This window comes from Blautia sp. MSJ-19 (assembly GCF_018918125.1).
GTDB lineage: Bacteria > Bacillota > Clostridia > Lachnospirales > Lachnospiraceae > Blautia_A.
This window is the reverse complement of the sequence record NZ_JAHLQA010000015.1, coordinates 1-57,671: the sequence shown is the minus strand read 5'-3', so window position 1 is coordinate 57,671 and position 57,671 is coordinate 1. Positions and strand designations below refer to the sequence as shown.

General features: G+C 42.9%; 38 protein-coding genes (1 of these 38 running past the window's edge). 34 read left to right on the top strand and 4 right to left on the bottom strand.

The genetic code is table 11. The features are described from left to right. The 19 genes from KQI91_RS06420 to xerD form a co-directional block, all read left to right on the top strand. Nucleotides 1-109 carry the end of a peptide chain release factor 3 gene (locus KQI91_RS06420; RefSeq protein ID WP_216392030.1) on the top strand. The gene continues 1,481 nt to the left of window position 1, outside the view, so the window shows 109 of its 1,590 coding nt (coding positions 1,482-1,590); its start codon lies beyond the left edge, outside the window; its stop codon occupies nt 107-109. Between the two features lie 78 nt (nt 110-187). Beyond that, on the top strand, nt 188-574 hold the full coding sequence (locus tag KQI91_RS06415; protein ID WP_216392029.1) for an Asp23/Gls24 family envelope stress response protein: 387 nt from the start codon (nt 188-190) through the stop codon (nt 572-574). A 126-nt stretch (nt 575-700) separates the two neighbouring features. Next, complete coding sequence (gene nusB / locus KQI91_RS06410) at nt 701-1,231, top strand: transcription antitermination factor NusB (RefSeq protein ID WP_216392028.1); 531 nt, start codon at nt 701-703, stop codon at nt 1,229-1,231. Between the two features lie 5 nt (nt 1,232-1,236). Continuing rightward, nucleotides 1,237-2,448, top strand: a complete 1,212-nt coding sequence (gene xseA / locus KQI91_RS06405; protein ID WP_216392027.1) for an exodeoxyribonuclease VII large subunit — start codon at nt 1,237-1,239, stop codon at nt 2,446-2,448. Beyond that, nucleotides 2,445-2,675, top strand: a complete 231-nt coding sequence (gene xseB, locus KQI91_RS06400; RefSeq protein WP_216392026.1) for an exodeoxyribonuclease VII small subunit — start codon at nt 2,445-2,447, stop codon at nt 2,673-2,675. Before xseA ends, xseB begins: the two co-directional genes overlap by 4 nt. Further along, nucleotides 2,665-3,552, top strand: a complete 888-nt coding sequence (locus tag KQI91_RS06395; RefSeq protein WP_216392025.1) for a polyprenyl synthetase family protein — start codon at nt 2,665-2,667, stop codon at nt 3,550-3,552. The genes xseB and KQI91_RS06395 overlap by 11 nt, the downstream gene beginning before the upstream one ends. A gap of 16 nt (nt 3,553-3,568) precedes the next feature. Continuing rightward, nucleotides 3,569-5,431: a 1-deoxy-D-xylulose-5-phosphate synthase gene (gene dxs / locus KQI91_RS06390; RefSeq protein WP_216392024.1), complete on the top strand. Its 1,863-nt coding sequence runs from the start codon at nt 3,569-3,571 to the stop codon at nt 5,429-5,431. Then, nucleotides 5,428-6,237, top strand: coding sequence for a TlyA family RNA methyltransferase (locus tag KQI91_RS06385; RefSeq protein ID WP_216392023.1), 810 nt, complete (start codon nt 5,428-5,430; stop codon nt 6,235-6,237). Before dxs ends, KQI91_RS06385 begins: the two co-directional genes overlap by 4 nt. A 16-nt stretch (nt 6,238-6,253) precedes the next feature. Further along, nucleotides 6,254-7,108: an NAD(+)/NADH kinase gene (locus KQI91_RS06380; protein WP_216392022.1), complete on the top strand. Its 855-nt coding sequence runs from the start codon at nt 6,254-6,256 to the stop codon at nt 7,106-7,108. A 63-nt stretch (nt 7,109-7,171) separates the two neighbouring features. Continuing rightward, nucleotides 7,172-7,627, top strand: a complete 456-nt coding sequence (gene argR / locus KQI91_RS06375) for an arginine repressor (protein ID WP_216392021.1) — start codon at nt 7,172-7,174, stop codon at nt 7,625-7,627. Continuing rightward, the gene (recN, locus tag KQI91_RS06370) at nt 7,621-9,312 is read left to right on the top strand and encodes a DNA repair protein RecN (RefSeq protein ID WP_216392020.1); all 1,692 of its coding nucleotides are present in this window, start codon (nt 7,621-7,623) and stop codon (nt 9,310-9,312) included. The genes argR and recN overlap by 7 nt, the downstream gene beginning before the upstream one ends. A 93-nt stretch (nt 9,313-9,405) precedes the next feature. Then, nucleotides 9,406-10,620 (top strand): SpoIVB peptidase, encoded by a 1,215-nt coding sequence (spoIVB, locus tag KQI91_RS06365; RefSeq protein ID WP_216392019.1) that lies wholly within the window; start codon nt 9,406-9,408, stop codon nt 10,618-10,620. 206 nt (nt 10,621-10,826) lie between these two features. Further along, on the top strand, nt 10,827-11,633 hold the full coding sequence (gene spo0A / locus KQI91_RS06360) for a sporulation transcription factor Spo0A (RefSeq protein WP_216392018.1): 807 nt from the start codon (nt 10,827-10,829) through the stop codon (nt 11,631-11,633). 93 nt (nt 11,634-11,726) lie between these two features. After that, nucleotides 11,727-13,175, top strand: a complete 1,449-nt coding sequence (gene glgA, locus KQI91_RS06355; protein ID WP_216392017.1) for a glycogen synthase GlgA — start codon at nt 11,727-11,729, stop codon at nt 13,173-13,175. 199 nt (nt 13,176-13,374) lie between these two features. Next, complete coding sequence (recA, locus tag KQI91_RS06350) at nt 13,375-14,424, top strand: recombinase RecA (protein WP_216392016.1); 1,050 nt, start codon at nt 13,375-13,377, stop codon at nt 14,422-14,424. Nucleotides 14,425-14,428: 4 nt separating this feature from the next. Then, nucleotides 14,429-14,917, top strand: coding sequence for a regulatory protein RecX (locus tag KQI91_RS06345; protein WP_216392015.1), 489 nt, complete (start codon nt 14,429-14,431; stop codon nt 14,915-14,917). A 125-nt stretch (nt 14,918-15,042) separates the two neighbouring features. Continuing rightward, on the top strand, nt 15,043-16,602 hold the full coding sequence (gene rny, locus KQI91_RS06340; protein WP_216392014.1) for a ribonuclease Y: 1,560 nt from the start codon (nt 15,043-15,045) through the stop codon (nt 16,600-16,602). Between the two features lie 118 nt (nt 16,603-16,720). Continuing rightward, a complete protein-coding gene (locus tag KQI91_RS06335) occupies nt 16,721-17,308 on the top strand; it encodes a stage II sporulation protein M (RefSeq protein ID WP_216392013.1) in 588 nt (195 codons plus the stop codon). A gap of 203 nt (nt 17,309-17,511) precedes the next feature. Continuing rightward, entirely contained in the window at nt 17,512-18,396 is an 885-nt protein-coding gene (gene xerD / locus KQI91_RS06330; protein ID WP_216392012.1) for a site-specific tyrosine recombinase XerD, read from the top strand. Nucleotides 18,397-18,486: 90 nt separating this feature from the next. Here xerD and KQI91_RS06325 read toward each other — a convergent pair whose 3' ends face one another. After that, on the bottom strand, nt 18,487-19,518 hold the full coding sequence (locus KQI91_RS06325; RefSeq protein ID WP_216392011.1) for a 3-deoxy-7-phosphoheptulonate synthase: 1,032 nt from the start codon (nt 19,516-19,518) through the stop codon (nt 18,487-18,489). Nucleotides 19,519-19,702: 184 nt separating this feature from the next. After that, complete coding sequence (locus KQI91_RS06320; RefSeq protein ID WP_216392010.1) at nt 19,703-21,016, bottom strand: polysaccharide biosynthesis protein; 1,314 nt, start codon at nt 21,014-21,016, stop codon at nt 19,703-19,705. A 125-nt stretch (nt 21,017-21,141) separates the two neighbouring features. Between KQI91_RS06320 and KQI91_RS06315 the strand changes: the two genes are divergently transcribed. The 4 genes from KQI91_RS06315 to KQI91_RS06300 all read left to right on the top strand — a co-directional run bounded on the left by KQI91_RS06315 (nt 21,142) and on the right by KQI91_RS06300 (nt 25,959). Continuing rightward, the gene (locus KQI91_RS06315) at nt 21,142-21,576 is read left to right on the top strand and encodes an RrF2 family transcriptional regulator (RefSeq protein WP_216392009.1); all 435 of its coding nucleotides are present in this window, start codon (nt 21,142-21,144) and stop codon (nt 21,574-21,576) included. Between the two features lie 31 nt (nt 21,577-21,607). Beyond that, the gene (nifS, locus tag KQI91_RS06310) at nt 21,608-22,795 is read left to right on the top strand and encodes a cysteine desulfurase NifS (protein ID WP_216392008.1); all 1,188 of its coding nucleotides are present in this window, start codon (nt 21,608-21,610) and stop codon (nt 22,793-22,795) included. A gap of 75 nt (nt 22,796-22,870) precedes the next feature. Continuing rightward, on the top strand, nt 22,871-23,311 hold the full coding sequence (gene nifU / locus KQI91_RS06305) for a Fe-S cluster assembly scaffold protein NifU (RefSeq protein WP_015541142.1): 441 nt from the start codon (nt 22,871-22,873) through the stop codon (nt 23,309-23,311). A 95-nt stretch (nt 23,312-23,406) separates the two neighbouring features. After that, on the top strand, nt 23,407-25,959 hold the full coding sequence (locus tag KQI91_RS06300; RefSeq protein ID WP_216392007.1) for an HAD-IC family P-type ATPase: 2,553 nt from the start codon (nt 23,407-23,409) through the stop codon (nt 25,957-25,959). Nucleotides 25,960-26,069: 110 nt separating this feature from the next. On the opposite strand, the gene KQI91_RS06295 is transcribed toward KQI91_RS06300, so the two are convergent. Together KQI91_RS06295 and KQI91_RS06290 are read right to left on the bottom strand one after the other, a co-directional pair. After that, nucleotides 26,070-28,352: an alpha-amylase family glycosyl hydrolase gene (locus KQI91_RS06295; RefSeq protein ID WP_216392006.1), complete on the bottom strand. Its 2,283-nt coding sequence runs from the start codon at nt 28,350-28,352 to the stop codon at nt 26,070-26,072. A 35-nt stretch (nt 28,353-28,387) separates the two neighbouring features. Continuing rightward, the gene (locus KQI91_RS06290; RefSeq protein ID WP_216392005.1) at nt 28,388-29,206 is read right to left on the bottom strand and encodes a histidinol-phosphatase HisJ family protein; all 819 of its coding nucleotides are present in this window, start codon (nt 29,204-29,206) and stop codon (nt 28,388-28,390) included. Nucleotides 29,207-29,415: 209 nt separating this feature from the next. On the opposite strand from KQI91_RS06290, the gene gap reads away from it, so the two are divergent. The 11 genes from gap to KQI91_RS06235 all read left to right on the top strand — a co-directional run bounded on the left by gap (nt 29,416) and on the right by KQI91_RS06235 (nt 57,433). Continuing rightward, nucleotides 29,416-30,435 carry a type I glyceraldehyde-3-phosphate dehydrogenase gene (gene gap / locus KQI91_RS06285; RefSeq protein WP_015541145.1) on the top strand — a complete coding sequence of 340 codons (1,020 nt, stop codon included), beginning with the start codon at nt 29,416-29,418 and terminating at the stop codon, nt 30,433-30,435. 255 nt (nt 30,436-30,690) lie between these two features. Beyond that, nucleotides 30,691-31,887 carry a phosphoglycerate kinase gene (locus KQI91_RS06280; protein WP_216392004.1) on the top strand — a complete coding sequence of 399 codons (1,197 nt, stop codon included), beginning with the start codon at nt 30,691-30,693 and terminating at the stop codon, nt 31,885-31,887. 142 nt (nt 31,888-32,029) lie between these two features. Continuing rightward, nucleotides 32,030-32,779: a triose-phosphate isomerase gene (gene tpiA, locus KQI91_RS06275; protein ID WP_216392003.1), complete on the top strand. Its 750-nt coding sequence runs from the start codon at nt 32,030-32,032 to the stop codon at nt 32,777-32,779. Between the two features lie 305 nt (nt 32,780-33,084). Then, complete coding sequence (locus tag KQI91_RS06270) at nt 33,085-34,380, top strand: homoserine dehydrogenase (protein ID WP_216392002.1); 1,296 nt, start codon at nt 33,085-33,087, stop codon at nt 34,378-34,380. A 60-nt stretch (nt 34,381-34,440) separates the two neighbouring features. After that, nucleotides 34,441-35,589 (top strand): DUF2974 domain-containing protein, encoded by a 1,149-nt coding sequence (locus KQI91_RS06265; protein WP_216392001.1) that lies wholly within the window; start codon nt 34,441-34,443, stop codon nt 35,587-35,589. Nucleotides 35,590-35,673: 84 nt separating this feature from the next. Further along, on the top strand, nt 35,674-37,215 hold the full coding sequence (gene gpmI, locus KQI91_RS06260) for a 2,3-bisphosphoglycerate-independent phosphoglycerate mutase (RefSeq protein WP_216392000.1): 1,542 nt from the start codon (nt 35,674-35,676) through the stop codon (nt 37,213-37,215). A 261-nt stretch (nt 37,216-37,476) separates the two neighbouring features. After that, complete coding sequence (locus KQI91_RS06255) at nt 37,477-43,383, top strand: hypothetical protein (protein WP_216391999.1); 5,907 nt, start codon at nt 37,477-37,479, stop codon at nt 43,381-43,383. A 73-nt stretch (nt 43,384-43,456) separates the two neighbouring features. Then, a complete protein-coding gene (locus tag KQI91_RS06250; RefSeq protein ID WP_216391998.1) occupies nt 43,457-46,720 on the top strand; it encodes a GBS Bsp-like repeat-containing protein in 3,264 nt (1,087 codons plus the stop codon). Between the two features lie 18 nt (nt 46,721-46,738). Then, nucleotides 46,739-50,113 carry a phage tail tip lysozyme gene (locus KQI91_RS06245; protein WP_216391997.1) on the top strand — a complete coding sequence of 1,125 codons (3,375 nt, stop codon included), beginning with the start codon at nt 46,739-46,741 and terminating at the stop codon, nt 50,111-50,113. A gap of 204 nt (nt 50,114-50,317) precedes the next feature. Further along, the gene (locus tag KQI91_RS06240; protein WP_216391996.1) at nt 50,318-53,593 is read left to right on the top strand and encodes an RICIN domain-containing protein; all 3,276 of its coding nucleotides are present in this window, start codon (nt 50,318-50,320) and stop codon (nt 53,591-53,593) included. A gap of 216 nt (nt 53,594-53,809) precedes the next feature. After that, entirely contained in the window at nt 53,810-57,433 is a 3,624-nt protein-coding gene (locus KQI91_RS06235) for a cohesin domain-containing protein (protein WP_216391995.1), read from the top strand. The last annotated feature ends 238 nt before the right edge of the window (nt 57,434-57,671 follow it).

Here is a 57,671-nt window from a genome sequence, read left to right as displayed (position 1 = left end):
AGTCACAGACCTCAAAGGCAATCCGCTGCTGCTGTTTGTCAATGCATGGAGTGTAGGTATGACAGAAGACAGAAATCCGAATCTGGTGCTGACGGAATTCAGTAAATAAACGCTTTTATTTTTGGATCAGATTTGATATACTAAAGCTATCAAAAAATTCGATTCGGAATCCGCAGGAGGAATTGGAATGGCAGAAAAAAGAACAACTTATAAATTACAGGATGTAGGTGGAATCGGTGAAGTCAAGATCGCTGATGAAGTCGTAACCGTTATCGCAGGACTGGCTGCTACAGAAGTAGAGGGTGTTGCTTCCATGGAAGGCAACATTACCAATGAACTGGTAAGCAAACTTGGAGTCAAGAATCTTTCCAAGGGTGTTAAAGTAACTGTTCTGGAAGGCGTTGTGACTGTAGACCTTACCCTGAATATTGAATTTGGTAAGAATATCCTTGAAGTAAGCAAGAAGGTTCAGGATAAAGTAAAATCATCCATTGAAAATATGACTGGCCTGGAAGTTGCAGATGTAAATATTCGCATTGCAGGTGTAGATATGGAGAGCGAAAAAGATAAGTAAACGTAACCGGAAAAAGGAAAGTGTTTCTTTCCTTTTTTCTTTATCAGGCCCTGAAATGCGGGTAACCATGGTTTTATATGGAAATAATGAATGTCTGCTTTAGCAGACATTTCCTTAGGAGGAAACATGCGAAGAAGCGAGCAGAGAGAACATATTTTTAAACTGTTGTTTATGACACAGTTCAATACAGAAAACGAAATGCCGGAGCAGCTGTCAATCTATTTTGACGGTCTTGGTGAACTGGCAGAGGCAGATCAGGAGGCAATCCAGCAGAAGTATGACCATATTCTGGAACATCTGAGTGAGATTGACCAGATCCTGAACGATTACAGCCGTGGATGGAAGACATCACGAATGAACCGTGTGGACCTGACTGCACTGCGTCTGGCGGTATATGAAATGAAAATGGATGAGGATGTGCCGGTTGGAGTTGCGATCAATGAGGCAGTAGAACTTGCCAAACTTTTTGGTGGTGAAGATTCTGGCTCTTTTGTCAATGGTATCCTTGGAAAGATTGCCAGTGGCAAAAAGGATTCCGGCGAAGAACACAAAAAACCTCGTCGTCAGACTCATTCTGCAAAGATCATTATCAGATCTTCTAAGAAAGATGCAAAAGTCCAGAAAGATCAGAAAGCGTCCGAAGAAAGCGCAGAATAATAAAAATGAAAAATATTTTTTCAGTAGGACAGGTCAATCGATATGTCAAGAATATGTTTACGCAGGACTTTATTTTACAGAAGATTTATGTAAAAGGAGAAGTCTCCAATTGCAAATATCATACCAGCGGACATATTTACTTTTCACTGAAGGATGAAACAGGAGTACTTTCCTGTGTGATGTTTGCCGGACATCGCAGAGGACTGGCGTTCCGCATGAAAGATGGGGATCGGGTCGTTGTAGGCGGTGCGGTGGATGTATATGAAAGAGATGGACGTTATCAGCTGTATGCCAGAGAGATTACGCTGGAGGGTGCGGGAGCACTTTATGAGAGATTTCTTGCACTGAAAGAAGAGCTGGAAGAGATGGGGATGTTTGCCCGGGAATATAAGCAGCCGATTCCTGCCTATGTACGGCGGCTGGGAGTGGTTACAGCACCTACCGGAGCGGCTGTGCAGGATATCCGGAATATTTCCCTGAGAAGAAATCCCTATATACAGATTATTCTCTATCCGGCCCTGGTACAGGGCGAAGGTGCGGCAGACAGTATCGTACATGGCATTCAGATGCTGGATCGATCTGATGTGGATGTGATCATTGTCGGACGTGGCGGTGGTTCTATCGAAGATCTCTGGGCATTTAACGAAGAAAAAGTTGCAAGAGCCATCTTTGAGTGTCAGACCCCGATCATATCAGCAGTGGGACATGAGACGGATTTCACGATTGCTGATTTTGTTTCAGATCTTCGTGCACCGACACCCTCGGCAGCCGCCGAACTTGCAGTGGCAGATTTCAGACAGATTCTGCAGAATATGGCCGGACTGAGAGACAGACTGCAGCGGGGGATGCAGCGCAGGACAGAACTTGCACGGATACAGTTAGAGCAGCATCAGATGCGGTTTCAGTACCTGAATCCGGAAACAAAGCTTCGGGATAATCGACAGCGTCTGGCTGACCTGGAGGAAGTGCTGCGAAAAGCAATGCGAAATCGTCTGGCAGAAGAACGGCATACTCTGGGAATCTATCTGGAACGATATAAAGGGTTGTCGCCGTTATACAAATTAAATCAGGGATATTCTTTTGTTACAGACAGAGACGGAAACGGAATCATATCAACAGAACAGGTGTGGCCGGGCGAACTGGTGGAAATTTCTGTAACGGATGGTGTGATCGAAGCAGAGGTACGGAGCAGCAGGAAGGAAGACTGGAATAAATGACAGAACAGATTCAGAAAACAGATACACAGGATAAAGAAGTAGAAGAAGTCTTTCAGGAACTGGACACCATTGCTGAAAAGCTGGAAAGTGGTGAGACATCACTGGAGGATTCTTTTCGTTTATACAAAAAAGGCATGGAGCTTCTGAAATACTGCAGTGACAGACTGGATACTGTAGAAAAAAAGATGCTTCAGATGGATGAGGATGGGACATTACGTGAATTTTAAAGAAGAATTACAGCAGAGAACGGATTATGCAGAAGAGGTGATCCGCAGATGGCTTCCGGAGGAAAAAGGATTTTCCAGAACCATGGCACAGGCGATGAACTACAGTATGTGTGCCGGAGGCAAGAGACTGCGTCCGATTCTTCTTCTGGAAACATTACGCCTTTTTGGCGGAGAAGAAAAGCTTGCGGAACCGTTTATGGCAGGAATCGAAATGATCCATACACATTCGCTGATCCACGATGATCTGCCGGCAATCGACAATGATGATTATCGGAGGGGACGTCTGACCACGCACAAAGTATATGGAGAAGCGATGGGGGTGCTGAGTGGCGTAACACTCCTGAATTATGCTTATGAAACGATGTTCCGTGCATTTGATATGACGCAGGATAAAGACAGGGTCATTCGTGCGGTTCGGATCATGGCAGAGAAAACAGGTATTTATGGGATGCTTGGCGGACAGAGTGTGGATGTCGAGAATGATGGCAAGCCGCTGGAAAAAGAACTGCTGGATTATATTTATGAACACAAGACTTCTGCATTGATCGAGGCTTCTATGATGACCGGAGCGGTTCTGGCAGGTGCGGATGAAGAACAGACAGCTATGATCGAGCGGGCAGCATCAGATATTGGCCTGGCTTTCCAGATACAGGATGACATTCTGGATGTGACCAGTACCAGCCAGGAACTGGGGAAGCCGGTACACAGCGATGAGAAAAATAATAAAGTTACTTATGTGACTCTTTTCGGTGTAGAGAAGGCATCTGAACAGGTAAGAGAACTTTCTGAAAGAGCTCTGGAAGTTCTGGACAGACTATATAATAAAAATGAATTCCTGACAGAACTTGTCATTGAAATGGCAAGCCGCAGGAAATGAAAGAGGGATACGAAGGATGTTGGAAAAGATCAATAAGCCTAATGATATACACAAGATAGCTTTGGCAGATTTTCCACAGCTTGCAGATGAGATCAGAGAATTTCTGATCGAGTCAGTCAGTCAGACGGGGGGCCATCTGGCATCAAATCTTGGTGTGGTAGAGCTGACGCTGGCTTTACACAATGTACTGGATTTTCCACAGGATAAGATCGTATGGGATGTGGGACATCAGGCATATACGCATAAAATCCTGACAGGAAGAAAAGACGGTTTCAAAAATCTCCGAAAAGAAGGCGGAATGAGCGGATTTCCAAAGAGAGGTGAAAGCGACTGTGATGCGTTTGATGCCGGACACAGTTCAGATTCGATCTCTGCGGGGCTTGGATATGTAAGAGCAAGAGATCTTCTGGGACAGAAATACCGTGTAGTGTCTGTGATCGGAGACGGGGCACTGACCGGAGGCATGGCATATGAAGCGTTAAATAATGCCGCAGAATTAAAAACAAATTTTATCATTGTACTCAATGATAACAATATGTCGATTTCCAAAAATGTCGGAGGAATGTCTTCTTATCTGAGTGCGCTGCGTACTGCAGAAGCATATACAGGAATGAAACTGAATGTGACCAAGACACTCAAGAAGATACCAAAGGTCGGAACAGCGGTGGTGGATACCATGCGCAAGACCAAGAGCAGCATCAAGCAGCTGATCATACCGGGTATGCTTTTTGAAAATATGGGACTGACATATCTTGGACCGGTAGACGGACATGATATGCGACAGATGATGAAGCTTTTTAATGAGGCCAAACGTGTGGAAGGTCCGGTGATCGTTCATGTTCTGACCCAGAAGGGAAGGGGATATGCACCGGCGAGCCTGCATCCGGATCAGTTTCATGGAACCGGTCCGTTTGATATACAGACCGGCAGACAGCTTTCTGTGAAAAAAGGACCGACTTATACGGATGTGTTTGCAAAAGCAATGGTAAAACTTGGAAAAGATAATTCAAAACTGGTTGGTATTACTGCTGCAATGAAAGAAGGGACCGGCCTTAAAGAATTCGAAAAAGCTTTTCCGGACCGTCTGTTTGATGTCGGTATAGCAGAAGAACATGCGGTCAGCTTTGCAGCAGGTCTGGCACTCGGCGGAGTGATACCGGTAGTTGCAATTTATTCGTCTTTTCTTCAGAGGGCGGTAGACCAGATGCTTCATGATGTCTGTATGCAGAATCTGCATGTGATTTTTGCTATTGACAGGGCAGGTCTTGTCGGGGCTGATGGAGAAACACATCAGGGAAATTTTGATCTGTCCTATCTGACTATGATGCCGAATATGACTGTTATGGCACCAAAGAATGACAGAGAACTTGAAAAAATGCTGGAATTTGCTGTTCATGCAGCAGGACCATGCGCGATTCGTTATCCAAAAGGAACTGCATATCAGGGACTGGAAGAATTTGAGAGTCCGATCCGCTTTGGAAAAAGTGAAGTTCTTTACCGGGGAGAAAAAACAGCGATTCTGTCAGTGGGAAGCATGACACAGGTCTGCGAGCAGGTGTACAGGGAACTGAAGAACAGAGGGAAAGATCCTACATTTGTAAATGTCAGGTTTGTAAAGCCTCTGGATACGGAACTTCTTGATGAACTTGCAAAAGAGCATAAATTATTTGTAACAGTAGAAGAAAATGTCAAAAATGGTGGATTTGGCGAGCATGTGGCAGCTTATATGGAAGCCTGTCATCCGGATGTACGAGTACTTCCGATCGCAATCTGGAACCGTTTTGTGGAGCATGGAGAAGTCGCAAGCCTGAGAGCCAAGATTGGTCTGTCAGCACCGGATATTCTCGATGCAATAGAGGAATATGAGGAGCAGGAATGAAGAAAAGACTGGATCTTTTGATGGTGGAGCGTGCACTTGCACCTTCCAGAGAGAAAGCAAAAGCATATATCATGTCCGGAGATGTTTATGTAGACGGACAAAAAGAAGATAAAGCGGGAACGATGTTCAAAGAGACTGTAAAGATCGAAGTCCGTGGGAATACACTTCCGTATGTGAGCCGTGGAGGACTGAAGCTGGAAAAGGCCATGAATAATTTTGGCGTTTCACTGGATGGCAAAGTCTGCATGGATGTTGGTGCATCTACAGGAGGATTTACGGATTGCATGCTGCAGAATGGTGCGGTAAAAGTTTATTCTATTGATGTCGGATATGGACAGCTTGACTGGAAACTTCGCAACGATCCTCGTGTTGTGTGCATGGAAAAAACAAACATCCGCTATGTGCTTCCGGAAAATATTGAGGGACCGGCACAGTTTTCGTCTATTGATGTATCTTTTATTTCTTTGACAAAGGTACTTCTTCCGGTGCGTAATCTGCTTACAGAAGATGGAGAGATCGTCTGTCTGATCAAACCACAGTTTGAAGCCGGAAGAGAAAAAGTTGGCAAAAAGGGAGTAGTCCGTGACCCTGCAGTTCATCTGGAAGTCATTGAAAAGGTAATTGCATATGCATCTTCGATTGCAATGGAACCATCTCATCTTTCTTTTTCACCAATCAAAGGACCGGAGGGCAATATTGAATATCTGCTTCATTTAAAGAAAAGACCGGAGGGCGAAGTAATCCAGTCATCTCTTGAGGTGACACCTGAAGCTGTTGTGCAGGAGGCACACAGCCAGCTGGATTAAGGAAGGCTTAGGGGAGATGGACAAGTTTTATATCATCACAAACAGTGATAAAGACAAAGATTTTCAGATTACAAATGAAATCGTTGCGTATCTTGAAAAAAATGGAAAACAGTGTCAGATTCAGCAGGCTGAACGCAAACTGGAAGGAGCTTATCATTATACAAATCCAGATCTGATTCCGGAGAAAACCCAGTGTATTCTTGTACTGGGGGGAGATGGAACCCTTCTTCAGGCAGCCAGAGATGTAGTGCACAGAGAGATTCCAATGCTGGGAATCAATCTGGGAACGCTGGGCTTTCTTGCGGAAGTTGATAAACAGTCGGTGCATGCTGCACTGGATAAACTGATCACAGATGATTATGAGATCGAAGAGAGAATGATGCTTACAGGAACCGTCTGGCATGGTGATAAGATCATTGGACAGGATATCGCACTGAACGATATTGTAATAGGCAGAGAGGGACCGCTCCGTGTTGTACGGTTCAAAAATTATGTGAATGATGTCTATTTGAATTCCTACAATGCAGATGGCATTATCATTGCCACACCTACAGGGTCTACCGGTTACAGCCTTTCCTGCGGAGGACCGATCGTATCTCCAAATGCGGCAATGACGTTGATGACTCCGATCGCACCACATACTTTAAATACGCGAAGTATTATTTTTCCGAAGGAAGATGTGATCACAGTGGAGCTTGGAGAGGGAAGACGGCAGGTGCAGGAACAGGGACTTGCCTCCTTTGATGGAGATACTGAGATTCCGATTGTGACGGGAGACAGGATAGTTATTCGCAAGGCTTCTGTCAGCGTAAAGATCCTGAAACTGAATCATTTGAGTTTTGTAGAGATATTGAGACAGAAGATGGAATAACAGGAAATGTGAAGCAGATGCTCGAGGATAACAGAGCATCTGCTGTGTGATGGAGGGAATGCAGTGAAAAGTGCAAGACATGACAAGATCATAGAACTGATCCAGCAGTATGATATTGATACACAGGAGGAACTTGCGGCAAGACTGAATGCAGCAGGATTTAAAGTAACACAGGCGACTGTTTCCAGAGATATCCGTGCGTTGAAACTGATGAAGGTTGCAGGAAAAGACGGCAAATCCCGTTATGCGATTCTGGCAGAACCGTCAGCAGAACTTGGAGACAAGTACACAAGGATTCTTCATGACGCGCTCACATCGCTTGATGTGGGACAGAATATGCTTGTGATTCGTACAGTTCCGGGCATGGCAATGGGTGTGGCAGCAGCACTGGATGCACTGAAATGGAAAGAGATTCTTGGAAGCATTGCAGGAGACGATACAGTAATGTGTGTGGCACGCGATGGGGAACAGGCAGAGATCGTAGCTGAGAAGCTGAAAGGAATTCTGAAATTATGTTAGTTCATCTTCATGTGAAGAATCTGGCACTTATTGAAGATATTGAAGTCGAATTTGGACCGGGACTGAATATTCTGACCGGTGAGACCGGCGCAGGTAAATCCATTCTTCTTGGATCTATGCAGTTGATCCTGGGAGGAAGAATCGCAAGAGATATGATTCGGGCAGGTGCCGGTTATGCGCTGGTGGAACTGCTTTTTCAGGTAGAGAATCCAAGAGCGGAGGAGGCACTTCACCAACTTGGAATCGAGCTGGAAGAGGGGCAGGTACTTTTGACTCGTAAGATTCTGGATGGCAGAAGTATCAATAAGATCAATGGAGAAACCTGTACAGTCGGACAGATGAAAGCAGTAGCTTCCTGCCTTTTGGATATTCACGGTCAGCATGAGCATCAGTCGCTGCTGTATCAGGACAAGCAGCTGGAGATTCTGGATGCGTATGGCAAAGAGGAAATTTATCCGGCAAAAGAAGAAGTAAAAAGTGCCTATCATACATATCGTGACTGCATGAAACGATTAAAAGCACTTGATATGGATGAGGAACAGCGAAACAGAGAACGTGCTTTTCTCGAATTTGAAGTGGGCGAGATCGAGAGCGCACAGCTTCGCCCGGGTGAGGATGAGGAACTGGAAAATCTCTACCGAAAGCTGAACAATGGGAAGAAAATCCTGGAGACTTTGCAGGGAGTAAGAGATCTGACTGGAAATGATTCTGCACAGGGGGCCGGTGAAGCAGTGGGGAATGCGGTGCGGGAGCTTTCACGTGTTACAGAATATGACAGTCAGCTGGAGTCCATGTCGTCTGTGCTTCAGGAGATTGACAGCTTGCTGAGTGATTTTAACAGAGAATTGTCTTCTTATGTTGAAGATTTGAATTTTGATGATGAAACTTTTTATGAGACAGAGAAAAGACTGGATCTGATCAATAATCTCAAGGCAAAATACGGACAGTCCGTAGAAGAAATTTCTGCTTATGCCCAAAAACAGAGACAAAAACTGGAAGATCTTGACAGATATGAGGAAAACTTCCAGAAGGCAAAACAGCAAGTGGAAAAAAGCTGCAGACAACTGGATAAGGTTTCGAATAAACTTTCTGAAATCCGGCAAAAATACAGCCAGATGCTGACAGCCAGAATTATTGAAGGGCTGAAAGATCTGAATTTTCTGGATGTACAGTTTCATATTGATTTCCAGAGAAAAAAAGAGTATACCGACAATGGTTTTGACGATATAGAATATGAGATTTCAACCAATCCCGGAGAAAGTGTCAAACCTTTGGGAAGGATCGTATCTGGTGGTGAGCTTTCCAGGATCATGCTGGCAATTAAAGCGCTCCTTGCGGATCGTGATCAGATCGAAACGCTGATCTTTGATGAGATTGATACAGGTATCAGTGGAAGGACAGCGCAGAAAGTCTCCGAAAAAATGGCAGTGATCGGGAAATGTCATCAGGTATTGTGTATTACGCATCTTCCGCAGATTGCGGCGATGGCAGATACACATTTTGAAATTGAGAAGCATCAGAAAGGCACGGAGACGATCACGGAAATTCATCCGCTGGAGGGCGATGATTCTGTGAGAGAGCTGGCAAGACTTCTGAGCGGTGCAGAGATCACGCAGGCTGTTTTTGATAATGCAAAAGAAATGAAAGAATTGGCACAGGTTCATAAAAATACAAGACTGAAATAGCTGGATTCACAGCATAATAAGAGAGGATGATCCAAAAGGATCTCTTCTCTTTTTTTACTTTACAGGAAATTACAAAAGAAAGGATGTGGCAGAATGGACAGAAAGAAAAAATACCGGCACATACTTTTCTGGATCATAGGGCTGGATCTGCTGGCTGTAGTATGGCTGGGATATCGTTATCTTGACCGAAAGATTCCGGATGAGCTTTATGTATCAGAAGGCCAGGAGCAGCAGGTAAAAAATGTTCTGGATTATCCGCTGCTTTCTTTTGATGATGCGATCACGGTTTCTGGTGATGGCAGTTATCTTTTATCAGGGAAGATTCTGGGAATGATTCCGTTCAAAGATGTAAAGGTGATTCCGGCAGACAGTACGTCAGTGCTGGTGAGCGGAAGTACTGTTGGAATCTACATGGAAACAGAGGGCGTTCTGGTGATCGATACAGGAGAAATCATTTCTCAGGATGGACAGTCAGAAGATCCGGCAAAGAATATTGTGGAGCCGGGAGACTATATTGTGGCATTTAACGATAAAACGGTACGCAGCAAGAAAGATCTGATAGAAGATCTCAGAAATCTGAATCAGGAGCAGGTAACGCTGCAGGTCATAAGAAAAGGAAAAAGTATTCCGCTGGCAGTCAATCCGGTGAAAGATGTGAAAGGAGACTACAAACTTGGAATCTGGGTCAGGGATAATACACAGGGGATTGGAACGCTTACCTTTGTGGACCAGGATCGCAATTACGGAGCACTGGGACACGGAATCAGTGATGTGGATACCGGCGAACTGCTTCATATCAACGATGGGGCGTTGTATCAGGCACAGATCGTAGGAATTCAAAAAGGAAGCAGCGGAAATCCGGGAGAACTGTCAGGGCTGATTCATTATGAGGCCGAAAAAGTGATAGGAAGTATTGATAAAAACTGCGAGCAGGGAATTTATGGAAAACTGTCGCTCCTGTCAGAAGACCTTTCACTGAAGAAAATGGAAGTGGCATATAAGCAGGAACTGGAGACAGGACCGGCATCTGTTCTGTGCTGTGTAGATGGGGAAGTGCGGGAATTTGAAGCTGAGATCACAAGAATCGATCTGAATCATGAGGACAGCAACAAAAGCTTTGTGATACAGGTGACAGATCCGCAGCTTCTGGAAATGACAGGTGGAATCGTACAGGGAATGAGTGGCAGTCCGGTGATTCAGAACGGAAAATTTGCCGGTGCGATCACGCATGTTTTTGTCCAGGATTCTACAGGAGGTTACGGCATTTTTGCGGAAACGATGTTGGAAAACATCGAACAGGAAAATTAAATTTTTGTCGGAAAAGGGAATGCAGAAGAAAAAAGAAAAAGCAGAATTACAGAAAAATAAGCATAAAAAAACTCTTGAAATGTCGATTTCAGACGAACGAAAATCCAGTGTTTCAGCCGGTTTCGCTTGATTTCGCGGAGGCCTTTCCACTATAATGTCCTTGTTGTAAAGAAGAATGGTTAGCAGGTTAGGAGGGAAAGAGCCTCATGGAAAAATTGAATGTGGCAATTGCAGATGATAATGTAAGAATGGCTGATATGCTGGGTCAGATGATCGAAGATGATAAAGACCTGACACTGGTCGGCAAGGCACATAATGGAGAAGAAATATGTAGTATTATCAGAGAAAAAGAGCCTGATGTTGTGGTACTGGATATTATTATGCCGAAGATGGACGGACTGACGGTCATGGAACAATGTAATCATGATACTTCCGTAAAAAAACAGCCGGCGTTTATTGTAATTTCCGCGGTGGGACAGGAACGGATCACAGAGGACGCATTTAATCTTGGAGCTTATTACTATATGCTGAAACCATTTGACAAACAGGTACTCCTGAACAGAATCAAGCATATTCGGAGAGGCAGTGAGCGCAAAATGAGGGAACCGGTCCGTCAGACTGTGCGGGAAGAACCGGCACCATATGGAAAAAGAAATCTGGAGACAGATGTGACCAATATCATACATGAGATCGGAGTGCCGGCACATATCAAAGGATATCAGTATCTGAGAGATGCGATCATTCTGTCAGTCAATGACATGGAAATGCTGAATTCTATTACAAAAGTACTTTATCCGACGATCGCCAAAAAGCACCAGACGACACCAAGCCGGGTCGAAAGAGCAATCCGTCACGCGATAGAGGTGGCATGGAGCAGAGGAAAGATGGATACGATCGATGCACTGTTTGGATATACTGTGAGCACAGGGAAAGGGAAACCCACAAATTCAGAATTTATTGCACTTATTGCAGATAAAATTCGACTCGAATACAAAAATCACTCTTTCCAATAATGCGATTTTGGAGTATAATAAACAAAAGGTCTGTCACAGACAGAAATGTCGGAAAATAATCTGACATCGGGAAACAAGGAGGGGTATTTACAGATGAAAAGAATTTTATTTGCAACATCAGAAGCAGTGCCATTTATTAAGACAGGAGGTCTTGCCGACGTAGCAGGCGCACTTCCAAAATGTTTTGATAAACGCTATTTTGATGTCCGTGTTATTTTACCAAAATATGCCTGCATGAAACAGGAATGGAAAGATAAGATGGAATACATTACTCATTTCTATATGGATCTGGGGTACAAAAACTGCTATGTAGGAATCATGCATATGGAATATGACGGAATTCAGTTCTATTTCATTGACAATGAATACTACTTCAGTGGTCCGAAACCGTATGACAGTGCACCATGGGATCTTGAAAAATTTGCCTTTTTCTCCAAGGCAGTTCTTTCCGTCCTTCCGGTGATCGGTTTCCGTCCGGATGTGATCCATTGTCATGACTGGCAGACCGGTCTGGTCCCGGTATATCTGCATGACTCTTTCCAGCAGAATGAGTTTTTCTGGGGAATCAAGACAGTTATGACGATTCATAACCTCAAGTTCCAGGGAGTATGGGATGTCAAGACAGTTCAGGGTATTACAGGACTTTCTGATTATTATTTTGCACCGGATAAGCTGGAAGCATACGAAGACGCAAACTTCCTCAAGGGAGGTATTGTATTTGCTGATGCAGTAACAACTGTAAGCAATACGTACGCAGAGGAAATCAAGACTCCGTTCTATGGCGAGCGTCTGGATGGACTGCTCTGTGCACGTTCTCATGATCTCCGTGGTATTGTCAATGGTATTGACTATGATGTATTCAATCCGGAAACCGATAAGTGCATCGTACAGAATTACAATGCCAAGACATTCCGCAAAGAAAAAGTGAAAAATAAGACGCAGCTGCAGAAAGATCTTGGTCTGGAGGTAGACCCGAATGCAATGCTGATCGGAATCGTTTCACGTCTGACAGATCAGAAGGGATTTGACCTGATCGCGTATGTGATGGATGAGCTCTGCCAGGATGCGGTACAGATCGTGGTACTCGGAACCGGTGAAGAACGGTATGAGAATATGTTCCGTCATTTTGACTGGAAATACCATGGCAAGGTATCTGCACAGATTTATTATGATGAGCCACTTTCACACAGAATTTATGCAGCGTCAGACGCATTCCTGATGCCGTCTCTGTTTGAACCATGCGGACTCAGTCAGCTTATGAGCCTTCGTTACGGTACACTGCCGATCGTTCGTGAGACAGGTGGTCTGAAAGATACTGTACAGCCGTACAATGAGTTTGAAGGAACCGGTACAGGATTCAGCTTTACAAATTACAATGCACATGAAATGCTTGCAACTGTACGTAATGCAGAGCGAGTATTCTATGATAACAAACGTGAATGGAATAAGATGGTAGACCGTGCGATGGCAGCAGATTTCTCATGGAGTCATTCTGCACAGCAGTATGAGGAAATGTACAACTGGCTGATCGGTGACAAATAAATAATAAAAGATTCAATAAGAGGGACACTGTGCGGAACAGTGTCTCTTTTTTGGTACAGAAAAGACAGAAAGAAAGCATATATTGTCGAAAAGTTTTGCTTGACTTTAAACGGGATTTATAATAGCATATAAGAAGAAAACACGAACATAGGTTTGGTATGAGCGTTAAAATAAATATAACATAAGGAGAATTCATAAGATGATTAATGAAGAGAAGCAGAAAGCGCTGGAGGCGGCGCTTGGACATATTGAGAAGCAGTACGGCAAGGGATCAGTCATGAAGCTTGGTGATTCCAGCTCTAATATGGTGGTGGAGGCAGTTCCGACAGGATCTCTTGGACTGGATATTGCACTTGGTGTCGGCGGGGTGCCGAAGGGACGTATCATAGAGATCTACGGACCGGAGTCCAGTGGTAAGACAACGGTTGCCTTACATATGGTTGCAGAAGTGCAGAAGCGCGGAGGTATCGCAGGCTTTATTGATGCAGAGCATGCGCTGGATCCTGTCTATGCCAAGAATATAGGCGTAGATATTGACAATTTATACATTTCTCAGCCGGATAACGGAGAGCAGGCATTAGAGATTACAGAGACGATGGTACGTTCCGGAGCGGTCGATATTGTAATCGTAGACTCTGTAGCAGCACTGGTTCCGAAGGCTGAGATCGAGGGCGACATGGGAGACAGTCATGTCGGACTTCATGCCCGTCTGATGTCACAGGCACTGAGAAAGCTGACAGCAGCGATTAGCAGATCTAACTGTGTGGTTATTTTTATCAACCAGCTTCGTGAAAAGGTTGGCGTTATGTTTGGAAATCCGGAGACAACTACCGGTGGTCGTGCTCTTAAATTCTATGCGTCTGTACGTCTGGATGTCAGAAGGACAGAAACACTGAAACAGGGCGGAGAGATGGTTGGAAACCACGTCAAGGTCAAAGTCGTAAAGAACAAGGTTGCACCGCCGTTTAAACAGGCTGAATTTGACATTATGTTCGGAACCGGTATTTCCAGAGAAGGTGAGATCCTGGATCTGGCATCTGAATGCAATGTTGTAAATAAGAGCGGAGCTTGGTATTCTTACAATGGCGAACGAATCGGACAGGGAAGAGAGAATGTCAAGGTATTTCTGAAAGATCATCCGGAAATCTGTGAGGAGATCGAGAAACAGGTAAGAATCCAGTATCATCTCCTTCCGGGAGAGGAACCGGCAGAAGCAGAGACAAAAGATACTACAGAAGAACAGGAATAATTAAATGACAGATATGGAACAGCAGCAAAAAGAGGCACGTAAGAAAGCTTTGAAGCTTCTGGAACATATGGATCGCACGGAGAAGGGATTGTATGATCGGCTTCTCCGTGCCGGCTTTTCGGAAGAACTCAGTGCTGATGCGGTAGCTTACGTGAAAGATTACGGATATGTGGATGATAAGCGTTATGCCATGAATTATCTGATGTATCGGATTCATGAGAAGAGCAGGCAGAAGCTTTTTCAGGAGCTGCAGCAGAAGGGCATCTCCAGACAGATCATACAGACAGCATGGGAAGAAATGGCAGAACTTGAGGAACCGGATGAAAGAAAACTCCTGCGGCAGATGATTGAGAAAAAATGTCAGTCAGGAAGTCGGCTTGATGAGAAGGAAATGAGACGGCTTTTCGGTTATCTGGCAAGGCGTGGTTTTCGTTCGGGAGATATCTTTTCTGTGCTTGAGGAGATGGATATTTCCCAGCAATTTCCGGAGTGATCAGGTTACGGAATAATGTAAAAATATTTCAACAAATAGGTAGAAAAACTTGACATAATTCCTAAAAACAGCTAAACTTGTATTGTTGTATTTGTACAATGAAAACTAAATAAGGAGGTGCTCCTGTGGCAACCACAATTATTGTGGCAATTATCGCTGTAGCGGTCGCACTGCTTATTGCGGTTCCTCTTACTTGCAAGGTTGCTGTTAACAACAAGGCACAGAAAGACGCTGAAGTTGTTGGCACAGCAGAAGACAGAGCAAGAAGCATCATAGATGAAGCTTTAAAAGCTGCTGAGACGAAAAAGAGAGAAGCTTTATTGGAAGTAAAGGAAGAATCCCTCAGAACCAAAAATGAACTTGAGAAGGAAACCAAGGAACGAAGATCTGAACTGCAGAAATATGAAAGACGTGTCTTGTCAAAAGAAGAGTCTGTTGATAAGAAAGCGGATGCAGTAGAGAAGCGTGAGGCAGAGTGCACAGCAAAAGTTGCTGAGTTACAAAAAAGAGAAAAGAAAGTAGACGAGCTTGAACAAAAAGGAGTACAGGAACTGGAAAGAATTTCCGGTCTGACCTCCGACCAGGCAAAAGACGAGTTACTCAGAAGTGTAGAAGACGATGTCAAGGTAGATGTCGCCAGACTCTACAAGGAACTGGAAAACAGAGCAAAAGAAGAAGCAGATAAGAAGGCAAAGGAATATGTGGTGAATGCGATCCAGAAGTGCGCAGTTGATCATGTTGCCGAGACTACGATTTCTGTTGTACAGCTTCCAAGTGATGAAATGAAGGGAAGAATCATCGGACGTGAGGGACGAAATATTCGTACCCTGGAGACATTGACAGGTGTTGACCTGATCATTGATGATACCCCGGAAGCAGTTGTTTTATCCGCGTTTGATCCGATTCGCCGTGAAGTTGCCAGAGTTGCTCTGGAAAAACTGATTGTTGATGGACGTATCCATCCGGCAAGAATTGAAGAAATGGTAGAAAAAGCACAGAAAGAAGTAGAAACTCAGATTCGTGAAGATGGAGAGAATGCAGCAATGGATGTTGGCGTTCATGGAATCCATCCAGAGCTTCTGAAACTTCTTGGACGTATGAAATTCCGTTCCAGCTATGGACAGAATGCACTGAAACATTCTATCGAAGTAGCACAGCTTTCCGGCATTTTAGCAGGAGAGATCGGAGTGGATGTCCGTATGGCAAAACGTGCAGGTCTGCTTCATGATATTGGCAAGTCCATTGACCATGAGGTAGAGGGATCACATATTCAGATTGGTGTGGATCTTTGTAAGAAATACAAAGAATCAGCAATTGTTATCAACACAGTTGCTTCTCATCATGGAGATGTAGAGCCGGAATCTCTGATTGCATGTATTGTACAGGCTGCTGATGCAATTTCTGCAGCGAGACCGGGTGCGAGAAGAGAAACACTGGAGACTTATACAAACCGTTTGAAACAGTTGGAAGATATTACCAATGATTTCAAGGGAGTAGACAAGTCATTTGCTATTCAGGCAGGCAGAGAGATTCGTGTAATGGTAGTACCGGAACAGGTTACAGATGCTGATATGGTTCTTCTGGCAAGAGATATTTCCAAACAGATTGAAGCTGAATTGGAGTATCCGGGTCAGATCAAGGTCAATGTGATCCGTGAGAGCCGTGCAGTTGATTATGCGAAATAATTCTTTCAGAAACATAGAAGTTCATAAAGAGTATGATGCTGAAAAGTGTCATGCTCTTTTTGTTGTTCTAGAATATACAGCCTGCTCGTAAACTGTTACGAGGGAGGTGGGAGGTCATATGCAGTTAATGGAGAAAGGTGGAAAAATATCCTTATCGAGTCTGTTTGCAATTGGATTTGTATTGGGAATTCTCCTTCCCAATCTTTGGTATCGGATGGAATGGCATCAGAATACGGCATCAGCACTGTATCTGATGGGGATATTCTCAAAAGAGAGCAATCGGGATTATCTGCATCAGGTTTTGCGTATGAGGGGAACGTTGTTTCTGTCAGGACTATGTAGTGGAATCACTGTTTTTGGAGTACCTTTTGCTGTTGCAGGGATGTTGCTTTCCGGATTACTGATCGGCATGCTGCTCAGTATGTCTGTGCTGCAATTTGGACTGAATGGTGGATTGATCGGGGCAGGGCTGCTTTTTCCGCAGTATGTGATCTATCTGCCATGTATGTTTTGGGGAATGGAACAGATTTATGGATATTCTGCTTCCATATGGAAAAAGCATAGTATGTTTGTGGGACAGGTTGGAGGATATCTGTTGCGTATGTTTGTGTGTGGAATTTTTTGGCTGATCGGAATTCTGCTGGAAGTGTATTGTAATCCGGTGATCACGGAAGTTTTGATCAGAAATTTAAAAATTTTTACATAGGAGTTTTACAAGATATAGTATAGGTTGACAATAAAAAAACGACATTTTGTAGAATGGCTTGAAAACATAGGATTTAAGGCAAAAATGCTCATAAAAAATGTTTGATTTTATGTAAAATAGCAAGTATAATACAGGTACATTTTTGAAAGAACTTTAATAGACGAGTTTGTTTTTGAGAGCACAGGGAGCAGGAAGTAAAAGAAATGGAAAGAGTTATAGCAGAATTTATTGCATATTTACATGAATCAAAAAATACTTCGCAGAATACAGAGATTTCTTATGAACGAGATTTAAAGAAGCTCCTTCGCTATCTGCAGGAGCAGGGAATTGACGACTTTGCAGATGTGACAGAGATAGATCTGCAGGGATATCTTGGCGAGATCAAAAGAGAGAATCTGGCAACTTCCACGATTTCCAGAAATGTTGCTTCGATCCGCGCATTGTATCATTATCTTTTCAAAATAGGAAGCGTGCAGACAGATCCGTCAGAGTCTTTAAAAGCTCCCAGAATTGAGAAAAAAATGCCGGAAATTCTGTCGGTGGAGGAAGTGGACAGACTTCTGAAACAGCCTGTTCTGGCTACACCCAAGGGCATTCGTGACAATGCCATGATGGAGCTGCTTTATGCGACGGGGATGCGTGTCAGTGAGCTGATTCATCTGCAGCTTTCTGATGTAAATCTGCAGATGGGATATGTGATCTGCCATGACACAGGAAAAGAGCGTATCATTCCGATTGGGAATGTCAGCAGAAATGCAATTATGCAGTATATGGAACATGCCAGAGGCTTCTTTGTCAAAGACAAAAGAGAAACGTCACTTTTTACAAACTGTTCCGGCAGGTCCATGAGCCGGCAGGGTTTCTGGAAGGTACTAAAGGGATATGCAGAAGCTGCCGGGATACATAAAGATATTACACCACATACTTTGCGGCATTCTTTTGCAGTACATATGCTCCAGAATGGTGCAGATGTCAAAAGTGTACAGGAGATGCTCGGACATTCAGATATTTCTTCTACACAGATTTATCTGGGAACCAAGGTGTCCAAGATGAGAGATGTTTACATGAAGGCGCATCCGAGACATTGAGATATATGTGAGGTTTTTATATAACGGAAAATAAAAAGGAACACAACAGAGAAATCTGATGGTGTTCCTTTTTTTATGATGAAAAAATAATCAGCACATTTCAGCAATGGTATACAGAAGTTTTTCGGATTCTTCCCATCCAAGACACGGGTCTGTGATGGATTTTCCATAAATATGATTTCCGCCGATCTTCTGATTTCCCGGTTCAATATAACTCTCAATCATGAAGCCTTTGACAAGTTTGTGAAGTTCCGGATCGACCATACGGCTGTGCAGAACTTCCTTGGCAATACGTACCTGCTGTTCATACTGTTTGTTGGAGTTGGAATGGTTGGTGTCCACGATCACAGCAGGATTCTGGAGATTTTTCTCCTGATATTTTTCCCAGAGAAGACGAAGATCTTCATAATGATAGTTAGGAATTGCTTCTCCGTGTTTATTTACAGCACCGCGGAGAATGGTGTGAGCCAGCGGGTTGCCGTTTGTTTCTACTTCCCAGCTTCTGTAAATAAAACGATGAGAGCCCTGTGCTGCAACGACAGAGTTCAGCATAACGCTGTAATCGCCACTGGTAGGATTCTTCATACCGGCAGGTACATCCATACCGCTGACAGTAAGACGATGCTGCTGATCTTCTACAGAACGTGCACCTACAGCAACATAGGAAAGAATATCGGAAAGATAACGATAGTTTTCCGGATAAAGCATTTCATCGGCACAGGTAAAACCACTTTCCTGAATCGCATGAATATGCATCTTACGGATAGCAATAAGTCCGGCGAGCATATCAGGCGCTTTTTCAGGATCCGGCTGGTGCACCATGCCCTTGTAGCCTTCTCCGGTGGTACGTGGTTTGTTTGTGTAAACTCGCGGAATGATCAGAACCTTGTCGGCGATTTTGTCCTGCACTTTGCGCAGGCGAAGAAGGTAGTCGCATACGGCATCTTCGTTATCAGCAGAACAAGGCCCGATGATTGCAAGAAATTTATCAGATTTGCCTGTAAAAACATCACGGATCTCAGCATCTCTTTGGGCTTTGAGTTCCTGAATTTCAGCATCGATGGGATACTGGTTGCGGATTTCAGCAGGCGTAGGCAGTTTCTTTAAAAAAGTGAATCCCATAATTTCCTCCTCGCGTCCGTCAGATGGCGGACTTAATGGTATATTCGTGCAACTGTTTGAAGAACAGTGACATGTTTGGAGCAATTGCTCGGTGTATCTGACAGTTATCAGATATATCGCATTTATTATATACGATTAAAAAGTGCTTGTCGATAGGGAATGTCATGTAATTTGAGAATAAAGATCAGGATTCCATGTGATACAGTGCATAAATATGCAGGGCACTAAGACTGATCTCACTGAAAAGCAGTCCATAGAGATAACCGCGTATGCCAATCGACGGAATAGCAAATACTACAAAAGAAATTCGGAACAGAACGCCGAAAATACTGTGTACAAGTGTCTGGCGGGTTTTGCCAAGACCGTTCAGGATACTGTTCAGTGCGATATTCATATAAAGAAACGGACAGATAAAAGAAAGAATTCTTATGTAAAGTCCGGCATCCGGATTATGAAAGAGTAAAGTGCCGGCAGGAAGTCCGCCGAAATAAAAAAGACCGGTACAGATTGAACCAAGAAGGAGACTGGCACTGCAGGTACAACGAGTAACATAACGGATTCGTTTGCGATATCCAAGAGCCTGCATCTCTGCAACAGAAGGCATTAATAAAACAGAAGCAGAACTGGTGATCGTGGAAGGAAACAGAATACAGGGGAGAGCCATTCCGGTGAATACACCATAGAGGCTCAGAGCCTGAGAAGAAGAAAGTCCGTATTTGCGCAGCTGCTGTGGAATTAGTACAACTTCAATAGAAGCGAGGACGGAAAGCAGCAGGCGGTTAAGGGTGAGCGGCAGGGCAATCTGACTGATATCAGAAAAAATTTTCCTGATATCAGAAATGGGAAAGAAAGAAAAGACATGCCCGGGACTGCAGAAACTGAGTGTAAGAAGAGAAAAGAGAGCAGCGGCAAATTCAGAAAGAAAAGAGCCGGCTACGGCAATGGAAGCCGTGACGGCCTGGTTTCTGGAGAGACAGATCATATAAATGAGCCATGAAGAAAAAATCCGCACGGTCTGTTCGAGAATCTGGATACCGGCAGGGAAAACCATCTTTTTTAAGCCGATATAATAGCTGTTTACGCAGGCATGAATTGCCGCAAACGGAAAACTGAAAGAAAGAAAACGTATCAAAGAAGACGCAGCTGGTTCTTTAAGAATCTGCACAGCAAAAAAATCAGAAAAAAGAAAGAAAATGGCGGCAGCACTCAAAGAAAGGCTGAGGGAGAGGAGGGTTCCGAGACAAAAACAGGAGCGTGCTTCTTTTTTTTCTCCAAGAGCGCTGTGTGCAGCGACCATACGGGAGAGTGCAGTCTGAATTCCGGAAGCGGTCATGGCAAGTACCAGATGCTGCAGGGGCATTACAAGCTGATACAGACCGATTCCTTCTGCACCAATGATGTTGGAGAGGAATATTCTATAAAAGAAGCCCATGATACGGCTGAGAAGACCTGCGGAGGTAAGGAGAAAAGTACCCTTAAAAAAGCGATTTCTGGACATATAGATAACCTGCGGCTTTTTTGTCAGTATATGCAGAAAACCTCCTTGACAGAACAAATGTATTCTGTTAAAGTAGGTTTTGAAATAAATCCGACGAAAACACTAGGAATTAAAGAGGTGAGTGGATGAAACTGTCAACAAGAGCAAGATACGGTCTCAAGGCATTGATTGATCTGGGTCTGCATTGTGAAACAGAAGCCGTTTCCATTCAGAGTATTGCAAGTCGGCAGAATATCTCAGACAGCTATCTGGAGCAGCTTATGGCGAAACTCAAGAAGGCAGGTCTGGTTGAGAGCACCAGAGGTGCCGGCGGCGGTTATCGGCTGGGTCGTCCGGCGGCAGAGATTTCTGTGGGTGATGTCCTGAGAGTCCTGGAAGGGAGTCTGGAGGCCGCACAGTGTTCCGGAATGGAAGATGAGAGCACCTGCGAGAATCACGATATCTGCGTGACAAAATATGTGTGGAAACGAATCAACGACAGTATCACACAGGCGGTAGACACTATGATGCTGGATCAGTTGATCGAAGAAAGCCGGAAAAAACAACAGGAAAAAATGTAAAATTTCATTTTTTAAGCAGGAGGAAAAAAACATGAGTAAATTAATATATCTGGATAATGCAGCTACAACTAAAACTGCTCCGGAAGTTGTTGAGGCAATGCTTCCGTACTTTACTGAATATTACGGAAACCCTTCAAGTATTTATGATTTTGCTCAGAAGAGCAAAGAAGCAGTGACAAAGGGAAGACAGCAGATCGCAGATGTTCTGAATGCAAAGAAAGAAGAAATCTATTTCACAGCAGGCGGAAGCGAGGCTGATAACTGGGCACTGAAAGCTACTTTTGAAGCATACAAATCCAAAGGTAATCACATTATTACAACAAAGATCGAGCATCATGCTATTCTGCATACATGCGAATACCTTGAGAAAGAAAGAGGAGCAAAGATCACATACCTCGATGTAGATGAGAATGGTATCGTTCGTCTGGATGAACTGGAAAAAGCGATCACACCAGAGACAATCCTGATTTCTGTAATGTTTGCAAATAACGAAATCGGATCTATCCAGCCAATCAAAGAAATCGGACGCATCGCCAAAGAACATGGCATTCTGTTCCATACAGACGCTGTTCAGGCATTCTGTCAGGTTCCGATCGATGTAGATGAATGCAATATCGATATGCTGAGCTCAAGCGGACATAAGATCAACGGACCAAAAGGAATCGGTTTCCTTTACATCCGCAAGGGCGTTAAGATCAAATCATTTGTACACGGTGGTGCACAGGAACGTAAACGTCGTGCAGGTACAGAGAATGTTCCTGGAATCGTAGGATACGGTGCAGCAGCAGAACGTGCAATGAAAAATATGAAAGAACGTACAGAGAAAGAAATCGAACTGAGAGATTATCTGATCAATCGTCTTACTACCGAGATTCCGTACTCCAGACTGAACGGTGACAGAGTAAAACGTCTTCCAAATAATGTAAACGTAAGCTTCCAGTTTATCGAAGGTGAGTCCATGCTTCTGATGCTTGACCAGAATGGCATCTGCGGTTCAAGTGGATCTGCCTGCACATCAGGTTCCCTGGATCCGTCTCATGTACTTCTGGCAATCGGAGTGCCTCATGAAGTTGCGCATGGTTCTCTTCGTCTTACCTTAAGTGAAGAGACAACAAAGGAAGACCTTGACTTCACAGTAGAGAAACTGAAAGAGATCGTACCATATCTGAGAAGTATGTCTCCTCTGTATGAAGATTTCATGAAGAAACAGCAGCAGTAAATAGAAAATGAATAACTGTATTTATAAAAGGTAGACAATTACAGACAAAAGACAATAACAGGAGGAATTTATATTATGTACAGCGAAAAAGTTATGGATCATTTTCAGCATCCAAGAAATGTAGGAGAAATCGAAGACGCAAGTGGAGTAGGAACAGTTGGTAACGCAAAATGTGGTGATATCATGAGAATGTTCCTTGACATTGACGATGAGACTCATATCATCAAAGAATGCAAATTCAAAACATTCGGCTGTGGCGCTGCTGTTGCAACAAGCAGCATGGCTACAGAGATGGTAAAGGGCAAAACTATCGAAGAAGCAATGCAGATCACAAACAAAGCCGTTATGGAAGCACTGGATGGACTTCCGCCGGTCAAAGTACACTGCTCCCTTCTTGCAGAAGAAGCAATTCATGCAGCACTGTGGGATTATGCACAGAAACACGGTATCGTGATTGAAGGTCTGGACAAACCGAAGTCAGATATCAGCGAGGGCGAAGAGGAAGAAGAATATTAATAAATTCGGCTGTGAGGGGAGAAACGCCAACGGTAAAATAGAGATCACTGTTTACAGGAAGATTTCTGCGAACAGTAAACAAATAGCGAGGTGAAATGTTGACAGGACTTACAGACGAACAGGTAAATGAGCGAATTGCAGAGGGAAAGGTCAATGCAGACGAGAATCCGAATACCCGAACCTATAAGCAGATCGTAAGAGAAAACACGCTGACATTTTTCAACTTCCTGAATCTTGTACTTCTGGTGCTGGTACTGTTAGTCGGTTCTTATAAAAATGCGTTTTTTGTATGCATTATTATAATCAATACACTGATCGGTATCGCCCAGGAGATACGTGCCAAGAAGACAATCGATAAGCTGGCAATCCTTACAGCAAGAAAATCCGTTGTTATCCGTGAAGGGCAGAAATGGACCGTTCCGACAGAAGAACTGGTGCTGGATGATGTGGTCTGTCTTAAGACCGGGGATCAGGTGCCGGCAGATGCGAAGGTGCTGGAGGGCAGTGTAGAGGTCAATGAATCTCTCCTGACCGGTGAATCAGACAACCTTCCAAAGAATGTAGGAGATGAGCTTTTTTCAGGAAGTTTCGTGACTTCCGGAGAGGCGAACTGCCAGATCATCCATGTCGGAAAAGATAATTATGCGGCACAGATCACCAGTGAAGCAAAAGAGTTCAAACGTCATAATTCTGAACTGAAAAATTCGCTGAATGCAATCCTGAAAGTGATCAGTATCATTATCGTGCCGCTTGGTGCACTGCTGTTTTATAAGCAGTATTATATTGTCGGGGATACATTCAAAGATTCCATTGTAAGTATGGTAGCCGGAGTTCTTGGTATGATTCCGGAAGGGCTTGTTCTTCTGACCAGCGTTGCACTGACATTGGGAGCACTTGTTCTTGCGAATAAGAAGACACTGGTACAGGAGCTTTACTGTATCGAGACACTTGCCAGAGTTGACACGCTCTGTCTGGATAAGACAGGTACGATCACAGAAGGAACCATGTGTGTAGAGCGTGTGGAACCTTATGAAAAATCCAGTGGAATGACAGCTCTGGAAGAAACTGAACCGGCGACAGATGTGGAACCGGCAGAAAATGCAGATGCAGAATCTTCTGGTCTGCAGGCCGCAGAAAGTGGAACCGGGCAGACTGACTTAGAAGCACAGGAAGCACTTGTATCTGAGAATGTGGATGAAACGAGTATTCGGTCAGAGAATCCGGCATTTATGACTGAGATCAGTGAGATTATGTGCAGTATGATGTATGTGCTCAAAGATCAGAATGCGACGATTGATGCCCTTCGTAAACGTTTCCCGGCGAAGCAGGGGATGACATTGGAACATGTGATTCCGTTTTCTTCCGATCGGAAATACAGTGGTGCTGTTTTTGAAGAAAAAGGCACATACCTGATGGGAGCTGCACAGTTCTTGTTTCCGGAAAACAGTCAGGAACTGACCGAACGGTGTCAGAAATATGCAGAAGAAGGGCTTCGTGTACTGGTATTGGCACACAGTCCGCAGATGTCAGAAGGAACGGAGCTTCCGGAAGGACTGGAACCTCTTGCATTGATGCTTCTGACTGATGTGATTCGTCCGGAGGCACCGGACACCCTGGCATTCTTTGACAGCCAGGAAGTAGACCTTAAGGTGATTTCCGGTGATGATCCGGTAACAGTTGCAGCGATTGCGAAACGTGCCGGACTTAGAAATGCCGACAGATATGTAGATGCTACGACACTGACGTCCGAGGAGATGATTCAGGATGCAGTTGCGGAGTACAGCGTTTTCGGACGTGTGACTCCACAACAGAAAAAGGCGATGGTACAGGCTTTGCAGTCGCAGGGACATACGGTTGCAATGACCGGTGATGGTGTCAACGACGTCCTTGCTCTGAAAGAAGCAGATTGCAGTATTGCCATGGCGCAGGGAAGTGATGCGGCGAAGAATATCGCAAATGTTGTTCTTCTGGATTCTAACTTTGCATCTATGCCACATATCGTAAATCAGGGACGAAGAGTTGTAAACAATATCCGTACTGCAGCATCCATGTTTCTGATCAAGACGATGTTTTCGGTTATGTTGTCGTTATTGACGATCTTCTTTGGTAATACGTATCCGTTCGAGCCGATTCAGATGTCCCTGATCAGTGCATGTGCGGTAGGTATCCCGACGTTCCTGCTTGCACAGGAAAATAACTACGAGAAGATTGATCATACGTTCCTGCGACATGTATTCATCAATGCATTTCCGGCGGCGATTACGATCACATCCTGTGTATTTGCGGTTATGCTTGTCTGTCAGAATGTATACCATTCCACAGCAATGCTGAATACAGCATGCGTCCTTGTAACAGGTTGGAACTACATGGCAGCATTAAAGACCGTTTATGCACCATTAAATACCTATCGTAAGACGATCATTTACGGCATGCAGTTTATCTTTTTTGCCGCGGCCGTTATTTTCCAGAAGCTGCTTTCCCTCGGCTCCCTGGATTTTGGAATGATCATCCTGGTATTTATCCTGATGACTTTCGCACCGGTTCTGATCGATGTGATCACCGTCTGGCTGAAAGGCATCTATGCCCGCTCACTGGACAAAGAAAATCCGGGAAAATTCACATCATTTATTGATAAACTTCGTAAATAAAATCAGTAAAAAGGCTCCGGCCGATTATGACTGAGATATTTAGAAAAATATAAAAACAGCTCTGTGAATCAATTACGATTCGCAGAGCTGTTTTTTGGCATTCTTTAAATTTATTTCTTATTTCTGCACAGCCAGTAGCATCCGAATGCAGGAATCTGCACTCCTTTGGCTTCCATCTCACGACCGGAGATGAGGTCTGTGTACATACCGTCTTCTTCATCAACCCATGCAACTTTATCATTTTCGCTGAAGTTGTAGATTCCGATAAACTTCTCTTTGTCATTTTCGCGCACAAAAGCAAGAACAGAATTATCCCAGGTATCGATCGTATGAATCGGAACATTACTGTTGAATACACTGTGGCTGGCACGGATGTGCTCCAGTTTATCGAGTGCAGGGAAGAGTTTGCCCTGTACAGTAGCCGGATCATGGCGGTTTTCTGCCAGATTCCAGTCAAAGTTTCCTCTGTGGAGGTAACGGGAGTCGTCAGCTTTTTCCGGGTCATCCTTATAAGTATAATCATTTACCTGACCGATTTCATCACCGCTGTAGATTACCGGGATACCGGACTGAGAAAGCATAAATGCATGCAGCGTAATGTCATAACGGACAGCTCTGTCCACGCCTTCCTGATTTCCTTCGAATCCAAAACGTTCAATACCGCAAAGAGAAGCAGTGGTTCCGCAGAGTCTTGCATCTCCGAGACGCGGATCATCATTATAAAGCTCTCCTCGTGCAAAAGAATCCGGATATTTTCCTGTAAGGAAATCATTCAGATATTTCTTATGCGGTACTTCCTGAATGCCGAAGTTTTCAAGATATTCATAATCCAGTCCCCAGCCGATATCATCGTGGCAGCGGAGATAGTTCTGGAACACGTAATCGCGAGGAAGTGCAGAAATGATATCCAGCTGACGACGCAGCAGAGAGACATCTTTTGTTGCAACTGTGTGCCAGGTACTTGCCATGGTTGTTACATTGTACAGCAGGTGGCATTCCGGCTTTTCAACAGTTCCGAAGTATGGAACAACTTTTTCAGGAGCCATGACAACTTCTCCGAGAAGAAGTACACCAGGGCATACGATCTCACAGATCATTCGCATGATACGGACGATTGTGTGAACCTGAGGCAGATTACGGCAGTTGGTGCCAAGCTGTTTCCAGATATATGGTACAGCGTCCAGACGAACGATATCTACACCCTGGTTTGCCAGGTACAGCATGTTAAAGATCATTTCATTCAGAACGATCGGGTTGCGGTAGTTCAGATCCCATTGATATGGATAGAAGGTAGTCATAACGTGTTTATGAAGATCTTCCAGCCAGGTGAAGTTGCCAGGTGCAGTGGTTGGGAAAACTTCCGGGCAGGTCTGCTCATACAAAGAAGGAATATCATAGTTGTCAAAGAAGAAGTAACGGTCCTGATATTCTTTTTCTCCCGCACGGGCACGTTTTGCCCATTCGTGGTCTTCGGATGTATGGTTCATGACGAAATCCAGGCAGACATTGATGCCTCGTTTGTGGCAGGCGTCAGTCAAAGCGGCAAAATCATCCATGGTTCCGAGTTCTTCCTGAACTTTACGGAAATCAGCAACTGCATAACCACCGTCGCTACGTCCTTTTGGGGAGTCAAGAAGCGGCATCAGATGCAGATAGTTGACATTGCATTCCTGTACATAATCCAGTTTGGATTCCAGATTGGAAAGAGTACCCGCAAAAGCATTGACATACATCATCATACCGGTGAGATCGTTGCGTTTGTACCATGTCGGATCTTTTTCTCTTTTCAGATCAGATTCTTTCAGTGCATCATTTCTCAGGTCATAGAATTTTTTGAGAACCTTGAGAAGATCGTTCAGATGCATGGTGACATATGGATTGTCCTGATACAGTTCGCAATAGAGCCATTTCAGCTCATCCAGGTGATGTGCAAGACGTTCGCAGTAAATCTGGTCATCGTCACGTCTGTTTTCAAGTTTTACTGGTTCCGTTTTGACAGTTTCGACTTTAGCAGTTTCTACTTTTTTAGTCTCAACCTTAACGGTTTCTTCTTTTTTTGTTTCGACTTTAACAGGTTCCGTCTTAGTTGTTTCAACTTTGACAGGCTCAGCTTTCTTCGTTTCGACTTTAACAGGTTCCGTCTTAGTTGTTTCAACTTTGATCGGCTCTGTTTTCCTGGTCTCCACTTTGACAGGTTCCGTCTTGGTTGTTTCAACTTTGACAGGTTCTTCTTTATTGGTCTCAACCTTAGCAGGTTCTTCCTTTTTTGTTTCAACCTTAACAGGTTCAGCTTTCTTTGTGGTCACTTTCGGGGCTTCTGTTTTCGCAGTAGCAGCCTGGGAAGCAGAAGCTTTGGCAGCTTCACGCTTTTTCTGAAGACGTTTTTTTGCCATGATGGATCTCCTCCTTTTGTATCTTTATCTGAAAATTATAATCTGACAAATTCCGGTTTACGGTTTTGGAATACAGTATAGTACTTAAAACCGCAGTCTGCAAGTATTGTGGCAGCCTTATCAAAATCATAGGCGATTTTTTCCGGATTGTGTGCGTCAGCACCGATCGTGATGAGCTCGCCGCCAAGTTCCCGGTATCGTCGGATGACCGCGCGGCACGGATTCGGTTCGCCGAGACCATAATGGAAACCACCGGTATTCAACTCGATTCCACGACCTTTGGCAATGACTGTGCGCAGGATTTCATCCAGAATATCCTGATAACGCTCGTAAGTGTAGTATTTATTCTGATTCGGCCCATAGCGGACGATATAATCAATATGTCCATATACATCCATTTCTGAAAATGCGTTCAGATTTTCAAGAATGGATTCAAAATACTCACGATAGCAGGCAGATTCTTCACGTCCTTTAAAATATTCTCTATAATAAGGATCATATCCGTGGACGACATGAGAAGATCCGATCACGAAATCAAAGGAAACCGATTCCAGAAGGTCATGAAAATAATCATGCAGGTGTGGCTGAAGTCCAAGCTCGATGCCAAAATGAATCTGCAGTTCTTTCTGATATTTATCCCTGAGATCAAAAAGAGTCTCTCTGTATCCGTCAAGATCCAGTTCAAATGTTTCGTTGTCCGGGGTTGGTGGGTAATCAGGGTCCAGATGCTCTGTAAAACAGATGCCGGTAAGACCGCGGCGGATCGCGTCACGGATCATATCTTCCATAGATGTGTCTGAGTCAGCAGAAAAAGAAGAATGCATATGGCAGTCCCATAAGATCTGATTCGACATTTTTGTATCCTCCTTTGTATGGAATGGTAACATTATAGCATGCAAAATTTGTTCCCGCTATGGTTTCATTTCCATTTAAATACATTTTTATAATGTTTTTTATAAAATCCCCTTGAATTTTTGTACGAGATTCGATACAATATGCAATAGGTTGACGTTTCTTTAACAAACGCCATAATCAACCATTTATTTCATAGGAGGAATTTATCATGGCAGTAAAAGTTGCAATTAATGGATTTGGCCGTATCGGTCGTCTGGCATTCCGTCAGATGTTTGGAGCAGAAGGATTTGAAATCGTTGCTATCAACGACCTTACATCCCCGAAAATGCTGGCTCACTTATTAAAATATGACTCAACTCAGGGAAGATACGCTCTGGCTGACAAAGTAGAAGCAGGAGAAGATTCCATCACAGTTGACGGAAAAGAAATCAAAATCTATGCAAAAGCTAACGCTGCAGAACTTCCTTGGGGAGAAATCGGTGTAGACGTAGTTCTCGAGTGCACAGGTTTCTATACATCCAAAGACAAAGCTCAGGCTCATATCGATGCAGGTGCTAAACACGTTGTTATTTCCGCTCCGGCTGGAAACGACCTTAAGACAATCGTTTACAATGTAAACCACGAAGGTCTTACAAACGAAGATAAGATCATCTCCGCTGCATCCTGCACAACAAACTGCCTTGCACCAATGGCTAAGGCTCTTAACGATCTTGCACCGATCAAATCTGGTATCATGTGCACAATCCATGCTTACACAGGTGATCAGATGACACTTGATGGACCGCAGAGAAAAGGCGATCTGAGAAGATCCCGTGCAGCTGCAGTTAACATCGTTCCGAACAGCACAGGTGCTGCAAAAGCAATCGGTCTGGTTATCCCAGAACTGAACGGCAAACTGATCGGATCCGCTCAGCGTGTACCAACCCCAACAGGTTCTACAACAATCCTTACAGCAGTTGTTGAAGGAAACGTAACAAAAGAGCAGATCAACGCAGCTATGAAAGCAGCTTCTAACGAATCCTTCGGATACAACGAAGACGAAATCGTATCCAGCGATATCGTTGGTATGAGATTTGGTTCTCTGTTCGATGCTACTCAGACAATGGTTCTGCCACTTGAGAACGGCACAACAGAAGTACAGGTTGTTTCCTGGTATGACAACGAAAACTCCTACACAAGCCAGATGGTTCGTACAATCAAACACTTTGGAAAACTTCTGAACGCTTAATTAAGTTTATAAGTTAGAGTGTGGAGTTTGTTATTGCATTTGTGCAGTGACATAAATAGACTCAGTCAGGGTCCGGTCTGATTTGGACCGGGCCCTGTTTTTACTTTATAGGAAATTACTCCGTAATGTTCCAATAAAGCAAGCCCCTCAAAGGTTGAGGGATTGAGGGAGTTTGAAGCGGTCTTGTCCGCTTTGTTCCCAATTTTGAAATGGACTTATCCGTTTTGATTATTTTGAATTTGGAGGAATATTAGCATGGGATTAAACAAAAAATCCGTTGATGATATCAATGTAAAAGGCCAGAAAGTTCTGGTAAGATGTGACTTTAATGTACCTCTGCAGGACGGCAAAATTACAGATGAGAACCGTCTGGTAGCAGCTCTTCCTACAATCAAGAAGCTGATCGCAGATGGCGGAAAAATCATTCTTTGTTCACACCTTGGCAAACCGAAGGGAGAGCCAAAACCGGAATTATCTCTTGCACCTGTTGCAAAACGTCTTACAGAACTTCTCGGACAGGAAGTTAAATTCGTTCCGAGCCCGGTTGTTGTTGACGATACAGTTAAAGCAGCTGTAGATGCAATGAAAGACGGAGAAGTTATCCTTCTTGAAAACACACGTTACCGTGCAGAAGAAACAAAGAACGGCGATGAGTTCAGCAAAGATCTGGCTTCCCTTTGCGATGTATTCGTAAACGATGCATTTGGTACCGCTCACAGAGCTCACTGCTCCAACGTTGGTGTTACCAAATATGTAGATACAGCAGTAGTTGGATACCTGATGGAAAAAGAAATTGCATTCCTCGGAAATGCAGTAGAAAATCCGGAAAGACCATTCGTAGCTATCCTTGGTGGAGCAAAAGTTTCCAGCAAGATCTCTGTTATCAATAACCTTCTTGACAAAGTTGATACTCTGATCATCGGTGGTGGTATGTCTTACACATTCTCCAAAGCACTTGGTGGACATATCGGAAATTCTCTTTGCGAAGATGATTACCTTCAGTATGCATTAGACATGCTTAAGAAAGCAGAAGAAAAAGGTGTTAAACTTCTTCTTCCTGTTGATAACAGAATCGGAGATGACTTCTCCAATGACTGCAATATCCAGGTTGTAAAACGTGGATGCATCCCGGATGGCTGGGAAGGAATGGACATCGGACCAGAAACAGAGAAAATTTTCTCTGATGCTGTAAAAGATGCCAAGACAGTTGTTTGGAATGGACCGATGGGCTGCTTCGAAATGCCGAACTTCGCTCATGGTACAGAAGAAGTTGCAAAAGCTCTTGCTGAGACAGATGCTACAACTATCATCGGTGGTGGAGACTCTGCAGCAGCAGTTAACATCCTTGGTTATGGCGACAAGATGACTCACATCTCTACAGGTGGTGGAGCATCTCTGGAATTCCTCGAAGGAAAAGAACTGCCAGGTGTAGCAGCAGCAAACGACAAGTAAAAACAGCGTATATAATCCAAACACGGCGTTAGATGCAGCTCGACGTACCATTTTGGTACGACTTCGCTGCATCTGCCTTGTGTTTGAAATCATATCCGCAGTTTTTGTGGATAAACATATACAAATTAAGGAGATATTAAAAATGGCAAGAAAGAAAATCATCGCTGGAAACTGGAAAATGAACATGACTCCAAGCGAAGCAGTTAAATTAGTAGAAACTCTGAAACCACTCGTACAGAACGACGAAGTTGACGTAGTATTTGGTGTTCCGGCTATCGACATCGTTCCTGTTGTAGAAGCATGCAAAGGAACAAACATCGATGTAGCAGCAGAGAACATGTATTTCGAAGAAAAAGGTGCATACACAGGCGAGATCGCTCCGGCTATGCTGGTAGACGCTGGTGTTAAATATGTCATCCTTGGACATTCTGAGAGAAGAGATTACTTCGGAGAAACAAACGAAGACGTTAACAAGAAAGTTCTCAAAGCTTTCGAACACGGAATCACACCAATTATGTGCTGTGGAGAATCTCTTGAGCAGAGAGAACAGGGCATCACAATGGATTGGATCCGTCAGCAGGTTAAAGTTGGTCTTCAGAACGTAACAGCTGAGCAGGCTAAGACTATGGTTATCGCTTACGAGCCAATCTGGGCTATCGGAACAGGTAAAACAGCTACAAGCGAACAGGCTCAGGAAATCTGCAAAGGTATCCGTGACTGTGTAGCAGAAATCTATGATACAGACACAGCAGAAGCTATCCGTATCCAGTACGGCGGATCTGTAAATGCAGGAAATGCAGCAGAACTGTTCGCAATGGGCGATATCGATGGTGGTCTTGTTGGTGGAGCTTCCCTGAAACCAGATTTCGGAAAGATCGTTAACTACAAATAATTATTAACAGCAATTTAGAAAGCCAGATGCTTCAAAATCAATCAGAGTGAGAAGCATCTGGCTTTTTGTATATCAGATGGGAGACAACGCCCATCTGATATAGCCTCCGGCAGGATTGCAGAGATGTGCAGGAGAATATGTCATGCGTGGCATGACGCGCATCTCGCAGCAAGAATGCTGACAGCATTCTTGAATTTGATAGACGTACAAATGTCCGTGCTTGACAAAATCCATTTTATACCATAGTATTAGAACCAAGATACTCCCTGAGAGATGAGGGACGAGGAGAAAGGAGCCATTTCAAAATGGAGAAAAAAGTCATTCGTGCTGCCCTTCTGGGATTTGGTACAGTAGGAACAGGTGTATATAAGGTTCTGCAGAACCAGAAAGAGGAGATGATTCCGAAGCTTGGAAGCCAGATCGAGATTAAAAAGATTCTGGTCCGCAATCTGGAGAAAGCTGCGGCAAAGGTAGAAAACCCGGCAATACTTACAAACAACTGGGATGAGATCGTAAATGATCCGGACATTGATATTGTGATTGAGCTGATTGGGGGTATTGAGCCGGCGAGAAGCTACATACTGGCGGCTCTGAATGCCGGTAAACATGTGGTAACTGCCAACAAAGACCTGATCGCAGTACATGGCAAGGAACTTCTTGACGCAGCAGAAGCACACCATGTGGATTTCCTGTTTGAGGCAGCAGTAGCTGGTGGAATTCCGATCATCCGCCCGCTGAAAGAATGTCTTGCAGGCAATCATATGGCAGAAGTCATGGGGATTGTCAATGGTACAACAAACTTTATCCTTACCAAGATGACGCAGGAAGGCATGGAATTCAAAGATGCACTGGCGCTTGCAACAGAGCTTGGTTATGCAGAAGCAGATCCGACGGCAGATATCGAAGGTCTGGATGCCGGACGTAAGGTAGCCATTCTTGCATCCGTGGCATTTAATTCCAGAGTGGTATTTGACGATGTTTATATCGAGGGAATCACCAAGATCACAGCAAAAGACATTAAGTATGCAAAAGAAATGGGTTGTGACATAAAACTTCTCGGAGTTGCAAAGAATACAGAAGAAGGAATCGAAGCATATGTATGCCCGATGCTGATTCCAAGCAATCACCCACTTGCAACTGTAAATGATTCCTATAATGCTGTTTTTGTAAATGGTGATGCGGTAGAGAATGCAATGTTCTACGGCCGTGGAGCTGGTGAACTTCCGACAGCAAGCGCGGTAGTCGGAGATCTGTTTGAGATTGCAAGAAATATCAAAGCAGATTGCTGTGGACGTATTGGCTGCACCTGCTACAAAGAACTCCCAATCAAAAAAATGGCTGATACCTACAATCGCTATTTCATGAGACTGATCGTAGAAGACCGTTGTGGTGTTCTGGCTGAAATGACTGCTGTTTTTGCAAAATATGGAGTCAGTGTGGCACAGATCATCCAGAAAGCTGCCCGTGCAGAAGGCAGTGCAGAGGTTGTTGTGATCACTGCCAAAGTTCGTGAGGGAGATTTCCGTACAGCGATGGAAGAACTGAGCGGAAGAAGTTCCGTGCGCAAGATCAGCAGCATGCTTCGTGTATATGGGGAATAAAATGTAAATATTTACAGCAACAATAAAAATGCAGAGGGTATTTTGTGAAAGGAATTATTTATGGGGAATATCATGGATTACCTCAGCTGGCGCGGAGATCTTTCGTTTGAACAGTCTGCGTTTAATGAAGTAGACAATCTGATACTTGCCTGTTTATCTTATGTAAATCTGGATGGGATTTCAGGTGTCGCAGACAGCAGAGGAATGGAATTAAAAAAACTTGTAAAGGAATTTCAAAAACTTCATACACTGGAAGAACTGGAGGCGGATAAGTCATTTATCCGCCTGGCTCCGTTTATGATGATAAAAATGGCAGAAACAAACAGATTCGGGAACTGTGTGGTCCGAAATTATATAAATGAGATCATTACAGAACAGGAACAACAGTTTGCTGCCCTGGAGGTTGTTCTGGAAGACGGAACTTCTTATGTATCTTTCCGCGGAACAGATGATACGATCATCGGATGGAAAGAAGATTTTAATTTAAGCACAGGTGTTGTTCCGGCACAGAAGAGAGCTGTGGAATATTTGCACAGAGTAGCAGAAAACGCACAGGGAATGCTGCGGGTCGGAGGCCATTCCAAAGGTGGAAATCTTGCAATTTACGGAGCGGTAATGTGCAAAGAGGCACATGACAGAATCCTTGAAATCTATTCCAATGATGGCCCCGGCTTTTCCAAAGAATTTCAGGAATTACCGGAGACAGAGAAAATGATGCCAAAGATCATTCGTATCATTCCGGAATATTCAATCATCGGGACGCTTCTGGAACATGAAAAAGAACCAATCATTGTGGCAAGTTCCAGCAAAGGCCTGCTTCAGCATGATGGCTTTTCCTGGGAAGTGGAAGGTCCGACACTGGTCAGCAGAGACAGCCTGAACAAAACGGCACTTCGTTTTATAGAAATCCTGCACAAATGGATCGACGGAATGGATATGGAGCAGAAAAAAGTCCTGATTGAGGATCTGTTTGCAACACTGCAGGCATCCGGTTACGAAAACTTAAGCGAAGTACAGTCCGGCGGTCTGAAAAGCCTTGCTGCGATGGTGAAACGTGTGGAGAAATTTGCTCCGGAATCCCGTGGTATGATGCAGGAACTTCTGGTGGCAATCTGCGGTGGATGGCTCGAACAGCTCCAGATGGATACAAAAGATAAACTATCCGTGCTTCCGCTAAGCTTTTCTGATAAAATCCTTGAAAAATTCTAAATTTTTGGTACTATATAATAGGAAATGATACCAGTAAATACTGCTGTAAAATGCAGAAAAAGTATACAATAAAAGGAGAAGATTATGAGCAAGAAACCAACCGTATTAATGATCCTGGATGGTTATGGACTGAATGACAAACATGAGGGAAATGCAATCTACGAAGCAAAAACTCCTGTTATGGATAAATTAATGGCAGAATATCCATTTGTAAAAGGAAATGCAAGCGGACTTGCAGTAGGTCTGCCGGACGGACAGATGGGTAACTCTGAAGTTGGTCATATGAACATGGGTGCAGGCCGCATCGTATATCAGGAACTGACCAGAATCACAAAAGAAATCAACGACGGCGACTTCTTCAAGAACGAAGCACTCCTTGCAGCAATGAAGAACGCCAAGGAAAACGATTCCGCAATCCACTTTATGGGACTTCTTTCTGACGGTGGTGTACACAGCCACAATACACATCTTTATGCTCTGCTTGAGATGGCTAAGAGAGAAGGGCTGAGCAAAGTTTATGTACACTGCTTCCTTGACGGACGTGACACACCTCCGGCATCCGGAAAAGAATTCATCGAACAGCTCGAAGCCAAGATGAAAGAAATTGGTGTCGGACAGATCGGAGTTGTTTCCGGACGTTACTATGCAATGGACAGAGATAACCGTTGGGATCGTGTAGAGCTTGCATACAAAGCCCTGACAGAAGGTGAAGGTGTCAAAGGCACAGATGCAGCTGCAGCAGTTCAGGCTTCCTACGACAACGATAAGACAGACGAGTTCGTACTTCCGACTGTTATTGAGAAAGACGGACAGCCGGTTGCAAAGATTCAGGACAAAGATTCTGTAGTATTCTTCAACTTCCGTCCTGACCGTGCGCGTGAGATTACCAGAGCATTCTGTGATGACGAATTTAAAGGATTCGAAAGAGCTAAAAAACTGGATCTTACTTATGTATGTTTCACAGATTATGATGAGACGATTCAGAATAAACAGGTTGCATTCCACAAAGTTCTTCTTCACAATACATTCGGCGAATATCTTGCAGCTCATGATATGACACAGGTTCGTATCGCTGAGACTGAGAAATATGCACACGTTACCTTCTTCTTCAACGGTGGTGTTGAGGAGCCGAACAAGGGTGAGGACAGAATCCTTGTAAAATCCCCGAAGGTTGCTACTTATGACCTTCAGCCGGAAATGAGTGCACCGGAAGTTTGTGACAAACTGGTAGATGCGATCAAATCTGACAAATATGATGTGATCATCATCAACTTTGCAAACCCTGACATGGTAGGACATACCGGTGTGCAGGCAGCCGCAGTTAAGGCAATCGAAACTGTTGACGGATGCGTTGGAAGAGCAGTAGAAGCCCTCAAAGAAGTAGACGGACAGATGTTCATCTGTGCTGACCACGGAAACGCAGAACAGCTTATCGACTATGAGACCGGTGAGCCATGGACTGCACATACAACAAATCCGGTTCCGTTTATCCTTGTAAACGCAGATCCGAAATACACTCTGAGAGAGAACGGATGCCTGGCAGACATCATTCCGACTCTGATCCAGCTTATGGGAATGGAACAGCCGGCAGACATGACTGGTGAGAGCCTTCTTGTTGAGAAGTAATCAGCGTTTATCGTGAAAGTATAATATAAACAGTACGAAATCTCTTCTATATAGAATAAGTCATCTATCTATATAGAAGAGATTTTTTTGCTTTTTTCCAAAATATTATACAGAAAATACAAAACAAAATTAGATAAAATTCACAAAATTCGGACGAATAAAGTAAAATAGGTTGCTCTTGTTTATGCCATTCTTTATACTGAAAATATGTAAAAAAATGGTAGTTGTATCGCAATTACGACATAAAAAGGAGGAAGGCGAATGAAACCAAAAGGAAAACAAATGATGGCATGGCTTTTGACGGCGGCAGTTACATTCAGTGGAAATTCATTTACTGTTCTGGCAGATGAAGTGGACTTTTCTGATATTCAGATACTGGATGATGAACAGGATGCGCAGGAAGTGGTAACTGATGAAAGCGTGTTACAGCAGAATGAGCAGACAGAAGAGGCAGAGATGCCGGTGTTTGAAACGGAGGAGGAAACAGAGGCGGAAGAAAGCCAGGAGGCAGAAGCTGTTTTTGAAGAAACGGAGGAAATGCAGGACGAGACAGAGTTTTCGGATGGAGAAGAGGAAACGAATCCGGAAGAGTATGCAGTCTGGTTTGAAGGGCTGAGAAATGATGAATATTCCACCTATTTCTTTGACAATGAAGATGGCGAACTTCATTTAAATACAGAGAATCTGGAAGGCAAAAATGCATCTGTGGAATGGAAAGTCGGATACAGACTGGATGAACAAGAAGAATATGACAGTTTTACTTCAGATATGGGGCTTCCAGAGGAAATGATCTTCTGGTCAGAAAATGAACTGGATAACAGCAGTCTGCAGATTTCCGGAGAAAAACTGAAGAATGCCCAGCTCTGGCTGAACGAGAATAAAGGAGATGAATACTGGTTTGAAGTGCGGGCATATGTAATGATTGAAGGTGAAGAAGAACCGGCATATCAGGCGCAGGCTGGCGTGAATGCGAGAGACCATGTAGAGGATTACCAGTTTCCGGGAGATGATGTCCTTCTGTTAGATTGGGATTACTGGGTAAACGCACGCTATAATTGTTATGTGGAAAATTCTGAATATCTTTATGGTGAGAATTTTTCACTGGATGTGACGGATATTCGAGTGGAAAATGCAGAAGGAGAGGAGGGCGAAACTCCGGTCTGTGAAATTACTTATGAAGATGGAAATGGATGGAATATCCGGGCAAAGAGATTTGGGACGGCAGTAGTTACACTCACATACAAAGATCTTTATGAAAATGAGCAGCAGTACAGTTTTCATCTTTATGTAAGTGGAGATAAATTTACACTGGAACCACAATGGCCGGTGTCTGGAAGCAATATGCTGAAAAACAGCGAGATGAAGCTTCCGTTTGTTCTTCGTCATGAATGGAGATACAGTGAGGAAGAGCAGGGAAGTGAAGAGGTCAGCGACTGGACTCTGGAGTTTGCAGAAGATGAAAATGGCTGGGCGTATGACACAAATCTGCTGGATGCGCGAATTGACGGACATGAGCTTACAGCATTGGCAAAAGACGGGCCATGGGGGACAGATGTCTATCTGAAGGCGACTACTTTATCAGAAGATGGAACACGAAATGAAGTTGCGTTTTATGACATCTGGCTGGCAGTACGCAGTGAGTATGATGTACTTTATCCGGAAAATATAGAAAATATCAATACAGGTGAGGTTCTGGATCTGAATGCGTGTGACCTGAGAGTAGAACATATACAAGAAAACGAAGATCCATATGAACGTGAAGATGTAACGTATGAATTTGAGTATGATACAAATCAGTGGACGAATGAAGCGGAAGAGGGACAGTTGCCGGTTCTGAGAAGAAAGACAGCAGATGGCACACAGATCAATGTGATTGCCCGGGATGAAGAAGAAAATGAAATCTGTCGCAGAGAATACTGGTTTGATGGTCTGGACTATTCTGTCTGGTTTGAAAATCTGAGAGATGAAGAATATTCTACTTATTTCTTTGACAATGAAGATGGTGAACTCCGTTTAAATACAGAGAATCTGGAAGGTAAAAATGCATCTGTGGAATGGAAAGTCGGATACAGGACAGACGATCAGAATGGAAGCAGACCGGATGATTTTACTACAGAAATGGATCTTCCGGAGGAAATGATCTTCTGGTCAGAAAAAGCGGAAGACAGCAACGCACTTGAAATCAATGGAGAGAAGTTACAGAATGCAGAGCAGTGGCTGCGGGAGAAAATTGGGGACAGCTATTGGTTTGAAGTACGTGCGGAAGTAAAGGCAGAAGGCGAAGAAGAACCGGTATATCAGGCGCAGGCTGGTGTGAATGCAAGAGGACATGTAGAGAATTATCAGCTTCCGGGAGATGAAGTTCTCCTGTTAGACCGGGATTACTGGGTGGATGCACATTATAACTGCTATGTGGAAGATTCTGAACATCTCAATGGCGAAGATCTTTTACTGGATGTGACGGATATCCAGGTGGAGAATGAAGAAGGCGAAGAGGATGAAACTCCTGTCTGCGAAATTAGTTACGAGGATGAAAATGGTTGGAATATCCATGTAAACAGATTTGGAACGGCAGTAGTCACACTTACGTATAAAGACATTTATGGAAATGAGCAGCAGTACAGTTTTCATCTTTATGTAAATGGAGACAAATATACACTGGAACCACAGTGGACGGCATCCGGAAGCAATATGTTGAAAAACAGCGAGAGGAAGATTTCGTTTGTTCTCCGTCATGAATGGAAATACAATGATGAAGAGCAGGGAGAGGAAGAAATCAGTGACTGGACATTGGAGTTTGCAGAAGATGAAAATGGCTGGGCATATGATACAAATCTGCTGGATGCACGAATTGATGGACAGGAACTTACCATATCATCAAAAGACGAGACCTGGGGAACAGATATTTGCTTAAAAGCAGTTCTTGCAGGTGAAAATGGAACGAATGAGGATGTGACATTTCAGAATATCTGGATTGAAGTATGCGATGAGTATGATGTGCTTTATCCGGAAAATATAGAGAACATTAATGCAGGCGATATCCTGGATCTGAATGCGTGTGATCTGAAAGTAGAACATGTAAAAGAAAACGCAGATCCATACGAACGCGAAGATATAACGTATGATGTTGAATTTGATACAAATCAGTGGACAAATGAAGCGGAAGAGGGGCAGTTACCGGTCCTGAGAAGAAAGACGGGCGAGGGTACACAGATCAATGTGATTGCCCGGGATGAAAATGGAGAGGAAATCTGCCGCAGAGAGTACGGTTTTGACAATATTGATTATTCCGTATGGTTTGACAATCTGCGGGAGGATGGCTCAACCTTTGTGTATGAAGGAGAAAGATATGAACTGTCCCTGAATACAGAAAATCTGGAGCACACAGGTGTAAAAGACCGTGCCCAAATTGCCTGGGAAATTGGTTATACTTATGCGATTTCAGATAGTGAAGAGATGTTTGAAACGCAAATACCGGAAGAATATGTTTTCTGGGAAGCAGCAGAAAATGACACGGACAAACTGATTATAGATGGTGACAAACTGAAAGAAGCGTACAAATGGCTTCGAAGCAAAAATTTAGAAAACAGCAGATTTGAAATCTATGCACAGGTAGAAATCAATGGAGAGTGTGTCTTTGGGGGAGATGGAATTGCCCTGGAAGATGTTCGGGAGAATGAAGAAGAGTACTATATGAGTTTCGGAGCAACGCTGAGAGTTCTTCCGGGAGAAACATTCTGGATTGACCGGGAACTGGAAGGTTTTGTACGGGACAAAGATCATCCATATGGCGATACTGTTTATGCAGAAGTTACAGATGTAAGTGCAGAAGATCCGGAAATCTGCAAAGTGGATGCCAAAGACGGCGGCTGGAAGATGAAAGGCCGGGAACTGGGTGAGACGACCCTGAAAGTTACCTATACAGACTATTATGGAAATCAGCGGGAAGGCCTGTTTTATGTTTCTGTCGAAGATGTTCTCTACTGGATCGACTATGATCTGAGAGATAATCAAGTGATGCCGGGAGATACTGTGGAATTTACACCGGTGGTATATCGCAGAACAAAAGGTAACAGCGAAAAAGTAGAATACAAATTAACATACACACCAGTCGAAGGACAGGAAAACCTGTTTGATGAAATAAAGACAGGAGAAGATGGCAAAGTTACCGTAAAGATTGCGGAAAATGCAGATGTAGATCAGGATGCAGGATTGATTTTAAAAGCGGAATCTACGGAAACCGATCAGGATGGAAATGCACTGTGGTGTGAGGAAACAGAGGTATACTTCTATATAACAGCACAGTATGGTGATCAGATTCGTTTTGAAAAAGACATTGATAAAAATCCGGCTGTCGGTGAAGCACTTGATCTGAATTCTTATGATCCGACGATACTTCGTTATGATTATGGCAGCAAAGAGTGGCAGAAAGTGGAAGCAGACGGAGAACACATCAGATTTTCTCTGGATCTGGACGAAAGCGTATGGGAAAAGAGTGATGACAGTGAACTTCCTGTTCTCGTTCGTAAACTTCCAAAACGTACAGAAATCCGACTGCGTGCAGAAGAATTTGATTCTGCTGCCAATACATGGAATGTAATTGCGGAGAGCAGTTACTATTTTGAGAATGTCTACGAAGATGATGAAGAATGTGAGCATCTGTGGGATAATGGAAAAGTTACAGTAGCACCAACAGAAACTACAGAGGGTGAAAAAACTTATACATGCACACTTTGTGGAGAAACAAAGACTGAGAAGATAAACAAACTGATTTCCGTAGTATGGAAGACAGAAACTCAGAGTGCTGTATCCGGGGAGTATGTAAAATTATCTGTAGAGGCAGCAGGAGGAAGCGGAGAGTATACGTATAAATTTATTATCTGTGATGACAAAGGAAACTGGTACAAGATCCGTGACTTCGAAAGTTCAGCAACCTGCATGTGGAAGACCGGAACTGTCGGAAAGAAAACACTGTATGTAGACGTGAAGGACAGTGACGGAACTGTAAAGAGAGCAGAAATGCTGTTCACAGTAAAAAATAAAGAAATCAGTGCAGAGCTTACTTTAGAACCATCCGGAAGTGCAGTGAGTGGAACACAGGTAAAACTGAGTGCAAAAGCAACCGGAGGAAGCGGAGAGTATACGTATAAATTTGTTATCTGTGATGACAAAGGAAACTGGTACAAGATCCGAGACTTCGAAAGTTCAGCAACCTGTATGTGGAAGACCGGAACTGTCGGAAAGAAAACATTGTATGTAGATGTCAAAGACAGCGAGGGAACCGTGAAGAGAGCAGAAATGCTGTTTACAGTAAAGAATAAAGAAATCAGTGCAGAGCTTACTTCAGATCCGTCCGGAAGTGCAGTGAGTGGAACACAGGTAAAACTGAGCGTAAAAGCAACTGGAGGAAGTGGAGAGTATACGTATAAATTTGTTATCTGTGATGACAAAGGAAACTGGTATAAGATCCGTGATTTCGAAAGTTCAGCAACCTGCATGTGGAAGACCGGAAGTGTCGGAAAGAAAACACTGTATGTAGATGTAAAGGACAGCGAAGGAACTGTAAAGAGAGCAGAGATGTCATTTACAGTGCGAGATGACAAAGAAATCAGTGCAGAGCTTACTTCAGATCCAGCGGGAAGTGCGTTGAGTGGAACACAGGTAAAACTGAGTGCCAAAGCAACCGGAGGAAGCGGCAAGTATACCTATAAATTCATTCTCTGTGATGACAAAGGAAACTGGTATAAGATCCGAGACTTCGAAAGTTCAGCAACCTGCATGTGGAAGACCGGAAGTGTCGGAAAGAAAACACTGTATGTAGATGTGAAGGACAGTGAAGGAACCGTAAAGAGAGCAGAAATGTCATTTACAGTGCGCGATGACAAGGAAATCAGTGCAGAGCTTACTTCAGATCCAGCGGGAAGTGCGTTGAGTGGAACACAGGTAAAACTGAGTGCCAAAGCAACCGGAGGAAGCGGCAAGTATACCTATAAATTCATTCTCTGTGATGACAAGGGAAACTGGTATAAGATCCGAGACTTCGAAAGTTCAGCAACCTGCATGTGGAAGACCGGAAGTGTCGGAAAGAAAACACTGTATGTAGATGTCAAAGACAGCGAGGGAACCGTAAAAAGAGCTGCGATTTCATTTGAAGTAAAAGAAAAATAAGCGGTAAATGAAGCTGGCGGTTCATGATGGAATCGCCAGCTTTAAATACTCCGAAAAGGAGAGGTGGTATAGAATGAAAAAGGGAATAAAAGGATGGCTTAGCTGTGTGATGGCTGCAGCAATGATAATGTCAACGATGAGCCTGTCTGTGAATGCATTTGCCAGTGTTTCTGGCGATGGAGAAGCGGAGATTGCAACAGAAGAGACTATGATTGGAGCTGATGAAGAAGTCAGCACAGAGGTTGGAATTTCGGAAGCTGATTTTAATAATAAACTTAATGAATTAAGAAATAGGTATCCGAATTACAGTGTGTGGAATGACTGGTTTGATGGAGGACATCAGTGTTTTGGATTTGCCAGACTGGTAGGGTATAATGTTTTTGGAACAATGCCGTCAACCTGGGGCAAAGTTTATGATATCAACAGCGTAAAAGCTGGTGATCTGGTACAATATGGAAACACCAGTGGTTCAGGACATACTATTTTTGTTACAAATGTTTCTGGGGATACAATTACATTTGTGGATTGTAACGGGAATGGAAACTATAGTGGAGGAACAAAAGTCAGGAGTAATGGCATAAAGTGGGATAATACGGTAAAAAAAGGTGCGAGTATATGGGGAAAATATTCTTTTAGCTATATCATTTCTTCTCCGGGATTTACTGGCTCAAGTTCCGGTACAAATCCAGGCACAAACCCGGGTACAAATCCAGGTACAAATAACAACCCATTTGGAGTTTTTGATACAGTAACAGCGGAAACCGGAAAGATAACCGTTCATGGATGGGCTGCGGATATGGATGCACCGAATCAACCGATAGAGGTCCATTTTTATGCAGTTCAGAATGGGGAAAGAAAGGGCCTTGGAACGACTGTTGCAGACAAGGGCAGACCAGATGTGAGCAGTGCGTATCCGGCATTGAATGCATTTCATGGATTTGATGCTACTTTTACGACAGGATTAAGTGGAGAAATTCAGGTTGAGGCATACGGAATCAATGTTGGTTCCGGTGCGAATACAATGCTGGGAGCATCCCCCAAGACAATATCCGTTCCAAAAGACACAACACCGCCTTCTATATCCAACGTAAAAATTTCAGATGTTTCATCTACAGGATATACGGTAAGTTGTGATGTATCGGACAATATTGGAATTTCCGAAGTCCGATTTCCAACCTGGACCGAAAACGGAGGTCAGGATGATCTGTTCTGGCATACAGGAAGCATCTCTGGAAATAGAGTGACCTGCCGGATAAATGTTTCGGATCATGGAAATCAGACGAATTGCAAATACAGAACGCATATATATGCATATGATCTGGCGGGAAATTCAGCTGTTTATAAGTTTGAAGGCGTTGAGGCTGTTTATATCAAAGGGGATACCTCTGTTATTACCAATGTAAAAATATCAGACATGTCATCAACAGGATATACGGTAACATGTAATATTGCCAGCAAAATAACAAGAGTGGCGTTTCCGACCTGGACAGAAAATGGAGGTCAGGATGATCTGTTCTGGCATGAGGGTACGATATCCGGAAATAAGGCAAGCTGCCGGATAAATATCTCAGATCATGGTAATCAGACCAACTGCAAATACAGAACACATATATATGCATACGATTCAGCAGGAAATTATACGGTTTATAGTTTTGACGGAGAAGCACCAATTTATCTTGAAACAGAAAAACCGGTAATATCGGATGCAAAAGTAACGGATATTTCTGCAACCGGATATACAGTAACATGTACAGTGACAGATAACAGTGGAATTTCTAAGGTACAGTTCCCGACATGGACACATAACAATGGCCAGGACGATCTTATCTGGCATACAGGAACCGTATCCGGAAATAAAGCGACCTGTAGAATCAATGTATCAGACCATAAAGGAGAAGTGAACTGCATTTATGAAACAGACATATATGCATATGATAAGTGTGGAAATTATGCGGCATATATTGATAAATTAATTCCTTATGTCGATGCAGTAGTGCCTGTGATTTCTGATGTAAAAGTTACAGATGTGTCAGAAAGCGGTTATACAGTTTCCTGCGTTGTAAAAGATGATCATTCCGGAATCAACAGAGTACAGTTCCCAACCTGGTATGGAGAGGATAATCCGCATGCGAATAATAACAACTGGCAGGTACTGGCTTCCTATAGTGGAAAGCTGGAAAATGGAAGATACGTTTATCGCGTAAATACGAAGGATTATGAGAATCAGGTCGGCAAATATACGACAAGTATCTATGCATGGGATGGATGCGGAAATAAAAGTAAGGGTTACAGTGTAGAAACTGAGATAAAAAGAGCAGAGCTGACTGCTTCCCTGACTTCTGAACCATCTGGAAATGCAGTGAGCGGAACGCAGGTAAAACTGAGTGCCAAAGCAGCCGGAGGAAGTGGAACTTATACTTACAAATTTATCATCTGTGACGATAAGGGAAACTGGTATAAGATTCGCGATTTTGGAGAATCCGCTACCTGTATGTGGACACCGGGAGCGGCCGGAAAGAAAATGTTATACGTAGATGTCAAAGACAGTACAGGAACCGTAAAAAGAGCAGAAATGGCGTTCACAGTACAGAACAAAGAAATCAATGCAACTCTGACGGCATCCCCATCTGGAAGTACAGTGAGTGGAACACAGGTAAAACTGAGTGCCAAAGCAACCGGAGGAAGTGGAACTTACACCTATAAATTTATCGTTTGTGATGACAAAGGAAACTGGTATAAAATCCGAGATTTTGGAACGTCTTCCACCTGCACATGGACACCGGGAGCAGTCGGAAAGAAAATGTTATACGTGGATGTCAAAGACAGTACAGGAACCATAAAGAGAGCCCAGATGTCTTATGAAGTAAAAGCAAAAGGCGTATCTGTTACATTTACAAGCAGTCCGACAGGAAGTGCTGCCAGTGGTTCCAATGTATTGCTGATGGCAAAAGCTAGTGGCGGAGATGGACAGTATACTTACAAATTCCTGATCAATGATGACAAAGGAAACTGGTACAAACTGCAGGACTACAGCACAGACAATGCATGCGTCTGGAAACCGGGAGCAACTGGAAAGAAAACTTTATATGTAGATGTGAAAGACAAGTCCGGAAGTTACGTAAGACAGGGAATCACATTTACAGTAACTGATTCTGTAAAGAGCATGAAACAGGAAGAGAACACGGAGAATTTTGAAGCAATCAGTGTAGAGATCTTCTCTGATGGAGAGACGGATGCAGCAGGACAGCCAGAAGAAAACATTCTGGATAACGTAGAACCGGAAGAATCAGAAAGTGAAGAACCAGAGGTGCTTGAAGATTTATTTGCAGATGAGTAAAAAGGAGCTGTTTTACACATGAGAAAGAAAATAAAAAAGGGGCTTAGCTGCATGATGACTGCAGCGATGGTAATGTCTACAGTAAATTTGCCCGTGGATGTATTTGCCGATGACCTTATAGATGAGGCAGACATCTGGGAAGCAGACGAAAATGAAGACATACCGGATGTGATAATGAATGAGGAAGAGGCACCAGAGACTTTTTCTGATGAAGATGCCGGGAATGCTGAAGATTCAACGATAACAGTAACAGATGAGATAGAAGATGAGTTTTCAGATGGATCTGAAGAAGAGACAGAATTTGTTTCTTCCATACATAAGATAGTTGGATTTGCTGATTTTGATATAGAAGATCATTATATTTACGTATCAAAAACAAATAAACCGTCTTTGGATGAAGTGATAGAAAAGATGCCAAAAACATTAGAGGTTTATTGTGAGGATGAAGCAGAACCTGTTGACTTGGGTGTTACATGGTATTGCATCGAAGAAGATTATGAGACATCTGACAATTATTATTTTCAATTCAGTCCTAAATGGAATGAGGAAGAGTTTGTTCTGGATGAAAGCATTGATCTGCTCACAGAGGCTCCATATATAGGCGTATTTATAAAGGAGACAGGAAAAAGCAGATCTGTTACCGGGAATGCAAATGAAACGCGAGTATATAATTTTTTAAGAAATAATATGGGACTTAACACGGCAGCGGCCTGCGGCGTTCTGGCAAATATACAGTGCGAATCTGCTTTTATTCCAAATAATCTTCAAAATTCATATGAAAAATCATTAGGCTATACGGATGCATCCTATACTTCAGCAGTAGATTCCGGCAGTTATACAGGATTTGTCAACGACAGTGCAGGTTATGGGTTATGCCAGTGGACATCCAGCGGACGTAAGCAGCGGTTATTATCTTATGCAAAATCAACAGGCCGAAGCATTGGGGATTTGACCATGCAGATGGAGTATTTGAATACGGAATTGCAGAATTATTATAAATCAACCTGGAATTACATCAATGGTGTTTCCAACAATGCGGATGGAGCATATAATTCGGGACATTACTGGTGCTACTATTTTGAACGACCGGCGAATTATGGTTCAGTATCTGTGACCAGAGGAAATCTTGCACGAAACAGATATTGGAAAGAATATGGACAGGTTGGTTCAGATTCGGCATCATCTTATGTGGACGTAGGAACAAATTTCTATGCATACCTGATCAATACACCGACATGGCTACATGCTACAAATGATGACTCGGGAAACGTCAGCGTCAGAAAATTGCAGGATACATCAAATCAGATCTGGTATTTTGAACGACAGGGTGATGGAAGCTATAAAATTACGTCCTGCAAAGATGGACGCTGCATGGAAGTGCACAACTTTGAATCTGCAAACGGAACAAATGTGGAGATGAATAACTGGAATGGGAATTCTGCGCAGAGGTGGTTTATCTATGGAAGTTCCGGAGAATACAAATTTAAAGCAGCATGCGGAAGCAATGCACTTGATATGTATGGAGGACCAGAAGCTGCCCAGGAGGGAACAAACCTCAATATGTGGGAAGACAATGGGACCGGTGCCCAGAAATTCCAGATATGGAAACTGGACGATCCCAATCTTGGAACAACGGTGGCATCCGTCGAAAAATATGGTGATGCAGATGGAAATAATGTAAAGATCTCATGGAGCGCCTGCAATAATGCAACTGGATATGATATCCGCATCTTTAATGAGAGTGAGACAGAGGTATTACAGATATTCTGGAATGTTCAGGGAACAAGCTGTCTGGCGAAGCTGGAAAGCGGAACCTATCATGTAAAGGTATATACATTAAACAGCAGATTTAATACCTGGAAGGAAGGTGGAGCGGCAAGTTTTACCTGCAGTAACAATCTGGGATCAGATTTTTATGGATATCTGATCAATACTGCGACGTGGCTGCATGCCACAAATGATGGGGGAAATGTAAATGTCAGAAAATTAGAGGGCAGCCCTCGACAGATTTGGCACTTTGAACTGCAAAGTGATGGGAGCTATAAGATCACATCCGCGGAGGACGACCGTTGTATGGAAGTCCATAATTTCGAATCTGCAAATGGAACAAATGTAGAAATGAATAGCTGGAGTGGAAATACAGCACAAAGATGGTTTATCTATGGAAGTTCCGGGGCATACAAACTGAAAGCAGCATGTGGAGAGAATGCACTTGATATGTATGGAGGGCCGGAGGCAGCTCAGGATGGAACAAATCTCAACATGTGGCAAGACAATGGAACAGGTGCACAAAAATTTCAGGTATGGAAATTGGATGACATCAAAGACACTATCAGGAATGCAACGATAAATCTGGGGTATATAGAATGCTTTTTCAACGGAAAAGAGCAAAAACCAGCTGTATCTGTAAAGAAAAATTCTGTAAACTTGACACAAAACACAGATTTTAAAGTATCTTACAGCAATAACATCAATGTAGGAACTGCCACAGTCACTATTACAGGAATCGGAAAGTACACAGGAACAGTGACTCGACAGTTTAAGATAAAAAAGAGTCCAGTCACAGCCAGCCTGACAGCAGCACCATCTGGAAGTGCAGCGAGCGGAACACAGGTAAAACTGAGTGCAAAAGCGACCGGAGGAAGTGGAAACTATAGCTATAAGTTCTGGATCAGTGATAAAGATAATGAAAACTGGTATCTGCTTCGTGATTACGGAAAGAGTAATACTTATATCTGGAATACAAGGGTATCAGGAAAAAAACATTTATACGTAGATATCAAAGACAGCACAGGAACCGTAAAAAGAGCCGGTATGGTGTTTGAAGTAACAAACAAGACGTTGACGGCCAACCTGACAGCATCGCCATCCGGAAGTGCAGTGAGTGGAACACAGGTAAAACTGAATGCGAAAGCAACAGGAGGAAGCGGAAGCTATACTTATAAATTCATCATCTGCGATGCCAAAGGAAACTGGTATAAGATCCGAGATTTTGGAGCTTCCTCAACCTGCACCTGGACACCGGGGGCAACCGGAAAGAAAACATTATACGTGGATGTCAAGGACAGTACGGGAACCGTAAAAAGAGCAGAAATGCCATTTACAGTTCAGAATAAAGCGATTGGTGCAACACTGACTGCATCCCCATCCGGAAGTGCAGCAAGTGGAACACAGGTAAAACTGAGTGCAAAAGCAACGGGAGGAAGTGGAAGTTATACTTATAAATTTATCATCTGCGATGATAAGGGAAACTGGTATAAGATCCGCGATTTTGGAACATCCTCGACCTACACATGGAAAACAGGAGCGAAAGGAAAGAAGACCCTGTATGTGGATGTCAAAGACAGTACAGGAACAGTAAAACGAGCAGCACTTTCATTTGAAGTCAGATAATGTACAACTTAAGTCGCTAAGGCATGGAAAAACACTCTGTGCTTTAGCGACTTTTTTAAACGGGAAGTTCCAATAATAATTTACACATAATTTACAAGAAGTTGCTATTGACGAAAATTTTTCGGGGGGGGGTATAATGGAAATACGTAGAAAAAAGGAGAGGAGAACGATACTCAGCTCAACGAAAAAGGAGGTATTTTACACATGAAGAAGAAAGTGAAAAAGTGGCTTAGCTGCATGATGGCTGCGGCGATGGTAATGTCTACAGTAAATCTGCCAGTAGATGTATTTGCCAGTGAGTTTTCTGATGAAGAGGAAATTTCAGTGGAGGATGAAACAGAAGATATACCGGATGTGACGGTAGACAGTGAAGAAGATGAGTTTTCTGATGAGAAAACAGAGGAGGAAAATTCAAACTTAAGTTATGAAGAGAATGTAGAAGAACCGGAGATATTTGCAGATTCAAGTTATGAAGAGCAAGAAATAGATGATGAAGTTGAAAGCATAGAAGAGGTATCTGTTCCTGCAGTTGGGCAGAATTCAAAATCCAGGCAAGAGGCAGTGAACTGGGCTTATGCTCAGGAGGGAAAGTTTCTTGATTATGATGGAGCTTATGGGGCACAATGTGTAGATTTGATTAAATACTATTATGCATATTTTGGAGTGGCCGGGTATGCTAAAGGAAACGGTTGTGATTACGTAAGTAATACATTGCCAAATGGATGGACAAGAATTAAAAATACACCAGATTTCGTACCCGAACCGGGAGATATTGCAGTATGGGGGACGGAATTAAGTAGTGCAGGGCATGTTGCAATTATTTTGTCTGCAAATTCGCATTCTTTTGTATCAATGGATCAAAATTGGCCGAGAGGCAGTTCCTGTAAACAGGTAACACATACATACTCAAAGTTTTGGGGAGTGATTAGACCGAATTTTACAGATTCAGACCCAACTCCAACCCCTGTTGATCCGATAACGACAACTCCGTCTATATGGACTAACAGTGACAGTTACACTGTTGGAGATGCTGTAAAATTTTCATGGAACAGTGTTGACCATGCAACAGGATATTGGTTTGTGGTCTGGTATAAGGGTGAGCAGATTGTTACAACAGCCGTAGATGGAAATTCGGAATACACATTATATAATTTGAAAGAAGGAGGATATACAGCATTCATAACGGCCTATAATGATAGAAACAGTATGGAAAATTCTGCAACGATAACAGTAAATTATCCGACTGGAGAAGATATTATTTCGAATGGAAGATATCAGATATGTACGGCATTGGATAATTCGTCTGTTGTTTCGGTTTCCTATGCATCTGCTGAAGATGAGGCAAATGTACTGCTGTATGAGAATGAGAATCATCAAAATCAGATGTTTGATTTTGAATACATGGGAAATGGTTATTATAAAATCACCGCAGTCCATAGTGGAAAATGTCTGGATATTTATAATCATGAAAATGGGAGTGGAGCCAATGTCCAGCAATTTTACTGGACAGATGCCGATAATCAGAAATGGATCGTTAAAGAAGCAGGAGATGGATATTTTTATATAATTTCCAGAGAATGTGGGCTGTATCTTGATGTATATGGTGGAAAAGCCGAGAATAATGCGAATATCGATGTGTATTCAGGGCATGGAGGAGCCAGTGAGAAATGGCGATTAATTCCGTGTTTGGATGGAAAACAGGAAATCGAGGATGGAATTTATACAATTCAGTCGGCACTGGATAACCAGAAGAGCTTGAATGTAGCTGGAAATTCTGTACAGGATGAAGCAAACATTGAAATCGGCTCAGAATATAATACGTATAAGATTACATATCTGGGTGATGGATGTTATCAGATGCTTAATACGAGTTGTCAGAAGAGCCTTGACGCTTATAGCAGCGATCCAATGCAGGGAAAAAAACGAGGGACAAATGTCCAGCAATATGGCTGGAACGGAGGCGATAATCAGAAATGGATTCTGAAGTCGGCTGGAAATGGTCAATATTATATCATTTGTAAGTCAAATGGTTTATATTTAGATGTATATGATGGGAAGTCAGATGAAGGACAAAATGTTGATCTTTGGGTGGGAAATGGAAACACATGTCAAAAATGGACGTTTGTACCCCTTGATTTATCGAGAGCAACCGTGCAGATTTCAAATGATCAGTATGTTTATAATGGAAAAGCACAGACTCCTGGCGTATCTGTAAAGCGAGAAATGATAGAATTGGTAAAAGATGTTGATTTTAAGGTATCTTACAGCAATAACGTCAATGTAGGAACTGCCACGGTCACCATTACAGGAATCGGAAAGTATACAGGAACAGTCACCCGTCAGTTTGAAATAAAAAAGAGTCCTGTCACAGCCAGTTTATCTGCGTCACCATCTGGAAATGTGGTGGTGGGAAGCCAGGTGAAACTGACAGCCAGTGCGGGCGGAGGAAGTGGAGACTATACCTATAAGTTCTGGATCAGTGATAAAGATAATGAAAACTGGAAAGTTCTGCGGGATTACGAAAAGAGCAATGCATACACCTGGACTCCGGATGCATCTGGAAAGATACATTTGTATGCTGATGTCAAAGACAGTGCCGGAACGATAAAGAGGGCTGGTATTGTGATTGAAATAAAGAATAAGGTATTGACAGCCAGTCTGAGTGCATTACCGTCCGGAAACGCGGTGAGCGGAAGTCAGGTAAAACTGACAGCTAGTGCAAATGGAGGAAGTGGAAACTATATCTATAAGTTCTGGGTGAGTGATGAAAGTAATGAAAACTGGTATCTGCTTCGGGATTATGGAAAGAGCAGCACTTATAGCTGGACATTGGGAGCAACTGGAAAGAAACATCTGTATGTAGATATCAAAGACAGCACAGGAACCGTAAAACGAGCCGGTATGGTATTTGAAGTAACAAACAAGACATTGACGGCCAACCTGACCGCATCGCCATCCGGAAGTGCAATAAGTGGAACGCAGGTAAAACTGAATGCGAAAGCAACAGGAGGAAGCGGAAGCTATACGTATAAATTCATTATCTGCGATGATAAAGGAAACTGGTATAAGATTCGTGATTTTGGAGCTTCCTCAACTTGCACCTGGACACCGGGTGCAGCCGGAAAGAAAACCTTATACGTGGATGTCAAAGACAGTACGGGAACTGTAAAAAGAGCAGAAATGCCATTTACAGTACAAAATAAAGAAATCGGTGCAACACTGACCGCATCCCCATCCGGAAGTGTAGCAAGTGGAACACAGGTAAAACTGAGTGCAAAAGCAACCGGAGGAAGCGGAAGCTATATTTATAAATTTATCATCTGCGATGATAAAGGAAACTGGTATAAGATCCGTGATTTTGGAACATCCGCAACTTGCACATGGACACCGGGTGCAGCCGGAAAGAAAACCTTATACGTGGATGTCAAAGATAGTACGGGAACCGTAAAACGAGCAGCACTTTCATTTGAAGTCAGATAATGTATAAATGAAAAAATAAACTTAAGTCGCTAAGGCATGGAAGATCACTCTGTGCTTTAGCGACTTTTTTAAACGGGAAGTTTCAATAATAATTTACAGACAAAACAGAGAAGTTGCTATTGACGAAAATTTTTCGGGGGGGGGTATAATGGAAATACGTAGAAAAAAGGAGAGGAGAACGATACTCTGCTCAACGAAAAAGGAGGTATTTTACACATGAAGAAGAAAGTGAAAAAGTGGCTTAGTTGCATGATAAGTGCGGCGATGGTAATGTCTACAGTAAATCTGCCGGTAGATGTATTTGCCAGTGAGTTTTCTGATGGAGTGGAAATTTCAGTGGAGGATGAAACAGAAGATATACCGGATGTGACGGTAGACAGTGAAGAAGATGAGTTTTCTGATGAGAAAACAGAGGAGGAAAATTCAAACTTAAGTTATGAAGAGAATGTAGAAGAACCGGAGATATTTGTAGATTCAAGTTATGAAGAGCAAGAAATAGATGATGAAGTTGAAAGCATAGAAGAGGTATCTGTTCCTGCAGTTGGGCAGAATTCAAAATCCAGGCAAGAGGCAGTGAACTGGGCTTATGCTCAGGAGGGAAAGTTTCTTGATTATGATGGAGCTTATGGAGCACAATGTGTAGATTTGATTCAATACTATTATGCATATTTTGGAGTAGCCGGGTATGCTAAAGGAAATGGTTGTGATTATGTAAGTAATACATTGCCAGATGGATGGACGAGAATTAAAAATACACCAGATTTCGTACCCGAATCGGGAGATATTGCAGTATGGGGGACGGAATTAAGTAGTGCAGGGCATGTTGCAATTATTTTGTCTGCAAATTCGCATTCTTTTGTATCAATGGATCAAAATTGGCCGAGAGGCAGTTCTTGCAAACAGGTAACACATACATACTCAAAGTTTTGGGGAGTGATTAGACCGAATTTTACAGATCCAGTTCCAACTCCAACCCCAACTCAAAAACCAGAAAATCCTAGAATTTCACAATCGCAGTATTGGTATGATCTAAAAGATACGGTTGAAATAACGGCATATGCAGATTATGCAACGGATTATTATGTAGCTGTTTATAAGGATAAGCAAAAGATTGTTGAGCAGCAAGTGTCGGGTGGAAAGTTTTGCATGGATGCTGATAAATTAAAGGAAGGGAAATATAGTGCATATTTTTCTTGTTATAATAGCAAAGGCAGTGTGGATACGACGTGGGTTGATTTTTCTATTGTCGGGCTTCCGGGATATTCGGAATTGCAAGTTTCTGAGACGGAATATAAATTATCTGATACTGTTAATATATCGGTGGTACCAATATGTGCGAAAGGGCAGGTTATTGGCATTGAAAAAGAAGGTATAGGAAGGGTAATAACACAGGAATCAGGTTCGATATTTACGATAGAAGCATCTAGGCTAGGCGTGGGAAAGTATAGCGCATATTTCAGCATTTATAATGGTTCGGGCAGTGTAGACACGGAATGGATTGATTTTACAATAAAGGAGGATATTTCCCAACCGGTGAATGCTAATATCGTTCAGTCACAGTATTGGTATGATTTAAAAGATACGGTTGAAATAACAGCATATGCAGATAATGCAACGAGCTATTATATATCTATGTATAAAGAGAACCAAAAAATTGTTGCCGAAGAAGTTAAAGATGGGAAATTTGTTATGAGTGCAGCAAAGTATGGAAAAGGAAAATATAGTGCATATTTTTCATGCTATAACAGGACAGGAAGTGTAGATACTAATTGGATTAATTTTTCAGTAGTTGGTGCTCCTGAATATAGTGAAGTAAAAACTTTAAAGGAGGTGTACAATTTATCTGACACAGTGAGGATATCTGTTTCGCCAGTTTGTGCAAAAGGCCAGATAATTGGTATTGATAAAGAAGGAAAAGGCAGGATAGTAACTCAGGAGTCAGAAACAACATATACAATTGAAGCATTGAAATTAGGCGCAGGGAAATATAGTGCATATTTTAGTGTCTATAATGGTTCAGGAAGCATAGATACTAGACGAGTAAATTTTTCAATACTATGTGCAAATCATTCGTATTCTAGCGTAGAAATAAAAGCCCCAACTTGTACTGAAAAGGGAAGTAAAATCTATACTTGTAGTGTATGTCAGAATACCAAAATTGAAGAAATTTCAGCAACAGGTCATCAGCATACAGAAATACGTAATGCAAAACCAGCAACAACAGATACAGAGGGATATACTGGAGATATTTATTGTACAGATTGTAATCAGTTAATTATCAAAGGAAATTCTATTGCGAAACTTTCTGAAAATCAAAATGAACTGAGCATCATTGTTTCCGACGGCAAAGGAACTGTTGGAAAGGAAGTTACAGTAAATGTAAATATTAAGAAAAACACAGGCATTGCCGGATTTTCGTATAACATCAATTACAATCAGATGACAATGACTTTGAAATCTGTTACTGCCGGTGAGCTTTTGGGAGGAAAAGAGCAGATTTCTGTAAATAAGAATGTTGTAGATTGGCATACTACCAGCAATGTTATTGGCGATGGTACGCTGATGCGGCTTACTTTTATTGTAAATAAAAATGCAGAGGCTGGAAAATATCAAGTTAGTGTTTCACCGCATGATAGTAGTAAAAATTTGGTAGATGAAAAGGGAACTTTAATTCATGCAAACTATGTTACTGGAGAAATTGACATTACAAAAGAAATGTCACTGGACATTAAAACAAATTTGACTGCAAATCCCCCGAAAAGTGCAGTAAGTGGAAATCAGGTAAAACTGATTGCAAGTGCAAGTGGTGGAAGTGGAAATTTTGTATATAAATTTTGGATTAGTGATGTGAATAATCAGAACTGGAAAGTTCTGAGGGATTATGAAAATAGTAATACCTATACTTGGACAGCAGATACGACAGGAAAGCGATATTTTTATGTAGATGTCAAGGATAGTAATGGAATGGTAAAAAGAGCCGGAATCACCTTCGAAGTGAAGAACAAGGCATTAACGACAAGGCTGATAGCAAGCCCGACTGGAAATGCGGTGAGTGGAAGTAAAGTAAAACTAACGGCAGAGGCGAGCGGAGGAAACGGAAACTATACATATAAGTTCCTGGTGTGCGATGCAAATGGAAACTGGTATAGATTGCAGGATTTTGGAAAGAGTAACAGTTATACTTGGACACCTGGGGCGGCAGGCAAAAAAACTCTCTATGTGGATGTCAAAGACAGTGATGGAGAGGTAAAAAGAGCCGGTATGGTATTTGAAGTAACAAACAAGACATTGACGGCCAACCTGACCGCATCGCCATCTGGAAGTGCAGTGAGTGGAACACAGGTAAAACTGAATGCGAAAGCAACAGGAGGAAGCGGAAGCTATACTTATAAATTCATCATCTGCGATGATAAGGGGAACTGGTATAAGATCCGCGATTTTGGAGCATCTTCAACCTGTAGCTGGACACCGGGGGCAGCCGGAAAGAAGACTCTGTACGTGGATGTCAAAGACGGTACGGGAACTGTAAAAAGAGCAGAAATGCCATTTACAGTACAGAATAAAGAAATCAGTGCGACCCTGACCGCATCGCCATCCGGAAGTGCAGCAAGTGGAATACAGGTAAAACTGAGTGCAAAAGCAACGGGAGGAAGCGGAAGCTATATTTATAAATTTATCATCTGCGATGATAAAGGAAACTGGTATAAGATCCGCGATTTTGGAACATCCTCGATCTGCACATGGAAAACAGGAGCGAAAGGAAAGAAGACCCTGTATGTAGATGTAAAAGACAGCAGCGGAACAGTAAAACGAGCAGCACTTTCATTTGAAGTCAGATAATGTGCAGATGAAAAAATAAATTTAAGTCGCTAAGGCATGGAAAATCACTCTGTGCTTTAGCGACTTTTTTAAACGGGAAGTTCCAATAATAATTTACACACGAAACACGAAACAGCGAACGTTAAGTTTTACGTGAAGTTCCCGATAGCTGCAAACTAATCTATTGCAAGGTAAATTCCCGAAAAACAGGAGTTTATCGAGAAATAATTGTAGTACGTTGATAAAAATAGTATAATAA

What these genes read in the sequence shown, in the direction of transcription:
- dxs (WP_216392024.1), top strand. Translation starts at nt 3,569, where the DNA reads ATGTTGGAAAAGATCAATAAGCCTAATGATATACACAAGATAGCTTTG.
- KQI91_RS06300 (WP_216392007.1), top strand. Translation starts at nt 23,407, where the DNA reads ATGTTGACAGGACTTACAGACGAACAGGTAAATGAGCGAATTGCAGAG.
- KQI91_RS06255 (WP_216391999.1), top strand. Translation starts at nt 37,477, where the DNA reads ATGAAACCAAAAGGAAAACAAATGATGGCATGGCTTTTGACGGCGGCA.
- nifU (WP_015541142.1), top strand. Translation starts at nt 22,871, where the DNA reads ATGTACAGCGAAAAAGTTATGGATCATTTTCAGCATCCAAGAAATGTA.
- xseA (WP_216392027.1), top strand. Translation starts at nt 1,237, where the DNA reads ATGAAAAATATTTTTTCAGTAGGACAGGTCAATCGATATGTCAAGAAT.
- KQI91_RS06265 (WP_216392001.1), top strand. Translation starts at nt 34,441, where the DNA reads ATGGGGAATATCATGGATTACCTCAGCTGGCGCGGAGATCTTTCGTTT.
- KQI91_RS06335 (WP_216392013.1), top strand. Translation starts at nt 16,721, where the DNA reads ATGCAGTTAATGGAGAAAGGTGGAAAAATATCCTTATCGAGTCTGTTT.
- KQI91_RS06280 (WP_216392004.1), top strand. Translation starts at nt 30,691, where the DNA reads ATGGGATTAAACAAAAAATCCGTTGATGATATCAATGTAAAAGGCCAG.
- KQI91_RS06240 (WP_216391996.1), top strand. Translation starts at nt 50,318, where the DNA reads ATGAAGAAGAAAGTGAAAAAGTGGCTTAGCTGCATGATGGCTGCGGCG.
- KQI91_RS06290 (WP_216392005.1), bottom strand. Translation starts at nt 29,206, where the DNA reads ATGTCGAATCAGATCTTATGGGACTGCCATATGCATTCTTCTTTTTCT.
- glgA (WP_216392017.1), top strand. Translation starts at nt 11,727, where the DNA reads ATGAAAAGAATTTTATTTGCAACATCAGAAGCAGTGCCATTTATTAAG.
- KQI91_RS06380 (WP_216392022.1), top strand. Translation starts at nt 6,254, where the DNA reads ATGGACAAGTTTTATATCATCACAAACAGTGATAAAGACAAAGATTTT.
- spo0A (WP_216392018.1), top strand. Translation starts at nt 10,827, where the DNA reads ATGGAAAAATTGAATGTGGCAATTGCAGATGATAATGTAAGAATGGCT.
- KQI91_RS06385 (WP_216392023.1), top strand. Translation starts at nt 5,428, where the DNA reads ATGAAGAAAAGACTGGATCTTTTGATGGTGGAGCGTGCACTTGCACCT.
- gap (WP_015541145.1), top strand. Translation starts at nt 29,416, where the DNA reads ATGGCAGTAAAAGTTGCAATTAATGGATTTGGCCGTATCGGTCGTCTG.
- tpiA (WP_216392003.1), top strand. Translation starts at nt 32,030, where the DNA reads ATGGCAAGAAAGAAAATCATCGCTGGAAACTGGAAAATGAACATGACT.
- spoIVB (WP_216392019.1), top strand. Translation starts at nt 9,406, where the DNA reads ATGGACAGAAAGAAAAAATACCGGCACATACTTTTCTGGATCATAGGG.
- KQI91_RS06325 (WP_216392011.1), bottom strand. Translation starts at nt 19,518, where the DNA reads ATGGGATTCACTTTTTTAAAGAAACTGCCTACGCCTGCTGAAATCCGC.
- nifS (WP_216392008.1), top strand. Translation starts at nt 21,608, where the DNA reads ATGAGTAAATTAATATATCTGGATAATGCAGCTACAACTAAAACTGCT.
- KQI91_RS06245 (WP_216391997.1), top strand. Translation starts at nt 46,739, where the DNA reads ATGAGAAAGAAAATAAAAAAGGGGCTTAGCTGCATGATGACTGCAGCG.
- KQI91_RS06250 (WP_216391998.1), top strand. Translation starts at nt 43,457, where the DNA reads ATGAAAAAGGGAATAAAAGGATGGCTTAGCTGTGTGATGGCTGCAGCA.
- KQI91_RS06235 (WP_216391995.1), top strand. Translation starts at nt 53,810, where the DNA reads ATGAAGAAGAAAGTGAAAAAGTGGCTTAGTTGCATGATAAGTGCGGCG.
- xseB (WP_216392026.1), top strand. Translation starts at nt 2,445, where the DNA reads ATGACAGAACAGATTCAGAAAACAGATACACAGGATAAAGAAGTAGAA.
- KQI91_RS06270 (WP_216392002.1), top strand. Translation starts at nt 33,085, where the DNA reads ATGGAGAAAAAAGTCATTCGTGCTGCCCTTCTGGGATTTGGTACAGTA.
- KQI91_RS06320 (WP_216392010.1), bottom strand. Translation starts at nt 21,016, where the DNA reads ATGTCCAGAAATCGCTTTTTTAAGGGTACTTTTCTCCTTACCTCCGCA.
- KQI91_RS06315 (WP_216392009.1), top strand. Translation starts at nt 21,142, where the DNA reads ATGAAACTGTCAACAAGAGCAAGATACGGTCTCAAGGCATTGATTGAT.
- recN (WP_216392020.1), top strand. Translation starts at nt 7,621, where the DNA reads ATGTTAGTTCATCTTCATGTGAAGAATCTGGCACTTATTGAAGATATT.
- KQI91_RS06295 (WP_216392006.1), bottom strand. Translation starts at nt 28,352, where the DNA reads ATGGCAAAAAAACGTCTTCAGAAAAAGCGTGAAGCTGCCAAAGCTTCT.
- KQI91_RS06415 (WP_216392029.1), top strand. Translation starts at nt 188, where the DNA reads ATGGCAGAAAAAAGAACAACTTATAAATTACAGGATGTAGGTGGAATC.
- KQI91_RS06345 (WP_216392015.1), top strand. Translation starts at nt 14,429, where the DNA reads ATGACAGATATGGAACAGCAGCAAAAAGAGGCACGTAAGAAAGCTTTG.
- xerD (WP_216392012.1), top strand. Translation starts at nt 17,512, where the DNA reads ATGGAAAGAGTTATAGCAGAATTTATTGCATATTTACATGAATCAAAA.
- gpmI (WP_216392000.1), top strand. Translation starts at nt 35,674, where the DNA reads ATGAGCAAGAAACCAACCGTATTAATGATCCTGGATGGTTATGGACTG.
- nusB (WP_216392028.1), top strand. Translation starts at nt 701, where the DNA reads ATGCGAAGAAGCGAGCAGAGAGAACATATTTTTAAACTGTTGTTTATG.
- recA (WP_216392016.1), top strand. Translation starts at nt 13,375, where the DNA reads ATGATTAATGAAGAGAAGCAGAAAGCGCTGGAGGCGGCGCTTGGACAT.